The organism is Mycoplasma sp. 527, from assembly GCF_053851595.1.
On the sequence record NZ_JBSQAY010000001.1, the window covers coordinates 1 to 57,671 of the forward strand.

General features: G+C 27.8%; 56 protein-coding genes, 3 tRNA genes and 1 pseudogene (1 of these 60 running past the window's edge). 42 read left to right on the forward strand and 18 right to left on the reverse strand.

All coding sequences use genetic code 4. The features are described 5' to 3' along the window. The first annotated feature begins 277 nt into the window (after positions 1-277). The 3 genes from ACWXVQ_RS00005 (at position 278) to ACWXVQ_RS00015 (ending at position 1,698) form a co-directional block, all read left to right on the forward strand. Positions 278-466, forward strand: coding sequence for a hypothetical protein (locus ACWXVQ_RS00005; RefSeq protein WP_456013117.1), 189 nt, complete (start codon positions 278-280; stop codon positions 464-466). Between the two features lie 334 nt (positions 467-800). Further along, positions 801-1,139: a transposase gene (locus tag ACWXVQ_RS00010; protein ID WP_456013118.1), complete on the forward strand. Its 339-nt coding sequence runs from the start codon at positions 801-803 to the stop codon at positions 1,137-1,139. Between the two features lie 10 nt (positions 1,140-1,149). Further along, positions 1,150-1,698, forward strand: coding sequence for a hypothetical protein (locus ACWXVQ_RS00015; protein ID WP_456013119.1), 549 nt, complete (start codon positions 1,150-1,152; stop codon positions 1,696-1,698). Here the strand turns inward: ACWXVQ_RS00015 and ACWXVQ_RS00020 are convergent. The 3 genes from ACWXVQ_RS00020 to ACWXVQ_RS00030 all read right to left on the reverse strand — a co-directional run bounded on the left by ACWXVQ_RS00020 (position 1,666) and on the right by ACWXVQ_RS00030 (position 4,596). Next, positions 1,666-2,751, reverse strand: coding sequence for a M42 family metallopeptidase (locus ACWXVQ_RS00020; protein ID WP_456013120.1), 1,086 nt, complete (start codon positions 2,749-2,751; stop codon positions 1,666-1,668). The genes ACWXVQ_RS00015 and ACWXVQ_RS00020 overlap by 33 nt on opposite strands. Before the next feature lie 149 nt (positions 2,752-2,900). Then, positions 2,901-3,791 carry a hypothetical protein gene (locus ACWXVQ_RS00025; RefSeq protein ID WP_456013121.1) on the reverse strand — a complete coding sequence of 297 codons (891 nt, stop codon included), beginning with the start codon at positions 3,789-3,791 and terminating at the stop codon, positions 2,901-2,903. Beyond that, positions 3,775-4,596, reverse strand: a complete 822-nt coding sequence (locus ACWXVQ_RS00030) for a hypothetical protein (protein WP_456013122.1) — start codon at positions 4,594-4,596, stop codon at positions 3,775-3,777. The genes ACWXVQ_RS00025 and ACWXVQ_RS00030 overlap by 17 nt, the downstream gene beginning before the upstream one ends. A gap of 976 nt (positions 4,597-5,572) precedes the next feature. On the opposite strand from ACWXVQ_RS00030, the gene ACWXVQ_RS00035 reads away from it, so the two are divergent. From ACWXVQ_RS00035 to ACWXVQ_RS00045, 3 genes are all read left to right on the forward strand, one after another. After that, positions 5,573-6,325: a hypothetical protein gene (locus ACWXVQ_RS00035; RefSeq protein WP_456013123.1), complete on the forward strand. Its 753-nt coding sequence runs from the start codon at positions 5,573-5,575 to the stop codon at positions 6,323-6,325. 798 nt (positions 6,326-7,123) lie between these two features. Then, the gene (locus ACWXVQ_RS00040; RefSeq protein ID WP_456013124.1) at positions 7,124-7,456 is read left to right on the forward strand and encodes a hypothetical protein; all 333 of its coding nucleotides are present in this window, start codon (positions 7,124-7,126) and stop codon (positions 7,454-7,456) included. A 304-nt stretch (positions 7,457-7,760) separates the two neighbouring features. Further along, positions 7,761-8,576, forward strand: a complete 816-nt coding sequence (locus ACWXVQ_RS00045) for a hypothetical protein (protein WP_456013126.1) — start codon at positions 7,761-7,763, stop codon at positions 8,574-8,576. Between the two features lie 26 nt (positions 8,577-8,602). Here ACWXVQ_RS00045 and ACWXVQ_RS00050 read toward each other — a convergent pair whose 3' ends face one another. Both ACWXVQ_RS00050 and ACWXVQ_RS00055 read right to left on the reverse strand, forming a co-directional pair. Then, positions 8,603-9,031: a bis(5'-nucleosyl)-tetraphosphatase gene (locus tag ACWXVQ_RS00050; protein ID WP_444705039.1), complete on the reverse strand. Its 429-nt coding sequence runs from the start codon at positions 9,029-9,031 to the stop codon at positions 8,603-8,605. Next, entirely contained in the window at positions 9,018-9,545 is a 528-nt protein-coding gene (locus tag ACWXVQ_RS00055) for a hypothetical protein (RefSeq protein ID WP_438340680.1), read from the reverse strand. Before ACWXVQ_RS00055 ends, ACWXVQ_RS00050 begins: the two co-directional genes overlap by 14 nt. A 250-nt stretch (positions 9,546-9,795) precedes the next feature. Here ACWXVQ_RS00055 and dnaX point away from each other — a divergent pair, with 250 nt between their 5' ends. Genes dnaX through rsmI form a run of 6 tightly spaced genes read left to right on the forward strand, consistent with a single transcriptional unit; the run spans position 9,796 to position 14,923 of the window. Next, positions 9,796-11,784: a DNA polymerase III subunit gamma/tau gene (gene dnaX / locus ACWXVQ_RS00060; protein ID WP_456013128.1), complete on the forward strand. Its 1,989-nt coding sequence runs from the start codon at positions 9,796-9,798 to the stop codon at positions 11,782-11,784. A 30-nt stretch (positions 11,785-11,814) separates the two neighbouring features. Beyond that, the gene (locus ACWXVQ_RS00065; RefSeq protein WP_438340682.1) at positions 11,815-12,108 is read left to right on the forward strand and encodes a YbaB/EbfC family nucleoid-associated protein; all 294 of its coding nucleotides are present in this window, start codon (positions 11,815-11,817) and stop codon (positions 12,106-12,108) included. After that, entirely contained in the window at positions 12,108-12,698 is a 591-nt protein-coding gene (locus tag ACWXVQ_RS00070; protein WP_438340683.1) for a toprim domain-containing protein, read from the forward strand. Before ACWXVQ_RS00065 ends, ACWXVQ_RS00070 begins: the two co-directional genes overlap by 1 nt. A gap of 8 nt (positions 12,699-12,706) precedes the next feature. Then, positions 12,707-13,348, forward strand: a complete 642-nt coding sequence (tmk, locus tag ACWXVQ_RS00075) for a dTMP kinase (protein ID WP_456013130.1) — start codon at positions 12,707-12,709, stop codon at positions 13,346-13,348. Then, positions 13,348-14,226, forward strand: coding sequence for a hypothetical protein (locus ACWXVQ_RS00080; RefSeq protein ID WP_455966068.1), 879 nt, complete (start codon positions 13,348-13,350; stop codon positions 14,224-14,226). Before tmk ends, ACWXVQ_RS00080 begins: the two co-directional genes overlap by 1 nt. Further along, the gene (rsmI, locus tag ACWXVQ_RS00085; RefSeq protein WP_444705043.1) at positions 14,216-14,923 is read left to right on the forward strand and encodes a 16S rRNA (cytidine(1402)-2'-O)-methyltransferase; all 708 of its coding nucleotides are present in this window, start codon (positions 14,216-14,218) and stop codon (positions 14,921-14,923) included. Before ACWXVQ_RS00080 ends, rsmI begins: the two co-directional genes overlap by 11 nt. 42 nt (positions 14,924-14,965) lie before the next feature. Here the strand turns inward: rsmI and rpsT are convergent, their stop codons facing one another. Continuing rightward, positions 14,966-15,229: a 30S ribosomal protein S20 gene (gene rpsT, locus ACWXVQ_RS00090; protein ID WP_438340687.1), complete on the reverse strand. Its 264-nt coding sequence runs from the start codon at positions 15,227-15,229 to the stop codon at positions 14,966-14,968. Positions 15,230-15,379: 150 nt separating this feature from the next. Between rpsT and ACWXVQ_RS00095 the strand changes: the two genes are divergently transcribed. The 3 genes from ACWXVQ_RS00095 to ACWXVQ_RS00105 all read left to right on the forward strand — a co-directional run bounded on the left by ACWXVQ_RS00095 (position 15,380) and on the right by ACWXVQ_RS00105 (position 17,657). Beyond that, positions 15,380-16,084: a YgjP-like metallopeptidase domain-containing protein gene (locus tag ACWXVQ_RS00095; protein ID WP_455966066.1), complete on the forward strand. Its 705-nt coding sequence runs from the start codon at positions 15,380-15,382 to the stop codon at positions 16,082-16,084. A gap of 14 nt (positions 16,085-16,098) precedes the next feature. Further along, a complete protein-coding gene (locus tag ACWXVQ_RS00100) occupies positions 16,099-16,740 on the forward strand; it encodes a hypothetical protein (RefSeq protein ID WP_456013132.1) in 642 nt (213 codons plus the stop codon). Between the two features lie 179 nt (positions 16,741-16,919). Then, the gene (locus ACWXVQ_RS00105; RefSeq protein WP_438340690.1) at positions 16,920-17,657 is read left to right on the forward strand and encodes a hypothetical protein; all 738 of its coding nucleotides are present in this window, start codon (positions 16,920-16,922) and stop codon (positions 17,655-17,657) included. Positions 17,658-17,715: 58 nt separating this feature from the next. On the opposite strand, the gene thrS is transcribed toward ACWXVQ_RS00105, so the two are convergent. Both thrS and trpS read right to left on the reverse strand, forming a co-directional pair. Then, on the reverse strand, positions 17,716-19,455 hold the full coding sequence (gene thrS / locus ACWXVQ_RS00110; RefSeq protein WP_455994717.1) for a threonine--tRNA ligase: 1,740 nt from the start codon (positions 19,453-19,455) through the stop codon (positions 17,716-17,718). Continuing rightward, positions 19,442-20,446, reverse strand: coding sequence for a tryptophan--tRNA ligase (trpS, locus tag ACWXVQ_RS00115; RefSeq protein ID WP_455994211.1), 1,005 nt, complete (start codon positions 20,444-20,446; stop codon positions 19,442-19,444). Before trpS ends, thrS begins: the two co-directional genes overlap by 14 nt. A 253-nt stretch (positions 20,447-20,699) precedes the next feature. Here trpS and ACWXVQ_RS00120 point away from each other — a divergent pair, with 253 nt between their 5' ends. Genes ACWXVQ_RS00120 through ACWXVQ_RS00130 form a run of 3 tightly spaced genes read left to right on the forward strand, consistent with a single transcriptional unit; the run spans position 20,700 to position 26,129 of the window. Continuing rightward, positions 20,700-21,062 carry a hypothetical protein gene (locus tag ACWXVQ_RS00120; RefSeq protein ID WP_456012103.1) on the forward strand — a complete coding sequence of 121 codons (363 nt, stop codon included), beginning with the start codon at positions 20,700-20,702 and terminating at the stop codon, positions 21,060-21,062. A 1-nt stretch (position 21,063) separates the two neighbouring features. Then, positions 21,064-24,987 carry an AAA domain-containing protein gene (locus ACWXVQ_RS00125; protein WP_456013134.1) on the forward strand — a complete coding sequence of 1,308 codons (3,924 nt, stop codon included), beginning with the start codon at positions 21,064-21,066 and terminating at the stop codon, positions 24,985-24,987. Further along, positions 24,987-26,129: a hypothetical protein gene (locus tag ACWXVQ_RS00130; protein ID WP_456013136.1), complete on the forward strand. Its 1,143-nt coding sequence runs from the start codon at positions 24,987-24,989 to the stop codon at positions 26,127-26,129. Before ACWXVQ_RS00125 ends, ACWXVQ_RS00130 begins: the two co-directional genes overlap by 1 nt. Before the next feature lie 36 nt (positions 26,130-26,165). Here ACWXVQ_RS00130 and def read toward each other — a convergent pair whose 3' ends face one another. After that, positions 26,166-26,723 carry a peptide deformylase gene (gene def, locus ACWXVQ_RS00135; RefSeq protein WP_438340696.1) on the reverse strand — a complete coding sequence of 186 codons (558 nt, stop codon included), beginning with the start codon at positions 26,721-26,723 and terminating at the stop codon, positions 26,166-26,168. A 102-nt stretch (positions 26,724-26,825) separates the two neighbouring features. Between def and ACWXVQ_RS00140 the strand changes: the two genes are divergently transcribed. After that, the gene (locus ACWXVQ_RS00140; RefSeq protein ID WP_438340697.1) at positions 26,826-28,079 is read left to right on the forward strand and encodes a CNNM domain-containing protein; all 1,254 of its coding nucleotides are present in this window, start codon (positions 26,826-26,828) and stop codon (positions 28,077-28,079) included. Positions 28,080-28,121: 42 nt separating this feature from the next. On the opposite strand, the gene ACWXVQ_RS00145 is transcribed toward ACWXVQ_RS00140, so the two are convergent. Next, a complete protein-coding gene (locus ACWXVQ_RS00145) occupies positions 28,122-29,735 on the reverse strand; it encodes an ABC-F family ATP-binding cassette domain-containing protein (protein ID WP_444705050.1) in 1,614 nt (537 codons plus the stop codon). A 303-nt stretch (positions 29,736-30,038) separates the two neighbouring features. Here ACWXVQ_RS00145 and ACWXVQ_RS00150 point away from each other — a divergent pair. Continuing rightward, a tRNA-Lys gene (locus ACWXVQ_RS00150) sits at positions 30,039-30,114 on the forward strand. A 34-nt stretch (positions 30,115-30,148) separates the two neighbouring features. Here the strand turns inward: ACWXVQ_RS00150 and ACWXVQ_RS00155 are convergent. Beyond that, positions 30,149-32,311: an ATP-dependent Clp protease ATP-binding subunit gene (locus tag ACWXVQ_RS00155; RefSeq protein WP_455966059.1), complete on the reverse strand. Its 2,163-nt coding sequence runs from the start codon at positions 32,309-32,311 to the stop codon at positions 30,149-30,151. Positions 32,312-32,539: 228 nt separating this feature from the next. On the opposite strand from ACWXVQ_RS00155, the gene ACWXVQ_RS00160 reads away from it, so the two are divergent. From ACWXVQ_RS00160 to ACWXVQ_RS00230, 15 genes are all read left to right on the forward strand, one after another. Next, positions 32,540-32,992 (forward strand): hypothetical protein, encoded by a 453-nt coding sequence (locus ACWXVQ_RS00160; RefSeq protein WP_438340700.1) that lies wholly within the window; start codon positions 32,540-32,542, stop codon positions 32,990-32,992. Beyond that, positions 32,985-33,779 carry a F0F1 ATP synthase subunit A gene (locus ACWXVQ_RS00165; protein WP_456013137.1) on the forward strand — a complete coding sequence of 265 codons (795 nt, stop codon included), beginning with the start codon at positions 32,985-32,987 and terminating at the stop codon, positions 33,777-33,779. Before ACWXVQ_RS00160 ends, ACWXVQ_RS00165 begins: the two co-directional genes overlap by 8 nt. A 28-nt stretch (positions 33,780-33,807) precedes the next feature. Next, positions 33,808-34,116: an ATP synthase F0 subunit C gene (gene atpE, locus ACWXVQ_RS00170; protein WP_438340702.1), complete on the forward strand. Its 309-nt coding sequence runs from the start codon at positions 33,808-33,810 to the stop codon at positions 34,114-34,116. A 42-nt stretch (positions 34,117-34,158) separates the two neighbouring features. Next, entirely contained in the window at positions 34,159-34,689 is a 531-nt protein-coding gene (locus tag ACWXVQ_RS00175) for a F0F1 ATP synthase subunit B family protein (protein ID WP_438340703.1), read from the forward strand. A gap of 2 nt (positions 34,690-34,691) precedes the next feature. Beyond that, positions 34,692-35,222: a F0F1 ATP synthase subunit delta gene (locus tag ACWXVQ_RS00180; RefSeq protein WP_438340704.1), complete on the forward strand. Its 531-nt coding sequence runs from the start codon at positions 34,692-34,694 to the stop codon at positions 35,220-35,222. Between the two features lie 13 nt (positions 35,223-35,235). Then, on the forward strand, positions 35,236-36,819 hold the full coding sequence (atpA, locus tag ACWXVQ_RS00185; RefSeq protein WP_438340705.1) for a F0F1 ATP synthase subunit alpha: 1,584 nt from the start codon (positions 35,236-35,238) through the stop codon (positions 36,817-36,819). Continuing rightward, the gene (gene atpG / locus ACWXVQ_RS00190; protein ID WP_438340706.1) at positions 36,807-37,682 is read left to right on the forward strand and encodes an ATP synthase F1 subunit gamma; all 876 of its coding nucleotides are present in this window, start codon (positions 36,807-36,809) and stop codon (positions 37,680-37,682) included. The genes atpA and atpG overlap by 13 nt, the downstream gene beginning before the upstream one ends. After that, on the forward strand, positions 37,666-39,132 hold the full coding sequence (gene atpD / locus ACWXVQ_RS00195; protein ID WP_438340707.1) for a F0F1 ATP synthase subunit beta: 1,467 nt from the start codon (positions 37,666-37,668) through the stop codon (positions 39,130-39,132). The genes atpG and atpD overlap by 17 nt, the downstream gene beginning before the upstream one ends. Positions 39,133-39,134: 2 nt before the next feature. Further along, on the forward strand, positions 39,135-39,506 hold the full coding sequence (locus tag ACWXVQ_RS00200) for a hypothetical protein (protein ID WP_438340708.1): 372 nt from the start codon (positions 39,135-39,137) through the stop codon (positions 39,504-39,506). Between the two features lie 280 nt (positions 39,507-39,786). Then, positions 39,787-42,729 carry a hypothetical protein gene (locus ACWXVQ_RS00205; protein WP_456013138.1) on the forward strand — a complete coding sequence of 981 codons (2,943 nt, stop codon included), beginning with the start codon at positions 39,787-39,789 and terminating at the stop codon, positions 42,727-42,729. Between the two features lie 57 nt (positions 42,730-42,786). Further along, positions 42,787-45,057: a hypothetical protein gene (locus ACWXVQ_RS00210; protein ID WP_456013140.1), complete on the forward strand. Its 2,271-nt coding sequence runs from the start codon at positions 42,787-42,789 to the stop codon at positions 45,055-45,057. Positions 45,058-45,129: 72 nt separating this feature from the next. Next, complete coding sequence (locus ACWXVQ_RS00215; RefSeq protein ID WP_456013142.1) at positions 45,130-46,668, forward strand: hypothetical protein; 1,539 nt, start codon at positions 45,130-45,132, stop codon at positions 46,666-46,668. 91 nt (positions 46,669-46,759) lie between these two features. Beyond that, positions 46,760-48,031, forward strand: coding sequence for a hypothetical protein (locus ACWXVQ_RS00220; protein WP_456013144.1), 1,272 nt, complete (start codon positions 46,760-46,762; stop codon positions 48,029-48,031). Then, positions 48,009-48,548 carry a hypothetical protein gene (locus ACWXVQ_RS00225; RefSeq protein WP_456013146.1) on the forward strand — a complete coding sequence of 180 codons (540 nt, stop codon included), beginning with the start codon at positions 48,009-48,011 and terminating at the stop codon, positions 48,546-48,548. The genes ACWXVQ_RS00220 and ACWXVQ_RS00225 overlap by 23 nt, the downstream gene beginning before the upstream one ends. A gap of 156 nt (positions 48,549-48,704) precedes the next feature. Continuing rightward, a tRNA-His gene (locus ACWXVQ_RS00230) sits at positions 48,705-48,780 on the forward strand. 4 nt (positions 48,781-48,784) lie between these two features. On the opposite strand, the gene ACWXVQ_RS00235 is transcribed toward ACWXVQ_RS00230, so the two are convergent. Further along, positions 48,785-49,363 (reverse strand): thymidine kinase, encoded by a 579-nt coding sequence (locus ACWXVQ_RS00235; protein WP_456013148.1) that lies wholly within the window; start codon positions 49,361-49,363, stop codon positions 48,785-48,787. A 110-nt stretch (positions 49,364-49,473) separates the two neighbouring features. Between ACWXVQ_RS00235 and ychF the strand changes: the two genes are divergently transcribed. From ychF to ACWXVQ_RS00265, 6 genes are all read left to right on the forward strand, one after another. After that, positions 49,474-50,577 carry a redox-regulated ATPase YchF gene (gene ychF, locus ACWXVQ_RS00240; RefSeq protein WP_455994235.1) on the forward strand — a complete coding sequence of 368 codons (1,104 nt, stop codon included), beginning with the start codon at positions 49,474-49,476 and terminating at the stop codon, positions 50,575-50,577. 311 nt (positions 50,578-50,888) lie between these two features. Then, the gene (locus ACWXVQ_RS00245) at positions 50,889-51,422 is read left to right on the forward strand and encodes a hypothetical protein (protein ID WP_456013149.1); all 534 of its coding nucleotides are present in this window, start codon (positions 50,889-50,891) and stop codon (positions 51,420-51,422) included. 32 nt (positions 51,423-51,454) lie between these two features. Next, on the forward strand, positions 51,455-51,604 hold the full coding sequence (locus tag ACWXVQ_RS00250) for a hypothetical protein (protein WP_456013151.1): 150 nt from the start codon (positions 51,455-51,457) through the stop codon (positions 51,602-51,604). Positions 51,605-51,609: 5 nt separating this feature from the next. Then, complete coding sequence (locus ACWXVQ_RS00255) at positions 51,610-51,819, forward strand: hypothetical protein (RefSeq protein WP_456013152.1); 210 nt, start codon at positions 51,610-51,612, stop codon at positions 51,817-51,819. Between the two features lie 152 nt (positions 51,820-51,971). Continuing rightward, a complete protein-coding gene (locus ACWXVQ_RS00260) occupies positions 51,972-52,136 on the forward strand; it encodes a hypothetical protein (protein WP_456013154.1) in 165 nt (54 codons plus the stop codon). After that, positions 52,136-52,960 carry a hypothetical protein gene (locus ACWXVQ_RS00265; RefSeq protein WP_456002286.1) on the forward strand — a complete coding sequence of 275 codons (825 nt, stop codon included), beginning with the start codon at positions 52,136-52,138 and terminating at the stop codon, positions 52,958-52,960. Before ACWXVQ_RS00260 ends, ACWXVQ_RS00265 begins: the two co-directional genes overlap by 1 nt. Before the next feature lie 181 nt (positions 52,961-53,141). Here the strand turns inward: ACWXVQ_RS00265 and ACWXVQ_RS00270 are convergent. The 3 genes and pseudogenes from ACWXVQ_RS00270 to ACWXVQ_RS00280 all read right to left on the reverse strand — a co-directional run bounded on the left by ACWXVQ_RS00270 (position 53,142) and on the right by ACWXVQ_RS00280 (position 55,533). Beyond that, positions 53,142-54,158, reverse strand: a pseudogene (locus ACWXVQ_RS00270) (IS256 family transposase). Then, positions 54,155-54,337, reverse strand: a complete 183-nt coding sequence (locus ACWXVQ_RS00275; protein WP_456013156.1) for a hypothetical protein — start codon at positions 54,335-54,337, stop codon at positions 54,155-54,157. The pseudogene ACWXVQ_RS00270 and the gene ACWXVQ_RS00275 overlap by 4 nt, the downstream one beginning before the upstream one ends. A 128-nt stretch (positions 54,338-54,465) precedes the next feature. Continuing rightward, positions 54,466-55,533 carry an alanine/ornithine racemase family PLP-dependent enzyme gene (locus tag ACWXVQ_RS00280; protein WP_456013158.1) on the reverse strand — a complete coding sequence of 356 codons (1,068 nt, stop codon included), beginning with the start codon at positions 55,531-55,533 and terminating at the stop codon, positions 54,466-54,468. A 162-nt stretch (positions 55,534-55,695) separates the two neighbouring features. Between ACWXVQ_RS00280 and ACWXVQ_RS00285 the strand changes: the two genes are divergently transcribed. Continuing rightward, the gene (locus ACWXVQ_RS00285) at positions 55,696-55,821 is read left to right on the forward strand and encodes a hypothetical protein (protein ID WP_456013159.1); all 126 of its coding nucleotides are present in this window, start codon (positions 55,696-55,698) and stop codon (positions 55,819-55,821) included. A 104-nt stretch (positions 55,822-55,925) separates the two neighbouring features. Here ACWXVQ_RS00285 and ACWXVQ_RS00290 read toward each other — a convergent pair. The 3 genes from ACWXVQ_RS00290 to asnA form a co-directional block, all read right to left on the reverse strand. Next, positions 55,926-55,999, reverse strand: a tRNA-Trp gene (locus tag ACWXVQ_RS00290). A gap of 21 nt (positions 56,000-56,020) precedes the next feature. Continuing rightward, positions 56,021-57,166: a methionine adenosyltransferase gene (metK, locus tag ACWXVQ_RS00295; protein ID WP_438340729.1), complete on the reverse strand. Its 1,146-nt coding sequence runs from the start codon at positions 57,164-57,166 to the stop codon at positions 56,021-56,023. Positions 57,167-57,390: 224 nt separating this feature from the next. Continuing rightward, on the reverse strand, positions 57,391-57,671 hold the 3' end of the coding sequence (gene asnA / locus ACWXVQ_RS00300) for an aspartate--ammonia ligase (protein WP_456013160.1). It continues 700 nt past the right edge of the window; 281 of the gene's 981 nt are visible here — the last part of the coding sequence; its start codon lies beyond the right edge, outside the window; its stop codon occupies positions 57,391-57,393.

Genomic DNA, 57,671 nt, shown 5'->3' on the forward strand with positions numbered 1-57,671 from the left:
ACCAGTACTAATAAATTGATTGGTTTAATAGTGATTCTATAGAAGTTATCTAAAACAAAAAAAGTCGATATTCAGTTTTCAGGGAACAAAAAGCCAGTCTTGGCTTTTTTTATTATACTTTTTACCCTAAACTTGAAGTAATTTTGTAAATTATTTTATAAAACTCAAGCAAAAAACAAAAAAGAATTAAATTTGAAAAAATCAGCATTTTTTTACATTTTTTGTTCGAAAAGTATTTTTATTTAGTTATAAATAAACTAAATAAAATGAGGTAAAAATGATAATAAAAGACCAAAGAGTCAAAATGCCTAAAAAGGTTCAAATTATAAGAAAAGACGATAATAAATATGTATATTATCTCGCAGGAACAAAATATAAAAAAGATAAAAAATATAATATCGATAAGAGAGTTAATATTGGCAAAATAGATCCAAAAAAATGACAACTTAATAATACCAAACGATAAGTATTTTTTAATTTTTCCAGACACAAAAATAACAATCATAGAAGATGATAAAAAATATTATCTGTTGTTTCTATCGGGCAATATTTGGTAATAACTAAAATTTTTAAAGATTTGTATATAGATGAACAATTAAAAAATATTTTTAACACAAAAAGTGAATTAATAAAGGCATTGGCATCTTATTATATTGATGAAGAATCTATGGTTTCGCAATTATTTGAAAAGTGGGCATATAAAAATTTTTCTGGTTTATTTTCAATTTCTTCAAACTCAACGATATCAACGCTTTTGTATAAAGATATAACAACAAAAAAATACTTGAATTTAATTATAGATGATAAAACAATTAAGAACATATTTAGAATATTCGGATGACGCATATTTATCTGTCGATTCAATGAACTTTAATATAAGCTCAAAAAACATGAAACATGCTGAATATGGAAAGCCAAAGGTTGATGAAGGACTTCCTCAAATAAACTTATCATATTGTTTAGATCAAAAGACTGGGTTACCAATTTTTTATGATTTATATCCCAAATCAGTTTTTGATGTAAGTTACTACAAAAAAATGATTGATAAAGTTTTAAATTTGCGTTATAAATCAGTAACTTTAGTATTGGATTGCGGCTATTTTTCAAAAGATAATATTGAAAATTTCTGAAAACATTAACTTTATAATTATGGCAGAAACTTATAACAAAAGATTAAGTAGTTTATTAAATAAAAACAAGGATAAAATATATAAAAATGCTGAAAATTTAATTTTTGAACATAAAGTTTTTGCTTGAAAAACATACGAGCAAGCTTTTACAAATTCAACATCCAAGTATTTTATTTATATGTTTTATAATGAACAAAAAGCATCATTAGAAGTTGAAAAATATAATACGGTTTTAAATATATTATCAAAACAACTTGAAAATATTGAATACTTAAATGAAGATATTTATAGAACATATGGAAATTATTTTGATTTTAAAGTGGATGAAGAAAGCAAAATAATTTCTTATGAAATAAATAAGAAAAATTATCAAGACGTGCTTGATAATTCTGGTTATTTTTGTCTAATAAATTTAGATTTGTGTGATTGCTATTTTCAAATCTCTTACTCAAAAAGTAAGCAGGAGATAAATTTGCGCAAAATTTACTATATTACTAGTTTAAACACGATTTTATTTATGTGCTTTTGATATTTCCTACTTGTATTTGATATCCTCTCATTTTTCTAAATTAAAGTCCTGAAGAAAATTAATTAATAAATCTCCGGCAGCAATTAAGTCTGAAATTGCACAAACACCTATAGGGCTATGTAAATATCTTTGTGGTAAAGAAATGGTTAGAGTCGCTGCACCACCATGAGCAAATTGAAGTTCATGAGCATCTGTTCCTCCTCCCATTGCAACAAATTTATATGTAGGTATGTTATATTTTTTTGATATGTTTTGAAATTCTTTAACTAATTTTGGGTCCATCATTGTACCACGATCCTTTATTCTTAGAGCAGCACCCTTGTATAATAAAGTATTTCCTGGGATTGTGTTAGGAGTGTCATGTGATGCGCATGTATCAAGAGCAATTGCTATGTTTGGCTTAATTAATGAAACACTAGTTCTAGCCCCTCTTGTTCCTACCTCTTCTTGCACTGTGCCAACTAAGTAGAGATCAACATCAAGATCTTTATCGTTGATGGCATTAGCAACGTATTCTAGAACAGTTATACCAGCTCTATTATCCATTGCTTTTCCGCCCAATAAATTAGGATCATTAAATAGTATAGTTTCACCTGACATGTATACTAAGTCACCTACGCCAACTCCTTGTTCTTTGGCATCTTCATCTGATTTAAAACCAAAATCAGCATAAATTTCATTATTAGAAATTGCTTTTGAAATTTCATTTTCTTGCATAATGTGTATGCTTGTGTGGCCAAAAACGCCATTAAAGGTTTTGCCTTCCTCTGTTACTAATTTTGCTTTTGTTCCAATTACTGTTGATGGTCAAATACCTCCAACAGGAGATAAATAGAGTTGTCCCTTTTTATCTATGTTTCTAACTAGAAACCCTACTTCATCCATATGTGCAGCAATCATAACTTTTGGCGCACTAGGATTTTTTGATTTCTTTCTAAATATAACTGATCCAAGGTTATCTCTACTAATCTCAAATTTTTTATTTCCTAGTGATTTTTTCAACTCATTAACCACAGGCTCTTCATAACGCGACATAGCCTCAATTTCCATGTATTTAATTAATCTTTGTTTGAATAACTCATTTTTATCCATAAATTTATAAACCTCTTTAAATATAAAAATAATATATAAATTTTATCAAAATAACTAAGTTTTAATAATCGATATGTGACCCTTCAATTTTGTATAGTTTATCTTTATGTTTTGATAAAAAAACACTAGCAAGCGTTGCTAGTGTTAAATTATTGTTTTTTAAATTCAATATAGCTTTGTTGTTTTGAATGGTTTGTAAAAGTAATTGAAAAATCACCTTTTACCTTATTATTAAATTTATAAGCAACATAAAGAACTAATTTATTTATTCCATTCCTTTTTTCAATCTTTCCAAGAAATTCAACTGTTGTGAAGCCACTTGGGCTTGTGTAATCAATTATTCCACCTTTCTTTTTTAAGAAAACATTGTGAATTTTCTTGTCAAATAATCAACCAAATAGTGCATCGTCAACTATTTTGCTAGTTAATTCTTTTGGTTTTGAATTATTATTTTGAAGGGCGTCAATAATTTGTTGTTCTGTGTATTTTTGCTTGAGACCTTTATTGTCATCTATACCAATCAGAAAAATACTTTTTGTTGCTTCAACTTTAAGTTGATATGCCTCTTTGATTTGATTTGTGAAGTTTTTCATTTTTTCAACGTAGCCATTAGTTTTAGAGTAAAAATTATGGTTTGGTTCCTTCAATCATTCACTAAATTCATTTCTTTTTCTTAATATATCTAATGCGTTATTACGATATTCTATAAGTTTTTGCTTATTGTACTTAATATTTTTTAGTTGTAATTCATTTAATTTTTTGTTTCCTTCAATGCTAAATGTATTTCCAAAATCTTCAAAAGGTTTATACATGTTTGCTAGCATTATTTCGGTTTCGACATATTTTTTTACTGTACTAATATATTCCAACACTTGACCAACGGTTGTGCTATCATTTATTAATTTTTCAAAATAGTTTTGAATTTCAGTAGTTGTTGCAGATACTTCTTTTCCAAAAATTTTATTATTATATACAGGATTTATTTTTTGTGTTTCAGTACTAATTAAATTTCTAAATTCTTTTTTAATTTCATCAACCAATTTTTTTTTTGTTAGGTGATTTTAGTTTAGATAACGGAACCAAATTATCATTCATATCATAGATGATATTTAATTCCCCCCTTAGAGATTCAATAAGTTTAGTTGCTAATGCAGCAGGACTACTCAATCCTTCTTCATCATCAGAAATTCAAGGTTCATTATGCTCTGGTTCGTTTGGAGAGACTTCATCAGCGCCTTCATCTCACTCTCAAGGACTATTATGATTTGGTTCATGGTTTTCTCATGGTTCGCTTGATTCAGGTTCATTTGAAGGGAATATATCTAACTCATTTTCGATATAGTCATCTTCTAGTGGAAAATCAAAAGCATGTTGTTTTCCGTCATCTTTGGATTTATCATAGTATTTATATCATTGTTTGTAGTATAAATTATCAATTGTTTTTTTGATTAATTCATTAGTTGGGTCACTAAAATCAATTTCAAATTTTGGTCCTTTAAAACCATTCAAAATATTTGAGCTAGTGTCTTGATCCTTTGGAAGATCAGGGATAAGATCTTTTGGTAATAAATTTCCAATCAATAAATTTTTAATATGTTTATTTTTATGTCTAATATCATTTAGAGTATCCTTTGGTAGAATACTTTTAATAGTTTCATAAACTGATTGTAAATCATTTTTTTGTTCTTTAACTTTAGGTTTTTTCTTAGGAGTATCAGATATTTTATCAGGGCTAGGTTTTGGGTTTGGTATATTATGTGTTTTTGTATTTACACATGAAAATGCAACCGCTGCGGTTGCTATTGTTGGTAAAAGACCTAAGAAAAATCAACTTATTTTTCGCATATTTTCTCCTTAGTATTAGGTTTTATTAATAAAAATATTATATTACATTATCACTATTTTCCTAGGTAAATAGGGTTAATAGTAACTAAAAAAGCAATTAGTAATAATATAAAGCTTTTTTGCTTACATTAAATTGATAACAATGCATGGTTGTTGCAAAAAGCATAAACTTAATTAGCATAGGTTTTTTAGTTTAAATTATTTAATTTTTAAATTACTTCCAAAAATAAAAGATGGATAATTGATTATGTTTACTTTTGTGTTTTTTTTGTATTTGTGCTCAGTTTAAATGTCTTGAAAAACAACTAAATATATTTTTGTCTATTTAGCAATCCTAGCTTGCTTAATTGTATCAAAATATGCCTTTGAGCTAAAATAATGTACAAAATTATACTAATTTTTGTTTTGTTATTCTAGCAAATTAATTATTAACTAAACTTATTCAAACCTTGCTAAATTAGATAAACCAATGAAACAAATAAGAAATTATTTATAGACTAAAAATTAATAATTTAGCAAGTTTTAGAAATTCATATAGGAAAAAAGAAAAAATAAGAATCTAAAGGCAATGTTAAACCTTGTTATAGTGAATTAAATAAATATTTCCTGTGGATGGTCTTTAAGTAAATCGCGAAGACCGATAAACATGATAGAAATTAATCAATTAAGAAAATGATTATTTTAAAAACCTTAATGACGAAGAAAGAATTAAATTATAAAAAAATATTATGTTATCAATTGTGTCTTAATATATGGTTTTTAAATATCTATCTTTATTTTTTCTTCTTAATTTTAATTGAAATTGAAGTAATAGGTTTAGATATAGTTTATTCTCAAACCAGTTTAAATTATCTTTTTTAACCAAAAACAAAAAAAAAAAAAAAATAAATTATAATTATGACTTGCGCCAATTCTTCTAGACATAATTAAAAAATGTTTGGGAATAGCCTGAATTCATAAAATTTTAAGGAGCAAAATGAAAAAAAGCAAATTACTTTTTCTAGGATTTTTACCTGTTTTGGCAACACCGGTTATAGCTCTATCATGTGCAAATCCTGCTAAGCCAGAAAAACCAGAAAAACCAGCTGAACCAAAGAAACCAGAAAACCCAGAACCAAAGAAACCAGAAACTCCAAATAAAGATAAAAATCAACAGTTTGGCGATAATATTAAAATTGTTTATGAAGATTTAAAGAAACATCATTCAAAAGAAGTTCTTACAGACTTAATAAAACAAAATAAACCAATTAAAGATCTATTAATTAAGAATGCTATTAAACTAGACTCAGTTGATTCAATCAATACTAACAATAATCTTATAAATAATATAAAAAATGAAGCACCAAAAATTGAAATTGATTTTGGTGATCCAACTAATGAAGAAATTAAGAATGTAATTGATAATTTTTATTACAAGAATTTATATAAACATTATGATAGATCAAAAGAAGGAAAACAAGGGTTTGATTTTCCTCTTGATGAAGGAGGAACCTTTGATTTTGATGTGTATCCGCTAGATCTGCCAGAGGAAAATATTCCATGAGAATTTTATGAACCGGACCATAATCAACCATGGGATGAAGATGATGAACCATCTAAGCCAAAAGTTTTACAAACAACACAAGATGCAAGTAAATTGGCCGATTATTTTGCAAATCTACTTAGCGGTAGTTTAGGAAACTATGGTATCCAAAGTGATAAAGATGGCTTTACATTTCAAATAAATTAAATTTTATAATAATTAATTTTTTATTCTAAACCAGACATAAGTCTGGTTTTTATTATCAATAGGGTTAAAAATTAATATTAAAATGCGAATAAAACTTATTAAGCATGGCTAAAAAATGCCGTTTTTAAGCTAAAATACCTTGTTGAAGTTAAGAACAAAAAATGCGATGCATATTCAAAAGCCTAGATATTTTGTGAATAAAAATTGAAAATTATATACAAAAAGCCCCATTGTTCAAATAGAACAAGAGGAGAATAATAAAAAAAGAAAATTACTTTTCAGAACTTTAGCCAACATTAATAGTAGTAATTTGCAGCCCTTACTTATAAAACAAACCAAACCACTAAAAATCTAACATCTATAAATTCTAAAACTAGTGAACAAAAATGATTTACAATCAGTTTATGAAACTATTAAAAATATTCTGCCAAAGGATACTCTAAATGATATTAGACATAAAAATAAACATATTAAAAATTGATTGGTTGGAAATTCATTACCAAAAATATAATCTTAGATACTCCACAAAAAAAGGTGTCGGATGAGAAAATGAACTAGATAATTTTATTTTTTAGTAAGTAAGGATACTTTGTAAGGAAAAACTATAAAAAATGCTTATAAATTGAATAAATTATGATTAAAAAATTCAGCAAGCGTTGAAAAAAAGTAAATTTATATAAAAATCTGTGTCTAAATATAGGATACGATTTTTAGTTTCTTATTTATAAAAAAAATTAGAACTGTTTGCAAATATATAATAAGCAGCTTATTATAATTGTGAGCTCGTTTCAGTTCAGTATGATCAAAAAAAATAAGGAATTTACTGATAGAATAGCAATGGAATGTAACATTAATTTGTTGAATAACTATGAGGCGTTGCCTTCCTCAAATAGCCAAATTGATTTTCCTTGATTGGCAAATAATATTAATCCAAACAATATTCAAGAAAGCATTAATGCCGCAAATGAATTTATTAACTTCTTAATTGAATCAGAAAGAAAACGGCTAGTTTCTGAAGGAAAAATCGCAGAAGAAATAATTGAAATTCTTAATAATCAAAAGAATGAAGTTTTGCGTGAATTTAAACTAAAATTAAAGGGTTTTGATTCCACAACAAAAAGAATAGATTAAATTAATTTGTTCAAAAAAATAGCTGTTTTGCCATTTTTTATTCCTTAAGTTTAATGATTGAATAATTAATTAAATAAAACAAATCTATGTTAGTGATATTTTCGCAATAAATATGTTTTCATTAGATCAAAGACGTAAATTAGAATAATGCTAAGTAGTAAAAAGTGCCTTCATAAATGCCTTGGCTTTGTCTAAAATTTTGGTCATAATTAGAGCATTAATCGCGAAATTTTGCCAAAACAAAAAAAAAAAAAAAATACTATAAAATATGCTTTATAAACTCGATTAAACATTAAGGAGAAAAATGAAAAAAAGCAAATTACTTTTTATAGGATTTTTACCTGCTTTGGCAACACCAGTTATAGCTCTATCATGTGCAAATCCTGCTAAACCAGAAAAACCAGAAAAACCAGCTGAACCAAAGAAACCAGAAAAACCAGCTGAACCAAAGAAACCAGAAACTCCAAATGAAGATAAAAATCAACAGTTTGGCGATAATATTAAAATTGTTTATGAAGATTTAAAGAAACATCATTCAAAAAAAGTCCTTACAGATTTAATAAAACAAAATAAACCAATTAAAGATCTATTAATTAAAAATGCTATTAAACTAGACTCAGTTGATTCAATCAATACTAACAATAATCTTATAAATAATATAAAAAATGAAGCTCCAAAAATTGAAATTGATTACAACGATCCTTCTAATGATGAAATTAAAAGAATTATTGACACATTTTTTAATAGATACTTGTATAACAAATACGATAAGGCGAAAGAAGGAAAAGGACAAAGATTTGGATTTTCAATAGATAATTCACACAATAATAAGGATATAACTATCCATAATGATAATTTATACGATACTGAAGTGCCGAAAGATGAGCCTGAGTTAAATGTTCCGTGAGATGAGGATGATGAACCTAGTCAAATGCAAACTAAACCAAAAACAGAATCTAAACAAAAACAAGAACAAAAAAGTGAATCAACATCCTCTAAAAAAGAAACCATCATAAATGAAGATACAAAATGAGGTGATCTTTACAATTTATTTTCAGGCGGAATTCAAGGTCACGCACCTATCATTGATATAATTGATATCCCTGGCGGAAAGAAATAATAAAAAATCTGGATTAAATCCAGATTTTATTTATTATATTTTCAACAATTAATGATGTAGTAATTTACAGCTTTTTGGAGTACTTCCCGGTTTGAGTCATGAGTAATGCGATTCACCATAGCTTCTTCAATTCCAACTCACTCAACTATTTCTATTTCTCCCGGCTTATTTTTTATATCAAAATTTTTTGGTTTTGCTAAAAAAAATATAACATCTTTAGTTGTGTTTTTGAATGGAGAATATGTTGTTTTTTCTTTGAAGCCATCAATGATTTCAATATCAACATTTGTTTCTTCTTTAACTTCTCTTAGTGTTGTTTCGATCTCCGTCTCATTTTTTTCCATATGTCCCTTAGGAAATGTCCAATGGCCGGCTGTTTGTTGAACAAGCAAAACATATAATTTAGATTCAATATTATTTAACACTACTGCGCCGCATGATTTAACGTATTTCATTTAAGATGCCACCTCTTTTTTTAATTGTAATATTTATTCCCAATATTGTAATTATATTTAAAATTAGAAGAGAATCAAAAATTAACTTGATTATTTTTAAATTCATGAATAAATTAATATTCTTTTCTTTACTATGTAGATTTTTTTGTAAGTAAGCATTTATTATAGCCTGGTGAGTCCCGTTGATTAGAAATATTAGTAGAAAAAAAATTAAAATAAAAGCAATTAAAGCAATAACTAGACCGAAAACGGTTTTTAATAATTTATTATGATTAAGATTTTTTCTTTCCTTAAATATTGGCATATAGCTAAGGCTAGTTAACAACATAATAATATTTGTTAGTGTAATTATAGCTAATATTCCAATTAATAAATTTTTATTGATGTCTTTTTTTAATAATGCTGAAGCAATTATTTGTATAACGGATGCCAATAGAGCTACTATTACTAATACAAAGAATGTGTAGAAATTGCGCTTAATTTGTGACTTGATTAGGTTATCAATTTTATTCATATTTATTATTATATATATTAAAATAAATACTTTTTACTATTAGTTAGAACTTAGTAAATGTTTTTTAATTTCAATAATAATAGTTTGTTTTATGTTAACATGATTTTTTTAAAAAAAGAAGTTTTGATAATTTTTGCTTATATAATTTAATACAATAATAGCATAGAATACCTTTGCTTTTTTGATAGACCTTTAACTAAAGGTTATTGTGTTTTTTAAATTTAAAACATTGGTATAAAATATATTATTTATGTTTAGGGAGAGTTCTGTGATCACAAAAAAATATTTAGCTCTATATCGTCAATATCGTCCAAAGACATTTGAGGAAATTTGTGGACAACAACACATAGTAGAGACACTAAAAAATATTATTCATGAAAACAAAATTGGCCATGCCTATCTATTTTGTGGTCCGCATGGTAATGGTAAAACTTCGACAGCAAAGATTTTTGCAAATGCTATTAATTGTATCCACCGTAGCTCAGAAAGTCCATGTTTAGAATGTATTAAATCGATTGATAATAATATTGATATTATTGAAATCGATGCTGCTTCAAATACCGGAATTGAAGATATTCGAGAACTTAAAGAGAAAATCAAACATTTGCCTACGAATGGTAAATATAAAATTTATATTATTGATGAAGTCCATATGTTATCAAAAGCAGCTTTTAATGCTCTTCTAAAAACTCTCGAGGAACCGCCAAAACATGCTATATTTATTTTAGCAACTACTGATCCTCGGAAGATCCCGCTAACAATATTAAGTCGTGTTCAAAGGTTTAACTTTAAAAAGATTGATAAAAAAGTATTATTTAATCAGCTTGTTAATATCTTTAAGAGAGAAAATATAGTAGCAAAGGATGATGCCATTAAGTTAATTGTTGATTTGGGCAATGGCAGTTTTAGAGACACGTTAAGTATTGCTGATCAAGTTGCTATTTATTGTGCAAATGAAGAAATAACTAAAGAAGCAATAGAAAGGCTCTTTGGAATAGTAGATTTTCAAAATATCTGATACTTAATAAAATGTATATGTGCCAACGAGCATAAGCCCTTAATTGACAAGTTTAATTATTTGGTTGAAAATGGCGCTAGCATTGAAAAAATTGTTCTACAAATATTTAAGGCATTTAAAGACTATATAATTATGAAAAAAACTCATGACGAATCATTATTAGAGATTGCTAATAAACAGCAACTTAGTGAACTTGATATTGATGATGAAGCTTTATTTAAATATATAGAATTAATTCAAAGCGCAATAAGAGATTCAAAAAATTCTGATATTCCCAAAGAACTTATTGATCTTTATTTATTAAAGATGTCTTCTTATAAGAAAAATAATTTAAATGATGGGATTATCAAAAAAAATATTGAAGATAATAATTTTTTATTTAATAATAAAGAAAAAGTTCATCAAGATAATTTGAATAATGATTTCCAACTGGTTGATGACGAAATTGCTAATAATGATAATCATAAACAATTTAATTCAATTTTTGATCTTAAAAGCATTTCTAACCAATTTGGAGCTCCTAATGAAATTAGCACACAATCAATCAAAAAAGAGCTCAAAGATGTTGGAATTGAAGAAATAAATGTTGATCAGTTGCTTGAAAAAACATCAGAAATTCTTATTGTAGAAACGGCCAAGGAATATGAGAATTCAGATTTATTAAATGATATTATTAGTGCTGAGTATAATGATCTTGCCCCTTCTAAGACTGTCGAAATCCTTAAGGCAGAGTTAGACCAAGATGAGGTTAATTCGCTTGTTTTTATTTACCAATACGTGCGAATGAAGATTTATAATTACGATTCCAAGGCTAAGACAGATATTGATACTATGTATTACAATATGATTGAAAGAAGAATTAAGAAGGAACTTGGATATTTGATTCCTTTGTTGTCAGATTTTAAAATATTTTATAGTATTGATGACCTCATTGTTTTAAAAAGTGAAGACATTGCAAGGGTTCATCAACTAAATTTAAAAAGAACTAGTCCTGATTTTATTGAGGCTGTTAATAGCATTTTTGGTAGATACACAAATGTTGTTGCAATAACGCGTAACCAGCTTGATAATGCTATAAAATATTGTAAAGAAAATTGAGCAAGCAAAAAAGGTGAAGAAATTAAAATTATTAATTTGCCAAATTTAGATAAGTATAAAAATAAACAAAATCCCAATGTAGAATTTGCTAAGAAATTATTTGGCGATATTGTGAAGACATAAGGAAATTAAAAAAAAGTAAGGAGAATTATTATGAACATTAATGAAATGTTAAAGAATGCAAAGAGAATTCAAGGAGAAATGGAAAAGGATGAGCAAGCTGTTGCTCAACAAAAGTTTGTTGTTGAAAAGCAAGGAATCAAGGTTACAATGAGTGGCCAAAGAAAAATTACAGAGATTATTATAAATGAAGCATTAATAGATCCTGAGGATCCTGAATTAATACAGGATTTAGTTATGCTTGCAGTTAATGAGGCTCTTGAAAAAATTGAAGCTGCATATGATGAAATTGGGGCAAAGTATTCAAATAGCGGGTTACCATTTTAATGAATTTACAACTTAGAGATAAAATCGTTGAAGCTCTAAAGATGATACCTGGTATTTCAAAAAAGCAGGCAGGCAAAATTGTGACTTATTTTCTTGAGGTTAATCCAGAATACACAAGTACATTGTTTTTGGATATTATAGACTTACAAAAGCAAACCAAGAAGTGTACACAATGCTTAGCATATACTACTAAGGATATTTGTGATATTTGTTTAGATAAAAAAAGAGGTAAAAAACTTTTTGTAGTCCAAGATAACAATGATATTGAAAAAATTGAGCAGTTGGACATTGAAAAAGGCAAATATTTTGTTTTTAATGAATATATCAATACTAAACAAATTAGTAATGAAACAACTAAAAAAATCAACCATTTATTAAGTGTAGCATCAAAAAATGATGAAATTATTTTAGCTTTAAATACTGATATAAATGGCCAAATAACAATGAAATTTCTTGAGAAAAAGATACGAGATGAATTAAAAAATAAGGATCTGTATCAGCTATCTGTTGGTATTCCTTTCGGAATGTCAATCGATGCCGCCGATCCGATTTCGTTAAAACAGTCAATATTAAACAAGAAAAAGGTGTAGGAGTATTTATGGGTCGAACAGGTAAATTTATTGCTTTTGAAGGAATGGACGGATCTGGAAAAACAACTATTATTCAAATGCTAAAGAATGATCTTATTAAGGATGGATTAATTGATAATTTTGTATTTACTAGGGAACCAGGATCTGCTTTTTCAAAAGAGGCTGAACACATTCGACAATTAATTCTTGATAATGAAAATTCATTTAGCTCGATGGTTGATGCTTTGCTTTTTGCGACAAGTAGACGCCTAAATCTTGAAAAAGGTATATGGCCTGCCTTGCAGGAAGAAAAACATGTAATTACAGATCGTTATACAACATCATCATATGTTTATCAAGGAGTTTTAGGTGAGGCTGGCTTGGAAAAAGTAGAAATAATTAACCAAATAGCAACAAATAAAACTGAACCTGATTTAATAATATTTTTTGATCTTGAACCCTCTATATCAGTTGAAAGAATTACTAAGATGCGTGAAGGAATGGATAGATTCGAGACTTCTGATGTATCATATTATTTTTCTTTGCGAGAGGCTTATAATAAGGTTATTGCAAAAAACCGCTCTAGATACCGTGTTATTGATGCAAATTGTTCTATTATTGATTTATATGAGAAAGTTTTAGAAATTCTTAAAAAAGAAAATATTTTATAATGATTGATTTTGTTTTTAAAAAAATAATTGATAACTCTCTCTTAGAGCAAAAATTAGGGCAAGTTTATTTATTTTCATCAAAAAATATTAAAAGTTTTGATGAATATTTTTTATATTTTATTAATAATGTTAATGGTGAATGTTTTGAAAAAATTAGCGACATTAAACTAGGTGATATTTACTTTTATGTGGATGGAAGAAAAAATACAATTGGCAAAGAAAATATTCTTGATGTTATGAATGAAACAACTGAAACATCGTTGTTATCTAAAAATAAGAAAAAAATACTAATAATTGACACTGTTGAAAATGGTACACAGCAATCACTTAATAGTCTCTTAAAGTTTTTAGAAAATCCACCCCAAAACACCATTGTTTTAATGTCTTGTAATTATATTTCTCAGGTTATAAGTACAATTAAATCACGTGCATTCATTATTGAATTAAATAATACCTTAAATACAAGAGATATTAATGAATTTAAGCCATTTAAGAATTTTTTTGTTCATACAAATAGTGAATATAATGAAGACATTATTCCTATTTTTACAGAATTAAGCAAGTCAATAGTTAATTCGAATAAAGAGCCACAAAAATTATTAGTTAAAATTATTAGTCATTTTAATTATGATAATAAGGAAGTAATCATAAATTTTATGATCATGGCATTTATGGATATATATAAAGTAAAAAAAGGATTTAATGATTTACTAATCTTGAATGATTATAAAATACAACCAACATCATTTGATTATGTTCCTATTTATAAAATATTATGTGTTCTTCAAGAAACTAAAGTAAATCTAAAAAATGCAGCAAACTTTAATCTACAAAAGGCTATTTTATTGTTGAAATTAGAGGAGTTCTATGGAGTTTAAAATTTATATCGTTGGAACCCCCATTGGAAACTTAGAAGATATAACTTTACGCGCTATTAGAATTCTAAATGAAGTCGAAATTATCTTGTGTGAAGATATAAGAGTAAGTAAGAAGTTATTAAATAATTTTAAAATAACAGGCAAAAAATTGATTTCTTATCATAAGTTTAATGAGAAAGAATTGGCCCCCCGTGTTATTTCCTATATATTATCTGGAAAAAAAGTTGCTTTAATTTCTGATGCTGGTATGCCTTGCATTTCTGATCCTGGTTTTAATTTAATTAGTGAAGCGAATAAAAATGGAATTTTTGTTGATGTTATAGGGGGAGTTACTGCCTTTACTCATGCATTTATAAAATCTAACTTTGGATCTACATTTAACTTTATTGGTTTTTTGAAAGATAAAAGTGGCGAGAGAATTAATCAGTTAAAAAAAATTAATGAGGGTGTTTATGTGGCGTATATATCGCCATATAAGCTAATAAGTACATTAAAAGATTTCGATGAAGTTTTTTCTAAAAAAGTTGATATTTACTTATGCAAAGAGTTAACCAAACTTTTTGAAAAAGATTATCGCGGGACTCCAAATGAAATTATTAAATTATTAGAAAATGAGCCAATTAAGGGCGAATATGTAATTGTCTTTAATATTAAAAAAGAAAAGCATATTAAGATTAATAAATATGCAAAAAAATAAAAACCGGAATTTTCCGGTTTTTAAAAAATTATTTATTAAGAATTAATTCTTTGATTTAGCAATAAATGCATCTAAACGGCTAGCTTTTCTTGCACCATTATTTTGGTGTAAAACACCCTTTGAAACAGCTTTATCAATTTCATGGTGTGCTTTAGCAACTAATTCAGCTGCTTTTTCATCTTGTGATGTTGCTGCTAATTTAGCTTTTTTGATAGCAGTCTTTACAGTTGATTTAATAGCTGAGTTACGTGCGTTAGCTTTTTCGTTAGATAATATTGCTTTTTGTTTTGATTTAATGTTTGCCATTTTTTTGCCTTTCTTGCTAAAAAAAATAATTAGCATACTAATTTTACATAAAAACGCAATATTTTTTTGTATTTAGTTACTATTTTTGTTTTTTGTTACTTTTTTTAATAATTACACATTATTTATTTTAATTTATTAAAATATTTTTATATGAAAAGCCCTAATATGACTGTTTATAGAATAATAAATAAAGAAAAATATTTAATAAAACTTTATTATACTTACGATAATTCCTTTTTGCTATTGCAAGAAAATAATTATTATGTTTTGCAAGGTTCAATTATAAAATTATGTTCTAAGGAATGTTGAAGATTTGTGGATGAAACAATATTAAAAATAACTCAAAAAATTAATATTGATAATCAATATTTTCTTGGTGTTGATTATAATAAGAAAACATTTTATTACTTAGGCAAAAAAGTTAATTTTAAAATAAGAGAAAATCTTATCATTTTTGATGATGAAAAATTTGAGTCAATAAAAATCTCTAAAAAAATAACTCCTTTATTAGCTGAAACTTATGTAAATGATCAATTGAATAAAAAACTAATTGTCGTATTTAAATTTTATGCTGATGAAGCATATAAAAAAATTGTTGGTGAAGAATACAATCTAAAATTTATTGTTATGAAAAAAAATACTTCATGAGCTTCAATAAATATAAGGACGCATAGGATAAGCATATGCAATAAATTAATTCATTTTAGTGAAGAAATAATAAGATATGTTGCCTATCATGAGGTCTGCCATATAATTCATCCAAATCACTCAAAAGCATTTCGGGATTTGTTAGAATCATTTATCCCCAATTTTCGTGAACTTGATAAAAAACAAAAAAGACACATTTTAGTCTAAGGAGAAATTTATAAATGGAAAAACAAGCTGTGGTGTTGTTGATTGTTATTTACACAATGTTAGCAATAATATTAATCATTGACTTAATTTTTATTATAAGACATTTCAAAAACAAAAAAAGAAGTGAAATGCAAAATGAAGAAAGTGAAATTAATAAAGTTGATCTAAACACCGAAATTAAGAAAATAAGTAGGTTTATACCTAACACGAAATATATAAAGGAAGGTAAATATAGACCTGAAAAATTTGACTCCTTTATTAGTGATCCCCTAATCATAAATAGCTATGGTCTTTTTGTTATTAAAAATATAAAAGATAATGCTATGCTAGTTGAAGGTGATTATAATAATCGTGAATGGTTTTTGACTACGCCCAAAGCCCAATATTGTATTAATAACTTATTTTGGGATTTGAATAAAAATATTGATAATTTACTTCCTTTACTTCCTAATAATCTTCCAGTGATTGGCATTTTAATATTTGAAGATATCGATAAAATTGATATTAATAATTATCCAGGATATTTAGGCTTCTCTAAACTCAAAGATTTATCAAGTTTTATGAATGATGCAAAGCGCCAATTAAAGCCTATAATAACTCCTGAAAATGTTGAAAAAATTGTTGAATTATTAAATAATAAACGTCTTGAATTTTAGTTTGATGTTCTTATAAGAAGTATTGCTAAAACATTGCTTGTTTATTGAAAATGATTGCTTTTTTAGTATTTAGTATCTTAAAAAAATAAAAATTGTTTATATAAATGAATTAAATTATTTTTTTTGTCTATAATTAAAGCATAATATTATATAAAATATAAAACAATAGAAAGGAAATAATGACCAAAAGTAAACTAGAAAGATATTACATTTCTGAAAAGATTGGTGATGATAAAAAAGTGTCATTTAATTTCAAAAAAGCAAATCAAAAAATTTCAGGTAATTTTACTGAATTTGTTGATGCTGTTTCAGAATTTATTAGAGTTAGTGAAAAATCAAAAAATGATACTCGTGTGTGATTTCATCAAGACGGGGCCTACCGTGGAAGTGTTGATATAAAGAAAGCTCGTAACATAATTGAAAAAATATTAGAAGTTAAAGTTGAAAATGAAAAGGCTATTGAATATATTGAAAAGGAGGATTTGGTGGATAAACCAATGCCAGTTAAAAAGATGAAAACTACCCCTATGATCGATTTAGAAGCAGAAGCATCACAAACAACTTTTTATGTTGAAAATATTGAAACAAGAAAGGCTTCACAAGTTTCGGCTCTTGATGTTAAATCATTTTCAAAATACATAACAATTATTGAAAAGGTTAAACAGTTAGGCAATACATTAGTTGTTTCATTTCATTTAGAAAACGAAGGCAATTCATCAATGACTCATGAATACATTATTACAGGTTTTGCTGAAGAAGCAATGAGCTCATGTTCATCATGCAAAGCAATGCCTCACAATAAAAAACTTGGTTTATGACGTGAAAAAAGAGCTTTCCTTGCTTTATTCACAATATTAACATTATTAATTATTGTTAACATTATTTTAATTGTATTACGTGTAAAGGCTATAATCTAAATTAGATATATAAAAAGTAAAAATTTTTAAAAAAGTTAGGGATACCTAACTTTTTAAATTATTTTAATTCGCGTTTCAGCATTGATAATTTGGTTATAAATTCTTCTTTTGAATATATTTCGGTTTTTTCGCTGCCATATTCTCTTACAGCTAATTTGTTATTTTCAACCTCTTGGCGTCCGATAATAACTATAAATTTAGATTTTTGAATTTGTGCATCGCGAATTTTTTTATTTATTCTTTCGTTTCTTAAGTCAACATTAACATTAAAATCTAAATCCAAAAATTCCTCAAATAGAGATTGACAATAATCATTTAAATCACTTACAATTGGCATTATTGTAACTTGTCTTGGACTTAATCAAAACGGTAGAATACCTTTGGTTTGTTCCAATAATGTAGCGATAAATCTTTCATAAGTTCCAATTAAGCCACGATGAATTAAAACAGGTGTTTCAAATTCTTCATTATCATTAACAAACTTCATGTTAAATCTATGAGGGAGCAAGAAATCAAGTTGAAGTGTTGACATTGTTATTATTCTATTTAACGCAGTTCTAACTTGAAAATCGACCTTTGGACCATAAAAAGCTGCTTCACCTATAAATTCCTTGTATTCAATGTTTAATTCCCTTAATACTTCACGAAGGTCATTTTCGGCTTTGTTTCACATTTGATCATCCTTAAAGAATTTTTCTTCATCATTTGGGTCCCTTAAAGAAAGCGAAACATGGTCTATTTCAATTTTAAAATCTTTGAGTGCCTGTAGAATCATTTTATAAAGGTGTTTAAATTCAGATTTAATTTGGTCTGGTCTAACAAAAATATGTCCTTCGGTTAAATCCATAGATCTAACTCTTTCTAATCCAGAAAGGGCACCTGATTTTTCATAGCGGTACAACCTAGATTGTTCAGAATATCGTATAGGTAAATCACGATATGAACGTCTTGTTGAATTAAATAAGATTATATGATGCGGACAAGTCATAGGGCGTGCCACAAGAGTTTCATTATCCATCAATATAGGGCTAAACATAACGTCTTGATAATGTGATCAGTGGCCACTTATTTCATATAATTTTTTTTCTCCAAAGTGAGGAGTTAAAACCTCGGTGAAACCAAATTTTTTATCTAACTTTAAAACATATCTTTGGATTGAATTGTGAATTTTCATTCCATCTTCGAGTCAAATTGGGAAACCTTGGCCCGACAGTTGGCTAAACATAAAAAGGTTTAGATCCTTGCCTATTTTGCGGTGGTCTCTTTCCCTTCTTTCTTTTAGAATTTCTATGTAATCATCAAGTTCTTGTTTAGTTTCTCACGAAGTACCATAGATTCTTGTTAGCATTTTGTTATTAGAATCACCCTTTCAATAGGCCCCTGCAATTGATAACAATTTAAAATGTTTAATTTCTTTAGTATTTTCGATATGCCCACCAGCACAAAGATCTGTGAATAAAATTTCATTAGTTTTTGGGTGTTTGAATTGAAAGAAGGTTATTTCTTTTTTTTCATTTACGAATTTATCATATAATTCTTGTTTGTAGGGTTGATTCTCAAAAGAGAAAAAGTCTTTTTCGACTTTTTTCATTTCATAACCTTGTTCAGCTAGTTTTTTCATTGTTTTTTCAATTCGAGGTAAGTCTGATTCAAAAATTGGATTTTCAAATTCAAAGTCATAGTAAAAACCCTCCTCGATAGCAGGACCAATTGCCAGTTTTGTATTTGGATACATTTTTAAAATTGCTGCAGCTAATAGATGACTAGTTGAGTGATTTAATTTATTATTTGATTTCATTATTTAAACCTAGGCCTTTCATAAATTTTTTAAGAGTAATAGAAGCGGTTTTTGAAGCCTTTTGTGCTCCCTTTTTTGCTTTTTTTTCGATATCTTTTATTACTTCATTGTATTTTGTTTGAATTTTAGTTAAAAAATCTTTAACTAAGGTGCCCACTTCTTGCTTTAATTCACCATAATTTTTTTCTTTGAAATGTTGTTCAGCTTCCCTTAAGTCTATATCTTTAAGTGAAGAATAAATTGATAATAAATTTTTAATGCCCGGCTTATCGTCTGAGATGTAAATTTTTCCTTCAGAATCAGTAACTGCTTTCATTATTTTTTTATATCCTAATTCAGGATCGTCCAATAAATAAATTGCTGATTTTTCATTTGCATCTGATTTTGACATTTTTTTAGTTGGGTCAACTAGTGACATAATTTTTGCCCCAACTTCCGGTATATATGGCTCAGGAACCTTGAATTTAATATTGAATTTATTATTTAGTCTTTGAGCTATATTTCTTGTTAATTCAACATGCTGCTTCTGATCAATTCCGACAGGCACTAAATCAGCATCATATAAGAGAATATCAGCAACCATCAATGTTGGATACATTAAAAGTCCTGTCGGAATTGTTTCCATACCATTTGAACTTTTTACTTTTTGAGATTTATCTTTAAATTGAGTCATTCTGGATAATTCACCAATAGTTGTATTTGTTAAAATTAACCAGTTCATTAAACCGTGTTCCATAACATCTGATTGAAAAAAAAGGGTCGATTTTTCAGGATCAATTCCACAGGCAATAAATAAAGCGTATATATTTTTACGATTTTCTTCAAGGATATGTGGTTCAATAGGGAGGGTTAGAGCATGGAGATCAGCGATAAATATATAGCTATCATAATTTTCTTGCAATTTAACCATATTTTTTATTGCTCCAATATAGTTTGCTATGGTTAATTTTCCTGTAGCCGTAATTCCACTTAAAACTCTTTTTTTGTCCATTTTGTGCCTTCTTTTTTTAATAAATTCTTGTATAAATTTTATAACTTTTTTAAAAATATCATATTAAATAATTTATTATTTAATAATCCAACATTATAACTTTTTTATGCTTAAATTAAGTTGAAAAAATAATTAATAAATTTTATTTGATATCTTTGTTGAAAATTACTATTAATTAAATGTTTTTTTGATATTAATTTTAAATTAAAATATAATTTAAAAGTAGAAATTTTTAAGTGAAAAAGGTGTTAATATGAACCCAAAAAACAAATTTTTATATATCTTTTTAATCATAGTTACTTTTGGATTTATTTTAATTTATTGAAAGAAAAGATTTAGACAAACCAAACCCAAGAATTATCTCTCAAAGGAAACTAAATTAAGTTTTAATTTTGATGTATTTGTTTCGCTATTAGGTGGAAAAGAAAATATTAAATCGGTATCAGCTACACAAAAAATTTTAAAAATTAATTTTCTTGATAAGACCAAGATTGCTATACCGCAATTAAAAAATCTTGATGGTATAACCGGAGTTGCAATTCAAAGTAAAACTATTTCTTTTGTAGTTGGTAATGTAGCCAAACACATAGAGCACTTAATTAATGAGGTAAATTAAAATGAATAACAATACCAAATATCAAATGTTAATGGCTAATCTGCTAAATATTGATACCTTTGATTCTTCATTGTACAGTTCAATTGATAACGAAAAATATTTTGATGTGTTAAAAAATTTCGGTGAAGAAACTTTTGATCATATATACAATAATTTTAATATAAATTGCACGATTTCTGATATTGCAAATCGGATGATTGCAACAAAGGTTTATGAAGCTAAAAATAAGAATGAAGTAATTGCTATTTTTGAAGACTATAATAAACGAATTCCAGAAAATTTATTTAAGATGCTTGGTACAAATTTCGAAAAAGCAAAAGCCATTATTGTTGCTAGTCAGGAAACAGAGTTTCAAAAATCAGTTGTTAAGTGAAAGAAAATTTTAAATAAAGCACAAAATATCAATATTGAAACCAATATTTGGCCTTTGCATATAGGCTTTTTCTATATATCAATAAAAACAGAAAATAAAACAATTTATGCTCCATTATTTTTTAAAGAGATATTAGTTGAAGTTAAAAATTCATTAGTCACCTTAAGTTCTAGTTCTGACATAAGAGTCAATAGCAAGCTAGTCACGTTCTTGAATCAAGAAGGCTTTTCGCTCAATGTTGACTCATTTGATTTTAATAACCTATCAATTCGTGAAGTATTTGAAAGTTTTAAAAATGCTTGAAAACCACTCTTCAATATGCCCTTAACTTTGAAAGAAGGTATTAAAAATTTAACAATTGAAAATATTGAAAATAGCTCAATAGAATTTTATCCCGGAATAGTTCTTGGTTTTTATAATGTTTCGTCAGGATATTTGTGAAATCAAATGAAAAAAATTATTGAAAATGATGAGTTCGATGAGATTTTAAATCCAAATTTTAATAAGAATTTATATCGTGAAAAGGTTAATAGAGTAATTTTTGATAACAAATTTAAGCTTTTTAAAATTCAAGAAACTAATTTTTCTCAGGATGTTGCAACAATCTCGTCACTATATCAGGATACAATTATTTGAGGTCCTCCTGGGACAGGGAAATCACAAACTATTTCTAATTTAATAACTAATATTATGACAAGAGGCTACACCGCCTTAGTTGTAAGCCAAAAGAAAGCGGCATTAGACGTTTTACGTAGCAGGCTAAAAAAGCTTTCTATTTTTTGCTTATTTGCATTAAATGATAAAAATCTGAGACCTGAGAATTTTTACAAGCCATTGCGTGAATTTATTCATTTGTTAGAAAATTATGAAAATTCAAATGCCGAAGAAGGTCTTAGTGTTTTTAGTGATGAAGATGAAAGTTATGTTGATAATGTAAATTTAATTAAGCAAACTAAAAATATAGATAATATCATTAATTTTTATAGCGCGGTAATGAATGGTAATTTTAGTGTACAAACATATGAAAACCTTAAAAAAATGAATCATAATCTTAAATATAATCAATGTTGCGAATTTAGTGATAAGAAGTTGATTATAAAAAGACTATATGAAAAAAATTTTAATAAGAAATGCACTATTTTTAGTATTATTCCTAAAATAATTAAAAACATGGCGGAAATAATATCGAATGATCAAAGTTTAATGACTATTGATATTGATGAGGCGCTTAAATATGTAAATCTTGTTTCATTTGAAGAAATTACTAACTTTGAAAAACAATATAAAAAAATTCTCAACAAAAAAACCAATTATTTAAATGATGATAAAAATATTGTTAAGATGCTTCTTGAAAAAACATTTGATCGGATGACCAATTTTAGTGATGAGCAAAAAATGCAATATACTTCTTTTGCTATGGCTATAAGAACTGGCCATTTAAAGCCTTACAAGTTTTTTCACAAACATAAGGAGATGATTAAGATATTATTTCCAATAATTATCACTACTCCTGAACTTGATTTGTCGATGTGATCTAAACAGGAATTTGATTTTGCTATTCTTGATGAATCATCGCAAATGTTTATTGAAAAGGGCATTCCAATTTTATATTTAGCAAAGCGAAAAATTCTTGCCGGTGATAGCCAACAAATGCAACCCACAAGATGATTCTCTGCGACATATAGTTTTGATGAAGAAGATGACTTTGGCAATATTGAATCGTTGCTAGATTATGCTAGGGCAAGAGGTGTTTATTCGCTGCTATTAGATAAAAATTACCGTTCTAAAAAGGCGACATTAATGACTTTTTCATCAAAGCATTTTTATGAATCAAAACTTGATGTTATTGATAACTATGAACTATCAGTTTCTAATGAAAAAGCAATTGAGGTTTTTCAAGTTGATGGAACTTGGGATAATAGCATGAATGTTGCTGAGGGTGAAAAGGTTATTGAATTATGCAAGCAAAATCTTGAAAAATATAACAAAATAATCATTTTAGTTTTTAATGTTAAACAACAAGAATATCTATTTAATAGAATATTCGGAAATGATCCAGAATTAGAAGATGCTCTAAATAGTGAAAAAGTTGTTTTGAAAAATATTGAAAATATCCAAGGCGATGAAGCTGATTTGGTTATTATGTCAGTTGTGTATGATAAAAATACTGCTTTATATAACACATACGTTGCAAGAAAAGGCGGGAAAAATGCTCTTAATGTGGCAATATCACGCGCTAAAGAAAAGGTCTTTGTTGTTAAATCGATTTATGCCGATGATATTGAAATTACAGATCGATCAACAGCTGACATGATAGTATTTAAGGAATGATTAAAATTTCTTGACTTATCAATTGATGAGCAAAAAAATTATTTAGATGAGGTTGAAGATTTTTTGGCTACTAAAATTATTTCATTGCCCGAAGATATTAAATTTAAGGTTGATGTACTAGATGAACTTCGCAATTTTATTGATGACAAAAACCTTCAATTTGAAACAGATTACTCTGTTGGAACTAAAACCATCGATATTGTTTTAATTAATAAGCTTAACAACAAGCTTATTCAAGGATTTATTTTAGATAATTTTTTATATAAGAATGATTATCGTAAATATCTTATTTTTAGAGACAATATTAAGTTTCTTGAATCTAAGGAATATCCAATTATTACTATTTCTGAAATTGAATGGCCAATTATTAAAAATAAGATATTTGCATATTTAGAAGCATTGATATCACAACAACAAGTAGAAAATCAAGCTATTATAGAATTACAAAAAAATAATATGTATGAATTAAAAGAATATAAAGAAGTTAATTTTATTCCTCAATCTGGAGAAGAAGATATGAATATAGAAACTAAACTAAAAGATAATAATATTGTTAGCTTGAAAGAAAACAATATAAAAACAGGTGATGAAACAGCAAAAAACAATGATCATATTGATGACGTCGATGATTTTTATGTCGCAGAAATGGATAATCATAATCAAATAGCGGTTGAAATTGATGAATTCGAAGAACAAAATAATTATTTGGAAATTCATCTAGATGAGACAGATGATATTGATTCTCTTACTGATGATTTTAAGGTAGAGCAATTTAAGCAAGATGATTTGGAAGTTGCTCAGGATAATGAAGATTATTCTTCCGATGTTATTATGAATTTAAATGAAAATACACATGAAGAATTCGAAGATAGTGAAGTTTCATTAAATAATTTATCATCTGATTTTTCGGAAGATGATACCTATATAATTGATCAAGAAAATGATGAAACTATCTCAAAAACTGAAATTAATGATTTTAAAATAAATTCCAACAAGATAAACAATGAGACGGATGAGTTTAATAATATTGAATTATTAGGATTATCTAGTGTTGAAGAAAATGATTTTGAATTTGAAGAATTAAAAGAAACTAATGTTAGAGCAGATCAGGAAAAACAGGTTGATTTTAAAAAGATAGAGAATACACCGGATAATATAATTGATGAGTTTGGTTTAGTTGATACTGATGAAAAAACAACGGAATTTGAATTTGGGGATTAATGAAAAAAGATAACAAAGATTTGGAATTTGATTGGGTTGATTCGATTGACAAGGATGTTAGCTTTGAAGACCAATTAAAACATAAAAAAGTTGCTCAACGTCTAACGAAAGCAAAGAGGATAAGAAAAATATTATTTTGATCACTTTCAGGTGGTTTGCTTTCTTCTGTTATTATTGCAACAGTTAGTATACAACTTACAAAACCTAAAAAAGCACTTATTTATTGGTTTAATAGTGTTAAAAAATACTCATTTAATTCAAATAATAATAAAAACAAAGATGTTAATATAAAAATAAACAACGATATAAAAATTGATGGCACTCCAGAAAGTGTCATGGCTAAAATTATTAATAATAGTGATTCCGATAATATTAGTCTTTTGTTTAAAAAAAATGTTCAAAAAGAAATAAGTGAATATGCAATTTTTGAAAATAAAAATTCTAATGTTAAATGGAAAATTGAATTTGAAAATTTTGTAATTGATACATTATCTAAAAATACATTGTTTGTTGATCTTGTTTTTAAACATCAAGAAGGGACAAATACTGAATTTGTTATTAGAAATTTTCCTATTTATACAACATTAAAAACAAAACAATTCAATGAAGAAACAATAAAGAAAAAACAAGACCAATTTGATAGTAAATTTATTGAATCAATTAGGAATAAGGTCGCTTATAAGTTGCTTTTACCTATTGATGTAAAAGATAAATTTTCTAATGAAAAAATTAATAGATATAAAGCGGAATTTAGAAAATTTATACAAGACTTTAATGATAAATTTTCTTCTATTAAAAATGACTCATCAAAATTAATTGATTATTCTTGAGCTTTTGGCGAACCACATAAGATAAATAACGGCATTGAACAAATGACGGTTGTATCTAACTTTGTAACAGAAACTAATAATTTTTATTCCCCTATTTTATTTACATCTCCAATAAAAATTGAGGGTTTTGATAATGAAGATTGAAAAACATCAACACGAATAAAATTTAAGGGTAGAATTATTACCTTATCTACAAATAAAGAGAAACTAGGTAGATACCATTCTCAATATGGCATTTATATCGAACCTAACTATGGCAATAACCAAAAGGAAATAGAGTTTGATGTTCCATTATTTTTTGAAAAAGGTTAATAAGAAAAATAGGTTATTATCTAACCTATTTTTCTATTACAAAACTTGCAAATCTTTATCTTTTGCTCATGGACTCTTTTTATTTATTCTATCTATAAATAATCCACCTTGTAAATGGTCAAATTCATGCTGAAATACGATTGCGCTATAGCCACTTGCTTCAAATCTTTTGTATTTCTTTTCCATATATGAATATCCATCAAAAATAACTCTTGCATATCTAGGGACTAAGCCTTCCTGATTTGGTCAATCTTCGCTAACACTTAGGCATCCTTCACCTTCTGATAAGGCAATTTTATGCTCTGAGTGACCAATAAGTTTTGGGTTTATTATGGCATCATTAAAAATCACATTGTTATTATTATCAACTATCAGAATATAAAATATGTTTTTTGGTATTCCATATTGAATAGCTGCGACACCGACAGCTGGTCTAAATTTTGTATTTTGTTTTTGACTATCGCTGACATGAAAAATCATTTTTTCAATCAAATCAATATTTTCTTGTGATAAGGGAATTTCTACATCTTTTGATTTTTCTCGTAATATTTTTTTAGGTAATTGCACTATACTAACATCTTCAAATTTAAACATAATATAACATTATAAAATATTTAAATATAAATAATAATTATTTTTGCTATTATATAATACTAATTATAGTTATATTTTAAATTTTTGTATGGAGACATTTAGATGGACCTCGAACCTTGACATTACGCTTTATTAATAATTTTACTAGCCATATTGCTCGTTTGTTCTGGAATTTTTTCCGCAACTGAAACAGCATATACTTCTTTAACCAAGGCCAAAATCGAGACAATGATTGAAAAGAATCAAAAAAGATATAAAATAATTCTAAAACAGCACAATTTCTTTAATAGAACACTTGGAACCATTCTGATTGCTAATAATCTGGTAAATATTGGTTCTTCAACATTATTAGTTTATCTTTTAACACAAGCCTTTGGAGCTCCTAAGGCAGGCTTGGCATCAATTATTTCAACAATTGTAATGACACCAATTATTGTTTTATTTGCTGAAATATTGCCAAAATTGGTTGCAAAGCGCTATCCAGAAAAAACCGTTAAATCATTTTATTGGTTTATTGAAATGTTATATTGAATATTTATTCCCATAACATATCCTATTTCTAAAATTGGAAAGAAGATTTATATTACCAATACTGAGGAAGATGTTAAAAACTTATTAAATATTGCACATGATGAGGGTGTTTTGGAATTTAAAGAATCTGCAATGGCCCAAAATGTCTTAGATCTTGATTCAACTAAGGTTTCACAGCATTATATTAAAATGAAAAATGTGGATTTTATCAGTTCTAAGGCTACTATGCAAGAAGCACTAAAAATGTTTAGAGAAACTAATTATTCACGAATACCAGTTGAAAAAGATGGTAATTTAATTGGCATATTGTTGCTTAAGGATATATTTTTTCTTAAAAAAGGAAATATTTTAAATTATATTAAAACTGTTCCTAAAGTTTCTGCTAACTCAATCTTATCATCAGCACTTGAAAAGTTGAGACAATCGCGCGCACAAATGGCCTTCGTTACCGAAACTAACAGTGATGATAAACCAATAGGTATTATTACTATCGAGGATATTCTTGAAGAAGTTGTTGGCGAAATATATGATGAATATGACAATGATGAACAAATCTACGAAATTAGTCTTGAAAGATGCGAAGCTAAGGGTTCTGTCTTAATGAAGGTTCTATGAAAACAATTGGAGCTTTATGAATATCTCGATTATCAATTAACCGATAAGGAAAAGAATCAAACACTTTCAAGTTGGATTGAGTCAAAAAAAGGTCATTCATTAAGAAAAAATACCAAATTTGAACTTGAAGACAAAATAACATTTTTGGTTTTAGAAAAGAAGTCAAGAGAAAAAAAATATGACTATTTTGAGATAGATTGAAGCAATTAGCTAAATTTAAAAATCCGGAAACTAATTTCCGGATTTTATTAATTAATATCCCATAGCTTCTTCATATTCATCGAGATTTCCATAAAATAAGAAACTTGATTTTGGTTTTATTTCAAGAATAACATTCGCGCATTCTTTAATCATAGCACGATTATAGGTTGTAAAAATGCATGAGCTCTTATATGATTTAACGCCTTCAATTAAGCTATCAATTGACTCCGAATCTAAGTGATCAAGAGGTTGATCAAAAATTAAAAAGTTGCTTTCTTCTAGCATCAATTTAGACATCATTAACCTAACCTTTTCTCCCCCGCTTGTTACTTGGACGTTTTTAAAAACACTATCATTAGAAAATAACATTCTTCCCAGAAATGCCCTCATTCTAGCATCACTGTTATCTTTTGTTTCTTGTGTAGTGTTATTTAATGGCCATTTACTTAATCAATCAATAATGCTTTCTGATTCATTAAAATATTCTTGATTATTTGAGGGAAAATAGTTAGGAGAAATAGTTATACCTCATTCAACAGTCCCGGAGGTTGGCTTTCTTCTATTCATTAATATTTCAAGGAATCTGGTTTTAGCAATATCATCATTACCTACGATAACCATTTTATCACCAGGTTTTAAGGAAAAAGTTACATTTTCAAATAGTGTGTCTCCATTTTCATTTTTATATGTTAAATTATGAACATTTAAAATTTGTTTTCCGGGCAATCTATTTAGTTCAAATTTAATATATGGATACTTTCTTGATGAAGGTTTTAGTTCATCAATTACAATTTTTTCTAATAATTTTTTCCGGCTTGTTGCTTGTTTGGATTTTGAAGCATTGGCAGAAAATCTGGCAATGAATTCACGCAACTTTTGTGCTTGCTCTTCTTTTTTTAGATTGGTTTTTTGTTGCATTTCAACTAATAATTGACTCGATTGCTTTCAAAATGAATAATTACCAACAAATAACTTCGCTTCTGAATAGTCGATATCAATGATATGGGTACATATTGCATCTAAAAAGTCGCTATCATGACTAACAACAATGACAATATTTGGATAATCCATTAAGAAGTTTTCTAATCACTTTATAGTCTTTAAATCTAATCTATTAGTTGGTTCGTCCATGATCAAGATGTCTGGATTTCCAAATAGGGCTTTTGCTAATAAAACTTTAACTTTCTCGTTTGCTTTAAGATTAGACATTTGCATATTTCATTTTTCAGGTTCAATACCTAAATTTGAAAGAAGAGTTTGGGCATCATTTTCAGCGTTTCATCCGCCCATTTCTCCAAAAAGTTGTTCTAAGTGGCTTGCCTTTTCATAATCTTCCATTGTAGCCTCAGGGTTTTCATAAATTTTATTCTTTTCAATATTTATTTGATAAAGTTCCTTATTGCCCATGATTACAACATCGGTAACATTAAAATCATTAAATTCATCCTGGTTTTGGCTCAAAACACTCATACGAGCATTTTTTTCTTTAATAATTTGACCCTCAGTTGCCTCGATCTCGCCACTTAAAATTTTTAGAAAAGTAGATTTTCCTACACCATTAGCCCCAATTATTCCATACACATTTCCAGGCAAGAATTTCAGATTGATATTGGTAAATAATTTTTTATCTGGAAAGATTTTGCTTATCCCACAAACATCTAGCATAGTAAACTCCTTAAAATATATCAGTATATAACTAAAAAATTTTACTAAATTTTGTAGGTTTTTATATTATATTGAAGGCTCGGATTATATAAACATGATTTATATTGCTTTTTATATTAAAACTTAATCTTTTAATAGACTTTTTTAATTATTTCATAGTATTTTATGTCTTGCGAAATATTAATAAAATTGGTTTAATTTATTGCATTCCTGAAAAGTCTTACATTTATTTGCAATAAATAATTATTTTTTTTAATATCATCAAAGATATTTGTTTATAATTTATTAGGTATTATTTTAAATGCATCCTTAGCTCAGCAGGTAGAGCAAGGGACTCTTAATCCCTGGGTCGTGGGTTCGATCCCCACAGGATGTACCATATAAAAATACAAGGCTAATTGCCTTGTATTTTTTTAATTACCTTCATGATCTATTTCTATTTTAATTTCATTGTTTACAATTGATAGATAAATAATCGAATCTTCTTCTATTGAGTTGCGTAATATAAAATCTGCAAGTTTATTTTCGATATTGTTTTGAATAAATCTTCTAATAACTCTAGCACCAAAAGCTGTGTTATATGACTTATCTGCAATATACTCGATAACTCCTTGATCGTATTGCAACTCAGATTTAATATTTATCGAGATACGGTTGGCTAGTTTTTTTAATTCTAAATCAACAATTTCTTTTGTGACTGAGTTACTCAATTTATTGAATGGAACAATTTCATCAATACGGTTAATAAATTCCGGCTTAAACTTAGTTAACAAGATTTTTATAATTTCATCCTTGCTAGGCATTTTTGTCATAATTTGTTCTGACCCAATGTTTGAGGTCATTATAATTATTGTGTTTCGAAAATTTATTTTTCGACCTTTATTGTCGCTTAGTATCCCGTCATCCAATATTTGCAAAAGAATATTTAGAACATCAGCATGAGCTTTTTCAATTTCATCAAATAAAACTATTGAATAAGGGTTTTGTCTTACCTTTTCTGTTAATTGACCACCATTATCATCATATCCAATATATCCTGGGGGTGAACCGATTAGTTTTGATATGCTATGTTTTTCCATATATTCAGACATATCTAAACGAATAATATTGTTTTCATTGTCAAATAGATTGAATGCTAATGCTTTAGCAAGTTCTGTCTTTCCTACACCTGTTGGCCCTAGAAATAGAAATGAACCAATAGGTCGATTAGGATCATTAATATTAGCTTTAGCTCTTTTGATAGCTTCGGAAACTAGGTTGATAGCATTTATTTGCCCCTTAACCCTTAATGCAAGATTTTCACTTAATTTAAGAAGTTTATTTTTTTGCTTTTCAAGCAATTTTGTTACCGGTATTTTAGTTCATTTGCTTACAACCTCAGCAATTTCTTCCTCATCAATTGTTTCTCTTATTAAACGATTTGGCAAATTGGTTAGTTTGTTTTCAACTTCTTTTTTTGAATCTTCAAGTTCTGGTAATAAAACATACATAACTTTTGAAGCTTCAAGGTATTTGCCTTCATTTTGTAATGTGTTTAGCTGTCTTTTTAAATCTTCAATATTGTCTTTTAGTGAGGATAGTTTAGCAATTAAATTTTTTTCTTCTTCTCATTGGCTAGACAGCTTTTTATGCTCTGCCTTGATTTTTGTTAGATGTTCATTTATTTGTTTTATGCGGTCATTATTGTTGTTATTTTCTTTACCAACAGAGTTTTTTATTGCTGCCTTTTCGATCTCCAGTTTAGTTATTTCATAATTTAGTTTTTCAATTGGCTCGGGAATATATTTCATTTCTGTTTTAATAGATGCTGAGGCTTCATCTACTAGGTCTATTGCCTTATCAGGTAGAAAACGATCTTGGATATATCTGGCCGATAGGTTTGCTGCGGCTACTAGGGCCTCATCCTTGATTTTTACCTCATGAAAAGTTTCAAGTCGTTCTTTGATTCCTCTTAAAATGGTAATGGTGTCCTCAATAGTTGGTTCATTAATAAAAATCTTTTGCATTCTTCTCTCGAGAGCAGAATCTTTTTCAATGTGTTTTCTGTATTCGTCGAGAGTGGTAGCGCCAATTAGGTGTAATTGTCCTCTTGCCATCATTGGTTTTAACATGTTACCTATATCCATACTACTATCGCCTGTTCCACCAGCTCCGACGATCATATGAATTTCATCAATAAAAAGAATAATTTCGCCATTAGAATCTTTAATTCTTTTTAAAATAGCTTCAATTCTTTCCTCAAATTGACCTCGAAATTGTGTTCCTGCAACAATAGATGAAATGTTAAGCTCGTATACTTTTTTATTTTTTAAATTTTCAGGCACTTGGTTATCAATGATTTTTTTAGCTAATCCTTCAACAATTGCTGTTTTTCCAACGCCTGGTTCCCCAATTAAAACTGGGTTATTTTTTGTTTTGCGAGATAAGATTCTTACTAATGATCTTATTTCTTCGTCGCGATTTATAACTGGTTCTAGTTTTCCTTCCAAAGCCAGTTCAGTAAGATTGCGGCCATATTTTAATAATGGGTCTTTATCTTCTTTGTTATCCTCTGCAGGTGTTCATGATGCATGCATATTTCGACCTCCTTAATTTAAATATATATTAATTATAACATAATTTAGCACTCTATTGCTTAAAGTGCTAAATAAAGTGCTAAAAAACTATTTTTTCATATTTGATTTTAGGTTTTAAGGATGTATATTTTTTGGCATTATTTTGTGAATATATTTATAAAAACAAAAAATTCAAAAGTAATATAATTTTACATTAGGTTATTAAAATATAAAAATAACCACTTGAGCATGAATAAAACACATGGAAAAAAAATTTGAATAACTTATACTACATTAAATGTTGCGTTGTTGTTAATATTTTCATCAATGTCATTTTTTGACTACTCGTTATTGTTAGGGTATTTAGTGGGTATAGTTAGTTTTTTATTATTTTTATTATCAGTATATGTGATCCTAAAAATTGTGAAAAATAGTATTAATGTTCAAGGCAAAAAACATTATAAAATAAGGATGCTTATTTCTGTTCTTATATTTTTTGCATTGAATATTTTTAATGGAGCAATATTTGCTATTTTTATTTATATTAATACTTACCTTCACAAAGACTATCCCGGTTTAAATGCTGCTTTTTTTCCATTTAATACAATCACAATGACAGCACCTTATATTCTATTGTCCATTTTTTCAATAGTGTGGGCCGTTGTTACTATGGTTAATAAAAGAAAGGAGCTAAATGGATAAATTACTAAAAATTAATTGATTTGGTTCGACAGAAATTAATAGTAATCAAATATTTTCATTAATATCCTTAGTTTTTATTGTTCTTATTTTGTCAGTTTTAATTTATGTAGCAGTAAAACGACAAAAAGTTGACAAGGCACCTAATGCTGCTTTAATCCTAGTTGAAACAGCTATTATCGGCGGAGATAATTTCTTTAGTGATACACATGAATCGAAGTTTGATAAAGCAAATCCATACTTAATATCATTATTTGTGTTTATGTTCTTTGGAAACATATTATCATTAGTTGGTTTTGCTCCGGTTGGCTCGAGTTTATCTGCGGTTTTAGCTGCCACAGTGGTGTCTTGATTAGGAACGGCTGGTGTTGGGATAGCTTATAACAAAATTAAGCATATTATTAAATTGCTAAATCCATTAGAATTTGCTTCAAATTTCTCACCAATTGTTTCTATGACTTTCCGGGTATATGGAAATATCATTGGGGGAGTTGTTCTTGTTTCATTGGCAACAATTTTCTTAAACAATATATGAGCAAAAATTATTGGTCTTGATGTTAGGGCTGAAGCTTCGACATTCAATCCATTTGGTGTTGTGGTATTGCCGGCATTTAATCTTTATTTTGATTTATTTGATGGTATTATTCAAGCATTTGTTTTTGTAGTGTTGACAATGTCATATTGGGCGCAAGCAGCTGAGGAAGACGTTAAGGAAAAACATAAGAAAAAAATTAGAGATTGAAAAAGTAAAATTATCGCTAATAAACAATTAATTCAAGAAAGTAATTAAAATATTTTTAAAAATATAGGAGAAAAAAATGATTGATAAATTAGATAAAATTTCAGATGTTATTAATAGATTTGACCCAAGTAAAGCCGGTGATGCTAGCGGTCAAAATTACCCCTTTGCATACGGTTTAACAATGTTAGGTGCCGGGTTAGCAATCTTTGGAGCTGGATTTGTTTCGATTGGTCAAGGTATGGCCGTTGCTAAAGCCTGTGAAGCTGTTGGTAGAAACCCAGAAGCTTTATCTAAAGTTCGTACTTTATTAATTTTAGGTTTGGCTATTGTTGAAACTGCATCAATTTATTGTTTAGTTATTGCTTTATTATTAATCTTTGTATAGTTAAATTATTTTTTGATTTATATGAGAGTATTAACTTATCTTATGAAAGCCCCTGAAGGTAAAGGGGGAGTTAGTGAAGAATTAGAAAAAACCTTCTCTGGCTTAACATTTAATTGGCCTCTATTTGTTTTTTCTTTAATTGTGTTAATGCTAATAACCATTATTATTACTTTTTTGGTATACAAACCAATTAAGAAAATGGTTAAAAAGCGTCAAGAATTAATTCAAAGTAATATTGATGCTTCAATCAAAGCAAAAGATGAAGCACTAAAAATACAAGAAGAACATGATTTAAAAATAATTGAGGCTACTAATCAGGCAAGAACTATTATCAATAATGCAAAAGCTGAAAGTGAAAGAATTGTAAATAGTGGTTCAGCTATTGCGAAGAAAAAAGCTGAAATGATGTTAGAACAAGCAGAAATTTTGATTAATAAAAAGCGTGTTGAATTCAGTAAAGAGCAAAAGAAAATTATTATGGAAAATGCTGTTGAAATTGCTAAAAAAATTATTGGCCGTGAAATAAAAGATGCCGATAATGTCAAAATGATTAATGAGGTTATTAAGAAATAGATATGACTGAATTAAATGAAGTAATTAATAATTGATCATTTGCCTTATATGATTTAGCTAATGGGTCTGATCAACTTCAGGAAATTACTAATCAGACTGCTGACATTATTAAGGTTTTGAAACAAAATAAAGATTATTTAAAAATCTTAAATTCTTTTGATATAACGGAAGAAAAAAAGTTTATGTTAATTAGTGAGGCTTTTGATTCATACCATCCATATATATTAAATATTATTAAATTAGCAACCAGAAAACATATTGTTAAATATATGGATATTATATTTCATCGCTTTATTGAATTAGCAAATGAAAAATTAAATATTAAGTATGGTTATGTATATTCAGTTAAACCATTAAGTACTGATAAGATGAAAAACCTTGAAAAAAAGATTTCATCTGATCTAAATGCAAAAGTTACTTTAACTAATCATATAGACCCTGATTTAATCGGTGGAATAAGAATAAAAGTAGATGAGTACTTGATTGATAACTCTGTTTTGGGAAAATTAAACAAGATAAAATCATTAGAATAATGAAAGGAAAGATATGGCTTTAAAACCCAGTGATTTATCAGCTATCATTAAAAATCAAATTAAAGATTTCAACGAAACTGTTAGTTATGATGAAGTAGGTAGAGTTATTACTGTTGGTGACGGTATTGCTCTAGTTAGTGGTTTAACTAATGTTGAATATGGTGAATTAGTAATATTTGATTGCGGTATTGTTGGTATGGCCTTAAACCTTGAAGAAGAGTTGGTTGGTGTTGTTGTTACTGGCGATGATCGTAATATTGTGGAAAATTCACATGTCAAAAGAACACACAACGTTATCTCGGTTCAAGTGGGTGACGCTTTATTGGGCCGTGTTATTAACGCCCTAGCATTACCAATTGATGGTAAGGGTAAAATTAATAGCGAAATAAAGCGACCAATTTTCAAAATTGCGCCTGGTGTTATGACACGTAAGGAAGTTTCAGAACCCTTACATACTGGTATTTTGGCAATTGATGCTTTAATTCCTATCGGAAAAGGACAACGTGAACTAATTATTGGTGATAGACAAACAGGAAAAACAGCCATTGCCATTGATGCGATATTAAACCAAAAAGGCAAAGATGTTTATTGTATCTATGTGGCTATCGGCCAAAAAAATTCAACAATTACCCAAATTGTTGATCAGCTTGAAAAGAATGATGCAATGAAATACACAACTATCATTGCAGCATCAGCTTCTGAAAGTGCACCATTGCAATATATAGCACCCTATACTGGTGTAACTATTGCTGAGGAATGGATGGCAAGAGGTAAAAGTGTTTTAATAGTTTATGACGACTTATCAAAACATGCCGTTGCTTATCGAACATTATCTTTATTGTTAAGAAGACCTCCCGGCCGTGAAGCATATCCTGGTGACGTCTTTTATCTACATTCGCAATTACTAGAAAGATCTGCAAAACTAAATAACGATTATGGTGGCGGTTCAATAACTGCCTTGCCAATTATCGAAACACAAGCTGAAGATATTTCAGCATATATTCCAACTAATGTTATTTCAATTACTGATGGTCAGATTTTTACCAAAGAATCTTTATTTAATTCTGGACAAAGACCTGCAATTGATATTGGTTATTCTGTAAGTAGAGTTGGTTCAGCCGCGCAAACCAAAATGACTAAAAAGGTGGTTTCAAGTTTAAAGCTAGAATTAGCTCAATATAATGAAATGCAAGCATTTGCACAATTTGGTTCTGATTTAGACCAAAATACAAGAATTATTTTGGAACATGGTGCTAAGGTCTATGAGTTGTTGAAACAGTCACAATTTTCACCATATTCTCCTGGTCAACAAATTATCTTATTATTCCTTGCTAAGTATCGCTTAATTAATGTAATCCCTAAAAACAACATTATTAAATATCGTCAAGAAATTCTAACTTATTTTGCAACAGAACCTAAAGCAATAAAAATCATGAGAAAGATCGATGAATCTAATGATTGAACTAATGAATTAATTGAAGAAATTTATAATCAAATCATTTTATTTAATGACCTGTTTATAAAGACTATTCCCCTATATAATCCTGAAAACTTTATGCCTATCCCTGAATTACCATGGAAAGCTTGCAAAAAATAAAGCAACGTATTAATTCAATTAATTCTACCAAAAAAATAACGAAGGCTATGGAACTTGTAGCCACTGCTAAGTTTTCAAAAATTAAAAACAAAATTAGTGAGGTTAAATCTTACTTTAAAAATGTTGAAGCTATTTTTATTAATCTTGTAAAAAATTCAACGCAGGATATTGACAAATTATTAAATAAGCATGCATGAAAATTTAGCAATCGTCGTAATTTATATATTATTTTTGGGAGTGATTTAGGTCTATGTGGATCATTCAATTCCGAAATGTATAAAATGATAAATGAAGTTGTTACAGGTGAAGATATTTTGATTGTTATTGGCTCTAAATTGTTAAGCCTAATTGAAAAAAATAAAAAATATCACATTATCCAAACCTTAACACAAATCGGCGATAATCCAACATATGAAATAGCTCAAGTGATTTCAAATAAGATTTATGATGTTTTAGAAATATCACTTTTAAATTCAGTTAAATTAATTTATACCAATTATGAAAACCCATTAAAGGCCGATCCTGTCGTTCAAGAAATTTTTCCAATTTCAGCAAACACGATTGGCAAAATCGAAAAAAATAATCAAAGTTTTCACCAAGATAAAGGGATTAGGGAGATTGTTTTTGAGCCCAACCCTGAAACCATTTTAATTAACTCATTTAGAATATTCTTTGAAGCATCTATTTTTCATGCTTTAACTAATGCAAAATTGGCAGAAACTAGTCAAAGAAGAACAGCAATGGAACAGGCTTCTGATAATGCCGAGGACCTTATTGATGAATTAAAAATTGAATATAATAGTTCGCGTCAATCAAAGATAACACAAGAATTGACTGAAATTGTTAATGGTGTCGGATCTTAAAGAAAGGATAAAGAAAATGACTAATAAAAAAAATAATGAATTAAATTATGGTGTTATTACCCAAATTCTTGGTGCTGTTATTGATGTCAGATTTAAGGAAGGCACTGCACCTAAAATGCTTAACGCCTTGGAAGTTATTGATGAAAAAAACCCTAACAACAAACAAATTCTTGAGGTTGCTCAACATATTGGTAATGACACTGTAAGAACAATAGCCATGAGTTTAACCATTGGTTTAAGACGTGGCATGAAGGTATTGGACCTTAAAAGACCAATTACTGCACCTGTTGGTAAGGAAATTCTTTCAAGAATGTTTAATGTTTTAGGTCAACCTATTGACTTGCTAGGAGGCGATTTTGAGCAACAAATGCCCATCCATAGAAGCGCACCTAGTTTTGAAGAACAAAAATCCACTTTGGAAATATTTGAAACTGGTATTAAGGTTATTGACTTATTAATACCATACATTAAAGGTGGAAAAATTGGTCTTTTTGGTGGGGCTGGTGTCGGCAAAACTGTTTTAATACAAGAATTGATTAATAATATTGCAAAACAACATGGTGGTTTATCAGTATTTGCTGGTGTTGGCGAAAGAACAAGAGAGGGTAATGACTTATACCACGAAATGAAGGCAAGTGGTGTTTTAGATAAAACTGCATTAGTATTTGGACAAATGAATGAGCCTCCAGGCGCTAGAATGAGAGCACCATTTACTGCACTAACTATGGCCGAGTATTTCCGTGATCAAATGGGCCAAGATGTGCTTTTATTCATTGATAATATCTTTAGATTTACCCAAGCAGGTTCAGAAGTTTCGGCATTGCTAGGTAGAATGCCTTCTGCCGTTGGGTATCAACCAACATTAGCAGTCGAAATGGGGCAATTGCAAGAAAGAATTACTTCTACAAATAAGGGATCAATAACATCTGTTCAAGCAGTTTATGTTCCTGCTGATGACCTTACTGACCCTGCTCCTGCGACCACATTTACTCATCTAGATGCGAAAACTGTTTTAGATCGTGATATTGCAGCATTAGGTATTTATCCTGCTATTGACCCATTGGGTTCTAATTCACGTATGATGGATCCTAATATCGTTGGTTTAGATCATTACAATACTGCGAGAGAAGTACAAAATATTTTGCAAAGATTTAAGGAATTACAAGATATTATTGCAATATTGGGTATGCATGAATTATCAGAGGAAGACAAGAAGGTTGTTGCTAGAGCACGTAGAATAAGAAGTTTCCTGTCCCAACCATTTTTTGTTGCTGAAAAATTTAGTGGTATAAAGGGTAGATACATTAAATTACAAGATACCATTAGATCATTTAAAGAAATTTTAAGTGGAAAATATGATGATCTACCAGAAGAAGCATTTTTATATGTTGGTACTATTGAAGATGTTATTGAAAAAGCTAAAAACCTTGGATATGTATTTGACAAATAGTTATGAATGATAAATTCATTGAAATAGTTATAACAACGCCAAATTGTGTATATTATCAAGGTAAAGGTAGTATCGTAACATTTACCACTACTGAGGGGCAAATTGGTCTAATGAAAGATGCTGTTCCATTTTTAGCGGCATTAGTTCCCTCACAAATAATTATTAAAGATCAAGATAACAATAACCGGATTTTTTATATAGATCGTGGGATTGTTGAATTTAGAGATAATTTGCTTTCATTGATTGTCAATAATATTGACGTTAAACCAATTGATACAGAAATCAAGTTTAAAAAAACAAATGAAAAGAAATATACTATTATTGAAGAAGTTGTTTTAAAAAAGAAATTGGCAGAACAAAATAAAAAACTATAAATACAGAGAAATCTGTATTTTATTTATTTTTTTAAGGACTCAAATAAGTTATTGGCGTTAGTTTAACTGCCAGTAGATATTTAAAATATATTAGCTAATATAAAAAACTATAAAAATAACTATAAATTATATTTTTACATTAAACCTAAAGAAAACCCTAAATTTTCTTTAAAAAAAATTCCAAAACAAGTTAGAAAATAATGATTATTTTCACTCTGTACTACAATATATAATATATATAATTAAATTACAACTTAAACTTTCATAAAGGTATTAAAGAATGCGAAAATCTAGTAAATTATTAATAACATTATGTACCCTTAATGTGGGTGCTATTATTGCATCAGTAGGAATTTCTATTTCTACAACTATTAAACAAAAACCAAGAAACGCTCTGATTAAAAAGATTAAAGAAATTCAAGAAGAATTGGTAACTAATAAAAAGCTTAGTGAAGAACAAAAGGTTGCTATTAAACAAGCTATCGAAGAAGCTAATAAGGTTCTTATTGGGCAAAACGTGGATGATACTAATTTTGAAAATGCTATTTCGCAATTAGTTAGTTCATATGAAGCAATCATACAAAATTTTGAACCAGTCCCAGATATTAAAGAAAAGGAAAATTCTAAAAATAGATATAATGCAAAGTTGCAGCAAGCTATGAAATTGTCTTCTATATTAGTTGATTCAAAATATGAAGAAGTTAAGAAAAAAATAGATGGAACTATTCAAAGAAACACCAATTTAATTAATGATAAAACTACAAAGGATCAATATGACCGAGCTGCAAAGGATTTAGAAGATGCTATTACCGAAGCTAATATGCAAAAGAAAATGATTGATGATAGCGAAGATTCTGAATTAGAAAAAGTCAAAAAAGCGTTTGAATCTAAAAAAAGTGAAGCTGATGAATTATCTAAACAATTAATAGAATCCAAATTTGTTGAAGTTAAATCTACATTTGATAAAGAGGTTCAAGAAGCATCGCAAAGCTTATCAACAAAAGATCAATATAATGATGCTATTAATAAATTAGAAGAAGCAATTAACAAAGCCAAAAAAGCCAAAGAAACAATTTTGGAAACTGAAGAGTCAAAAGCAGCTTATGATGCCAAAGTTAAAGAGGTCGAAAAGTTTGAAAATGATAATTTTTTAGATAGTAGATATAGTTCAGTCAAAAACAAATTGCATTCAAAAGTGGAAGAAATAAAAACTAAATTAGGTAGTGGAAAACATACAAAAGCAGAGTATGATGAAGCAACTAGAAAATTGGAAGATGCTATTACTGAAGCTAATAAGCAAAAGAAAATGATTGATGATAGCAAAGATTCTGAATTAGAAAAAGCCAAAAAAGCGTTTGAATCTAAAAAAAGTGAAGCTGATGAATTATCTAAAGAATTAATAGAATCTAAATTTGTTGAAGTTAAATCTACATTTGATAAAGAGGTTCAAGAAGCATCGCAAAGTTTATCAACAAAAGATCAATACAATGATGCTATTAATAAATTAGAAGAGGCAATTAAAAAAGCCAAAAAAGCCAAAGAAACAATTTTGGAAACTGAAGTGTCAAAAGCAGCTTATGATGCCAAAGTTGCAGAGGTTGAAAAGTTTGAAAATGATAATTTTTCAGATAGTAGATATAGTTCAGTCAAAAACAAATTGCATTCAAAAGTGGAAGAAATAAAAACTAAATTAGGTAGTGGAAAACATACAAAAACAGAGTATGATGAAGCAACTAAGGATTTAGAAGATGCTATTACTGAAGCTAATAAGCAAAAGAAAATGATTGATGATAGCGAAGATTCTGAATTAGAAAAAGCCAAAAAAGCATTTGAATCTAAAAAAAGTGAAGCTGATGAATTATCTAAAGAATTAATAGAATCTAAATTTGTTGAGGTTAAATCTACATTTGATAAAGAGGTTCAAGAAGCATCGCAAAGCTTATCAACAAAAGATCAATATAATGATGCTATTAATAAATTAGAAGAGGCAATTAACAAAGCCAAAAAAGCCAAAGAAACAATTTTGGAAACTGAAGTGTCAAAAGCAGCTTATGATGCCGAAGTTGCAGAGGCAGAAAAGTTTGAAAATGATAATTTTTCAGATAGTAGATATAGTTCAGTCAAAAACAAATTGCATTCAAAAGTGGAAGAAATAAAAACTAAATTAGGTAGTGGAAAACATACAAAAACAGAGTATGATGAAGCAACTAAGAAATTAGAAGAGTTAATTGCTAGTGCTTATGATGAAATACTAGAAATTGGAGCTAGATTAAAATTAATAGAAAAATTGCATGAAAAAGTTGCCGAAGCAGAAAGAATTGCTGCTGAGCTCGGTAGTAACAATGAATATAAAAATATTAAAGGCGATTTAGAAAAGGTGGTTAAAGAAAAGAAAGATTCAGTAAATGTGAATAATACTAGACAAGAAATTGGTAATGCAATTAGCGAGGTAGATAAAGCCATCAAAAAAGCTAAGAGTGAGAAGAACAAAATTGACAAAAAATTAAATACTGAAAAAGAAAAAAAGGATGCCGAAGCAGAATTTATGGCCTTGGTAGTAAAGGTCGAAGATTTTTTAAAAACATTAACAAAACCTAGTCAAATGAGTATTAAAACTAATTTAGAAAATGAATTAAATAAGCAAAAACAAATAGTTAATGTCGAATCATCAACACCTAAAAAAATAAAAAACGCAACGGAAAAACTTACAAAAATATTTGAACAAGCTAAGTCGGAAGCAAACAAGGCCGAAGAACCTGATGATGGATTAACGCAAGAACAAAAAGATATAGTTAATAAGTTAAATAGTAAAACATTATTAAAGATAGATAAAATTACAGAAGAAGTTAAAAAACATATTTTGGAAGTACTTAAAGACAATAGCAAAGTATCTGGTGAAAATTTTCATTATTATTTCGGATACATTGAATTTAAAAATAATAGTTTTGAGTTCTCGTCGAAAAAGCCTACTAAAAAGAATAAAAGCAAAATAAAACATAAGAATCTTGGTATCGGATTTTTCAATGAGAAATTTATCAAACTTGTCCATGAAAAGGAAATAATTTTTCCAACTAATAAAACAGGTAAAAGTGCTCGAAAGGCGTTAGCTCTTGAATTAAAAAGTGATGGAAAAATAGTATTGCCATTTAAGTTTAAAGATCATACCAAGGTATATGAAATTGAGTTATTTACAAGCAATGAGAAACCTAGCAACTATAAATAAGTTCAATGAGTTTTAAATATATAATTAGTAATTATTTTTATAAATAAGGAGCACGTAATGAAGTCTAGTAAATTATTAATTGCATTATGCGGAGCCAATGTTGGAACTATTGTCGCAGCCGCGGGAATATCAATCTATACTGTACAACAATCTATGCCTAGAAATGTTTTAATTCAAAAGATTGATCAATATGAAAAAGAATTAAAAACTAATATTTCGTTTAACGAAAACCAGAAGACAAAAATTAAGCAGGCAATAGAAGCTGCCAAGGCTTTTCTTTCTGGCACTTCTTCACAAAATTTAAATTTTGAAAATGCCATTGCGCAATTAGTTAATTCTGTCGAAGAAATTAAACAAAATCCAAATACTGAAGAAATGGATATTGACAAGTTAAAGAGGTTTGCAAAAAAATCGTATAATAACAAGTTACAAGAAGCTAAACAATTACAAATACTATTATCATATCCAAGGTATGAAGCCATTAAATCTAGACTTGATTTATTTATCTATGAGTCAACAAAAAATATAAATGATGACAGCTTAAAAAGCGACTATGACGAAGCAAAACAAAAACTAGAAGTAGCGATAAAAGAAGCTATACAAGCTAAACAAGAAATTGATACTCTCGAAAATACTAAAAATGATTTTAATGACAAAGTTAAAGAAGCAAAAGAACTATCAAACAAGCTTTTAGCTAATAAGTATTATGATGTTAAAGCAAAATTAGATCTATCCATCAAAGAAATAACTAATAATTTAAATAACAAAAGTAAAAAACATGATTATGATGAAGCTAAAATTAAATTACAAATGGCAATAGATGAAGCTTCGAAATTAAAAGAGCAAATTGATTTGGAAGAAAAGAATTTATTGGAAGCTAAAAATAAATATGAAGAAAAAATTAGTGAAGGAGATAAATTATCAAAAGAACTTGATGGTGATTTATACAAAGATATTAAACAAAAATTTGATGAATCATTCAAGAAATTAAAAGATCAAGTTACAAACAAGAGTACTAAACAACAATATGATAGTGCTACAAAGTTAATAACTGAATTAATAGAAAAAACTAAGAATGATAAAAAAACAATTGATGATAAAATACAACACCAATTAGAAGAACAACAACAGATTTTTTATAATAAATTATCCAATGATTTTCTTGATATATATGATGTCGAATTGGCTGGTGACAAATATAAAGATATAAAAGATAAATTACAGGAAGAAGTTCAAGCGATTGTTAATAGTGTTAGTGATAGCAGTACCATTGATGATTTTAAAGAAGCAATAAAAAAACTAGAAAAAGCTTTTGACAATGCAAGAAAAGCAAAAATAGAACTTGATAAGCAAACCACACCAAAGGTTGATGCCAAAAAAGATTATGAAAAAAAATTAAAGGAGGCTGAGCAATTATCAAGTTCTCTTAAGGATACTAAATACGAAAATGTCAAGAAAAAATTAGATGATTTATTAAACCAAATTAAAGCAAAGATTAATGATAAAACTACTGATGAAGAATATAAAAATACAACCAAGGAATTAGAAGCTGCTATCGAATCTGCTAATAATGAAAAAAAGGAAATAGATAAAAAAGAAATTTTAAAACAAAAAATTGATGAAGCAAAAGCTGAATTTAAAAAACTTGAAACTGAAATTACTGAATTTATTCAAAAATCATTAACAAAGCCTGAGCAACAAGATCTTAAGAGCAAGTTAGAAACTGAATTAAATAAACAAAAGCAAAATATAGAAAAAAGTAATTTAACTACTAAAAAGATTAATGCTGAGACTAAAAAACTTAAAAATTTCTTTGAACAAATAAAAAGAGATTCACAAAAGATTGATGAAAAAGTTGAAAATCTAACATCTGCTCAAAAAGTAATAGTAGATAAAATTAATGATAAAAGTATATTAAATCAATCTTCATTAACGGAGACAATAAAGAAAGATATTATAGATATATATAAAGGCAAAAGTAAAATCGTTGATGAGAAGGTTAGAAACTTTTTTGGTTATATTAAATTAAAAAAAGATATATTAGAACTTTCTGAAAAATCAAGTTCAAAGAAAAATAAAATAAAGAAACTTGGAAAAGACTTATTTGCCAAAGAATTTATGGATATGATAAAGTCAAAAGATGTTGTTTATGCCGGTGTGTCAAAAAGCAAAAATGGCCGGAAAGCATTATGCCTTGAATTAAAAGAAGACGGAACTGTCGTATTGCCCTTTAAATTTAACGGACATGAAAAAATTTATGAAATAGTGTTATTCAAAAGTGATGAATTAAAGAATATGCTTAAAACAAATCCTAGCATTATCGAATAATAACAATTTAAATGATTTAATAAATTTGATTAGTAAAAATTTATTTTGAAATTTAGGGAGATTATAAAAAAAATGAAAAAGTCAAGTAAATTATGAATCACGTTAGGTTCTATTACAGGCGCAGTAGTTTTACTTGCTACCGGTTTATCGGTTGGTTTAGTTATGAAAGCAAAACCAAAAAAAGAATTAGCACAACAAATTCAAGCTTTTGAATTAGAATTAGAATCTAATAGTAAGCTTAACGAATCGCAAAAAACCGAGATTAAAAAGGTAATTGATGATGCTAAGAAAGTGTTAAATTCTGACAAATCATCAAATATTAATTTTAGAGAAGCATTATTAAAACTCGTTAGTCAGGTTAGTGAGATTAGGAAAAAAAGCTTTGATTCAAAACCTGATTTATTATTAAGCGAAGCTAAAAAAATATATGAATCTAAATTGAATGAAGCCAACGAATTACTAACTATGCTTTCAAATGATGAATATAAAGAAATAAAAAGAAAATTGGAATCATCTATTAATTTAGCAAAAAAAGAAATTAGCGATAAAAGTACAAAAGAACAGTATGAAAATGCTACTAAATCATTGATAAGTGCTATTGAAACTGCTAATAGTGAAAAACAATCAATTGATGTTCATAATTTAAATAATTCTAATAAAAATTTAGAAAATGCTAAAGAAGAATATGACAAAGTTATTTCTAAAGCTAATGAACTAATTGAAACATTAGAAGCAAAACCTGAATACGCAACTATTAAGAAGACATTAGAAGAAAAAGTTAATAAAAATAAAAAAACGATAACTGAATCAAGTTCTAAGGATGAATTTCTTGCTGCCACAAATGAAATTAATGACGCAATTAATCAAGCTAAGGCAGAAAAGAAAAAAATTGATAATAAATCAAAAACTGATGATACTAAAAAAGAAGCAAAAGCCGATTTTTATAAATTAGAAAATGAAATTAAAGAGTTTATTAAGACATTAAAAAAGCCCGAACAAGATGGTCTTAAAAATAAATTAGAGGCTGAGTTAAATAAACAAAAAAGTATTGTAGATCAGGAAAATACAACTTCTCGCAAAATTAAAGATATTACTAAAAGCCTTAAAAATTTCTTTGAACAAATCAAAAGAGACGCACAAAAACCAGATACTACAGAAGAAACTTTAACAGCCGAGCAAAAGGCATTAGTTGAAAAAATAAAAAACAAAACAATTTTAAATAATAGCACCATTAGTGAGGATGTTAAAAAAGCTATTATTGAAATATACAAATCTCCTAAAAGTCATGATAAAAATGAACACGTGAGATACTTCTTTGGCTATTTAAGCTACAAGAGGCCAAAAAAAGGCCAAGAACCAACCTTGCAATTTTCTGAAAATTCAAAAGGAAAAAAGAAAGATCTTGGGAATTTATTTGCTAAAGAATTTATGGATTTAATAAATAGAAAAGATGTCTTATATGCCGGTTCAAATAGCAGAAGAAAAGCGTTATGTCTTGAATTAAAGGAGGATGGCAAAGTTGTTCTACCTTTTAAGTTTAAAGGCAGCGATAAGATATATGAAATAGAACTATTTACTAGCGATGAATTAAAGAAAATGACAAATAACTAATTTAGTTATGTTATAAATTAGATAAGTCCTGTACAATAAATGAATTGCACTAATAATAATTTTTGCGCTAAAAATGTGGGAGAAAATTAAAATGAAAAAATCGAGTAAATTACTAATTTCGTTAGGTTCTATTACCGGTACAGCTGTCGTGCTTGCAACCGGTTTATCAGTAGGGATCGTGTTACATGCTAAACCTAAAAAAGAGCTATCTCAGCAAATCGAAACCTTTGAGCAAGAATTAAAATCTAATAAGAAACTTAATGATTCACAAAAGTTAGAAATTAAAAAAGCTATCGATAACGCTAAAAAGGTGCTAAATTCTGATAAGTCAACAAATTCCAATTTTAAGGATGCGTTATTAAAGTTAGTTAGTCAAGTTAGCGAAATTAAGAAAAATACTATAGATGTAAAAAATAATAATTCATTAGAAGCTGTTAAATCCTTATATAACACTAAATTGGATGAAGCAAATAAGTTATTATCCTCGTTGCTAGATGATAGGTATAAGGAAGCTAAAATTAAACTTGAATCATCTATTAATACTGCTAAAAAAGAAATTTCTGACAAGTCTAGTGTTGAGCAATTCAAGCAAGCAGCAAATAAAATAGCCAATGCTATTGATTCTGCTAAAGAATCCAAACAAATGATAGATGGACAACACGGTAGTGATAATACAAATAATATTTTAGAAAAAACAAAACAAGAATATAAAAAGCAAAAAGATATCATCGATGATCAATTAACATATTTGAGTGGTCCTAAGTATGCGGAAATAAAGTCCATGCTTGAAAAGGAAGTTAATGAAATAGTTAAAAATATTAATGATAATAGTACTGCTGAACAATTTGAAGCAGCAACTAAAAAGTTAAAAGATGCATCAGAAAAAGCAAAAAAAATGGCTGAACCAATCGATGATGAAATCGAGGCAAGAGTTGAATTTGATAATAATCTTAATGCCGCTAAAAAAATAAGCAAGGAATTGGAGTCAGATTCTAGATATAAAGCAATAAAGGATGAATTGGATAAAGTCATTCAAGAAAATGAAAATGCTATTAATGATAAAAGTACTAAGGAGCAAATTGATTCTATTTCATCAGTATTAATTGAAGCTACACTTAAAGCCAAAAATGCAAAAAGGGATATTGATGATGCACAACAAGAAAAAGATTCTAAGCTACAAGCACTAGCTTCATTCAATAAAATAGCTAAAGAAGTGGAAGATTATTCAAAAACTCTTACTAACCAAAAACATGATGATATTAAAAAGCAATTAGACGATGAATTAAGAAAACAACAGGAAGTTGTTAAACAAGATAATTCAGATTTTGAAAAAATAGAAGATGCTACCAAAAAAATTGTCTAATTTACTTGAGCAAGCAAAAAACAACTTAAATAAAAATACAGATGCCAAGAAAAAACAACCGGATGCAAATGCCAAGGAAAATCTAACTGAGGAACAACAAAAAATAGTTGATAAAATAAATAATAATTCAATTGTATCAACTAGTTCAATTACTGAAGATGTTAAAAATGCAATTATTACTATATCAAAAGGAAATAGTAGGTTATCAAATGAAAGAGAACATCATTACTTTGGTTATGTTACTTTTGATCAAAAAAATGATTTTATGTTCTCCGAAAAGAAACCCAACAAGAAAAACAAAGCAAAAAACCTTGGATCAGGAATTTTCTCAAAGGATTTCGTTGATCTTTGGCGTAAAAAAGAAATACTTTTTGCAAATAATTCTAATAAGAAAAATAGTAGAAAAGCACTTTGCTTAGAAAAGAAAGCAGATGGTAAAATTGTTCTTCCATTTAAGTTTAAAGGTCACTCTACTATTTATGAAATTGAACTTTTTCAATTAGATACAAAAGCTTAATTTATCAAAAAAACACGCAAAATAAATGTGTGTTTTTTTGATTGCGACTACTAAAAACTCAAACTTATAAAATTTGCTTTACATTGTAGATAATAAACCTAAAATTTGTAAAAAAACGTTTATTTATGTTAAAATAATAAAGCAATTTAGAAAATGGCGTTCGTGGCGAAGTGGTTAACGCTCCGGGTTGTGGCTCCGGCATACGAGGGTTCGATCCCCTTCGAACGCCCCATTTTTTATTTTATTTTTTGAACATTTTCACCTAATAAATGACACTTACGACATCTAGCTTCATATTCATTGTAATTACCTAATAAATTTAAACTCTTATTTTTTATTTTTCTATATGAAGTAGTTGCAACATTTTGACATATTACGCAAATAGCATGCAATTTAGTAATTGTTTCAGCAATAGCCATTAAATTAGGCATCGGTCCAAAAGGTTGACGTCGATAATCTTGGTCAAGTCCAGCAATTATTATTAAATATCCCCTGTTTGCCAAATCATCGGCCACTGAAATTAAATTATTTCCAAAAAAATGAGCCTCATCAATTAAAATTGCATCATATTTAGCTTTGTCAAGCAATTCATAAATATCTTCAATTTGTTTAATTGAAAAAGTTCTTTCTTTTAATCCACAGCGACTTACTATTTCGCTATCAGAAAAACGATTGTCATATTCAGGCTTAATTACTAAACTATTAAATTTAGCATATGATAATGTTCTTAATCTTCTTAGTAGTTCCTCAGTTTTCCCACTAAACATGGGACCTGTGATAATCTCAATCATACCTTTTGAGAATCTTTTATACATAATAAACCTACCTTAAATTCTGTGAGTTATTTATTGTTATAATAATAAATTATTTTCTTATATTACATTAAAATTATTAGTATAAATTTTTTTCTTTATTGGAGGTTTTTATGTCATTAAAAGCAGGGATTGTAGGATTACCAAACGTTGGAAAAAGCACACTTTTTTCAGCCTTAACATTAAATGAAGCAGAGTCAGCTAATTACGCATTTACTACTATTGAACCTAATATTGCAATAGTTAATTTAGAAGATTCAAGATTATATAGTTTAGCATCTCTTGTTAATGCTAGAAAAATTGTTCCAGCAACATTTCAATTTGTTGATATTGCCGGACTTGTCGAAGGGGCCTCGAAGGGTGAGGGATTAGGTAATAAGTTTTTATCTAACATCCGTGAAGTGGATGCAATAGTACACGTAATTAGATGTTTTGAAAATGATGATATAGTTCATGTGAGAAATCATATTGATCCATTGGCCGACCTAAAAATAATTAATTTAGAACTAATTTTAGCAGATTTGCAGATGGTTGAAAATGTTCTAGGGCGTATTGGCAAAAAGGCAATTAACTCAAATGATAAGGAATTAAAAAAAGAATATGAACTTTTGGTTAGAATTAAAGATTATTTATCTGATGAAAAAATGCTAAAGGATATTGACTTTTCATCTGAGGAATTGGCAATTATTAAAAATTATCAATTTCTTACAATTAAGCCTACTATTTATGTTGCTAATCTTGATGCAAATTCATATAAAAATCTATCAGAAGCAAAACATTTTTTAAGATTAAAACAAGAATTAGAAAAAAATAATGAATATATAATTCCAATTTGTATAAAAATTGAATATGAAGTATCTAGCTTTTTAAATGAAGAAAAAACAATGTTTTTAAATGAATATAATATCGATAAATCCGGACTTGCCGAACTTATATCTAAGAGTTTTTATTTATTAGATCAAGCTACCTATTTCACTGTTGGAGAAGTTGAAACAAGAGCTTGAGTGTTTAAAAAAGGAATGAATGCAGCTGAATGTGCCGGGATTATTCATACTGATTTTGAAAAGAAATTCGTTAAAGCTGAGGTTATTAAGTACGATGACTATATTGCTTGTGGTGGTGAAAAACAAGCGAAAGAAGCAGGTAAAATGATGCTAGAAGGCCGAAATTATCTAATGAAGGATGGAGATGTTTGTTATTTTAAGATAGCTAAATAAAATTACAAAAGAAATTTTTATATTGTATTTGTTTATTGAAGACAGGGATAATATATTAATTTTTTATTTAATGTTTTAATTTTTAAAATATTAAATTGTAAGAATGAAGTATTTTATTAATGAATATTTTATAAAAAATAAAGGTTAATAATAGAACCAATAGGCCTAAAACTAGTTAGGGTTTTGGGTCTATTTTTTGATATTAAATATGTATTTTTTGTAAAAAACGCCTCATTTATTGTTGAAAAAATTTAAAGTTTTAAAATTAAGTTAAGGGGGATATATGAAAAAGATAAGTTTTTTTATCAGGAATGCCGCTAGTGGTTAGTCCAATATTAGCTATCTCTTATACTAAAAATAGTAACAATACAGATAAAGCATTAGAAATAACATATAAGGAAAAAGTTGGTGCTTATTGTTTGTGTGATTTTATAAGACTAACAGGGCGACAAGATACCAAAATTAAATTTATATCAGGTAATTTTTTTAATATTGATAAATATAACTATATAGTCGGCTATGAAAATGGTGGTTATTCAATCTTTGATCATGGCAGAGAAAAAATAGTAGAAGTTAATCCTTATTATATTTTTACGCCAGAAATGATGCTAATGTTTCCTAATAAGGATGCAATAATATTAAGAAATAGCGAAACATCATTTGATTATACAAATATTCGCGATAGGGATAAACCATTTCCTGGTGACGTTCATAGGTCTATTAAGAAAACCAAAAATGTGACCGATGATTGAAAAGATCAATCTAAAAAAATTGAAAAAAATTTTAAAAATGTTAATTTTAGCAATTTTAATATTTGGAATTTAAGCACCGTAAAAAAATTCTAGTTTAACAGATTTCAAGAAAAATGGTATAAGAAATGAATACAACGGTTTTTTATATGCTGATGATGAAATTGGGTATTCATGATTTTTTAAATCAAACAACAATAAGGTTTTTGGAATTAATGATGCTAAATATTACACAAACGAAGAAGACTGAGACGGAATATGCGGCTATATTGCCATAAATCAGATGATACTTTACAATAATTATTTTTTAAATCCTAGATATTTAGGATTTCAAAAAGAAGAAAAATATATAGATAAAACAAAACCCTTTTATGCAGGAATAATATATGATTATGACACAATGCCATGGGAAATTATAAATGGTGATTTTGTTTATGATTATGAGTATGAAAAAAACTCACCAGCTCAGAACATATTTTTCCAATTTAACTAATAATGAAAAAGTTAAATATTTAAAAGAAAATTGTTTTTCTCCAAAATTAAATGATGTTTATATGGAAGATCTTTTAGAAAAATTTAAATTCAAGAAGGGTACAACATACTGAAATAGGAAAGAAATTATTAAAAATCTATTAAACAAAAAATATGTTGATTATACATTTAGTTATTGATACAAATAACATTAAATGGCTTGAATATTTAGAAAATAAAAATCAAGGTGAATTAGGAAAATATTTTTGGGATGGTGCTAATTTTGTTACTGGAAGTGAAATTACAGAAAGATTAAAGGATTGCGAGTTAATAAAATAATGAAAAAGAAAACAAAAATTGCATTAATAGGCGCGCTAGTGCCAACTGTTGTGATTGGTGCTCCATTGCTTGGCTTTAGCATATATTCGGTGATAACACATTTAGATCGTCTTAATATGCCAATCGGACCATCAATGCCTCATAGAAATTATTTAGAAGATGTAACTCTTTATAAGGATGCCTTTAAGGGCGATAACATTTTAATTAAAAATCCTTTTAAAAAATATGAATTTAAAACCTCTAATAAAATAGAGGAAGTTAAAAAATATATAAATAGCATTAAGAAAGAGGGTTTTTATGTTATCCCATTGAAAATTAAACTTATAAATACATCAAAAGATAATAAAGGAGATTTTAGAGAAGAATTTGAAGAAAAAATATCAAATTTAAAGGATATAGTGCTATTTTATCTTCCTAAAAAAATGATTACTCAATTTCTACCTTATGGGTTTGAATTTGAGCAATGATATGCTACACCATTTCAGGATTTAGAAGATTTTAAAATTTTTAAAACAAGCTCAGAAGACACTTATAAAGACGTAACAAATTGAAAAAAAACAATTCATTCACCTTATCCTAGTTTTTTACAAACAAGATCTTTTCTTTCGGCTATTAATAAACATAAGGTTAAATATAATGATAAGGAATTGGACATTGCAGATATTATAATAATCGGAATAGATAACGATAAAAAAGATGCAACTTTAAAAATTTTTATAAATAGATACATACCTAGTGATTATTCAAAAATAAAGGAATATGAAGAATTGAAAGCAAAGGATGGTAACGAAAAAGAGATAAATATTTATAATTTGCATTATTAATAGGTCGTGTAGTAAATTTTGTGTAAATTTATCTTCTGCTTACTTTTTGAGTAAGAGATTTGAGAATAGCTTACATAAATCTAAATTTATTATGTAAAAATAACCAAATAACATAACAAAATCGGAGAATTTAATCTCCGAAATGTTATTTGGTTATTTTAAATTATTATTATTATTATTATTATTCGAAAATTATTTGCAATTGGTTATAAACAACCCCTCAGTCAGAAACGGATTTACCTCATTTTTCAACTTGATTTTGAATTGTAAAATAAACTATCTTTATTAAAGAGTCATCAGTAGGAAATGAAGTTTTATTTTTAGAAATTTTTCTAATATTTCTATTTAAATTTTCAATAACATTTGTTGTATAAATTAGTTTTCTAATTTCCGCTGGAAAATTAAAAAAAGTAACTAATTCATCGAAATTATTTCTTCAACTTTTGACTGCATAATGATATTTAGAATCTCATTTTTGTTCAAAAATTTCAAGAAATCTTGAAGCCTCATCCAGGTTGCTGGATTTATAAATATTTTTCATATCTTGGGTAAATTCTTTTAAATCTTTATAGTTAACATGTTTTGTCGAATTTCTTATTTGATGAACTATGCACTTTTGAATTTGTGTTTTAGGATAAACAGCTTTGATTGCTTCGCTAATTCCCACTAAATTATCACTCGCCATGAGATATATCTCATGAATGCCCCTTAATTTAAGGTCATTTAGTACTTGAATTCAATATTTTGCACTTTCAGATTCCCTAATTTCGAACCCAAAACATCCTATATCCTTCCAAAGAGTATCTCATAACTATGTAAACTGACTTTTTAACAAGTTTATTTTCTTCTTTAACTTTAGCCTTATTCCATCAATAAAAACCATGGCATAAGTTTTTTCTAAAGGTCTATTTCTTCACTTTGTTATGTGTGAAATTATCTTATCAATTACTCTGTTAACGAAGGTAGCATCAACTTTAACCCTATAGATTTCCTTAATAATTTGAGAGATATCTCTCGTTGAAATTCCTTTTGAATAAAGACCCATAATTTGGCTTTCAATTTTAGAAATATCATACTGGTATTTTGGAATTATTGTTGGTTCAAATTCAGAGTTTTCCCTCGGAATTTGAAGTTCAATTTCACCTAAATTTGATCTTAGATTTTTAGAATAACTACCATTTCAATAGTTATCTTTTATCGCTTTTTCATGCTCATATCTATCGTAACAAGGTGTTTTTTCATTTCTTCTTCTGGTATTATTTGAATAAGATCTTTGGTATTTTGCTTAATAATTTTGCAAACCTTTTCCTGAGTTGCTGGTTTATATTTATCATATAATTCTTTTACGCTTAGCATTTTAATTTCTTTTTTTGGCATATTAAAAAATCTTCTATATAAATATTTTAATTTTAAATATTTGCTATTAGGAGATTTTTACACAAAATTATCTACAGTCCCAAAAAATCTTTTTTCAATAAGTTTGGTTATTTTTTACAAAAATTAAACTATTTTTCAAATTCTTTAATTACATATGAAGAATTGAATAGATATAATAAACTTCCTCAGTCAAGACCAAAAGTAACGATGTCACCGGCTTTATATTCAATATTTGAATCTTGAGCGTTGATAATCATATGATCTGAAGATCCACCTAAAATTTTTAGTTTTTCATCATATGGGATCATGGCATCAAACATTGTATCCAATTTACCGATTGCCAAAATAATTCTTTTTATATCACCAATGTCTTCAAAATAAGGAACATGTCCAAACGCATCAATTCCACAAGCACCAATTGGCATTGAGCTTTTATAATCAACTTCAACAACTTCAACTTCGCATCTAAATGCATCACGATACATTCCATCAATTGTTTGACGATACATATCTTCAGTACCAAAAATCATTGCAAAACCCATTCTTAAAACATTGATTTCTTCTGGCATACGATTTTCTCACACCATATGTAAACTCAATGAGTTTCCGCCTGACATATGAGTTAATTTGATATTAAGTTCACCCTCAATTTGATGTTGGATTTCAACGAATTGTTTCATTGTTTCATCAGATGGTATTCTAGCACCATAACACCCAAAATTGCATCCTAAACCAATTAATTTAACACCTTTCATTTCATTAATTAATTTAGCTGATTTTAAAGCATCTTCTGGCAAAACACCTTCTCTTCTATCGCCTAAGTCCACCATTAAAACAATTTCATGTGGCTTTTTATTGTTTTTTAAACAATAATCACTAATTTTTTTAATAACATCTAAATCGCCATTTAATGATGAATCACATAATTCAATCATTTTTGGTATTTCAGAAATCATTGGTATTCTTAAAAGTTGTTTGTGACCTGGTATATCTTTATATATTTCAAAATTATCTAGCCGTGAATCTCCAAAGTTTTTTATGCCGGCATCAGCATACAATTCCGCCATTCTTCTATTTCCACAAAAACCTTTAGTTACTGCTAAAACTTCAATATTTTTAACCTTGCAAATTTCGATTGCTCTTCTAACGTTAGTTTTGAATTTAGTTTCATTAATAATAATTTTTGGGTATCCCATTTTTATTCCTTTATTTTAATTTAATTCCTATATTATTTGCTATTTTTAATAATTATAAATTCTTTTTTGCCATTTCTTAATAAGGCATATTTTTGTTCGTAATTTGTAAATTCTCAATTATTTTGCAACATCCTATAGTTTAAAATAATTATAGGAGTTAATGTGAAATATAAAAAAATAGAAATCCAGAATTTAACAGATTTTGAGAAAAAAAGAAAAGATATTTATACCGATATAACTAATGAAAAAATTAAAAATAAACCAAATCGCCATAAAACATGAAGTTAGCCGTTTTACATTTCCTATTAAATCTATTAATAAAAAATGCTTTACTTTTTTAAAAAAACAAGATACATTTGTAATGCATCTTGTTTTATAACAATTTTATGATATGGCAGGGGATGCAGGAATCGAACCCGCACAAATGGGTTTGGAGTCCATTGTTCTACCATTAAACTAATCCCCTAGACACATATAAAATTATAATTTATCTTTTTATATTTTTAAAGAAATCTTTTATTTCATTTATTTTGTCAATTTTTTCTCAACTTAAATTAAGGTCATTTCTACCAAAATGACCAAAAGTTGCGGTTGGTAGAAAAATTGGATTTAATAAATTTAGTGTGTTTATAATTCCTTCAACACTTAAATCAAATAATTTATAAACGGCATTAATTATTTCCTGTTCTGTATATTTAGAAGTACCAAAAGTCTCAATATAAATTGATTGTGGTCTAGGCAATCCTATGGCATAAGATAATTGGATTTCCATTTTTTTTGCAATGCCAGCAGCAACAAAATTTTTGGTTATATATCTTGCCATATATGCTGCAGAACGGTCTATTTTGGTTGCGTCCTTACCTGAAAACGCCCCACCACCATGTCTTGCAAAACCACCATAAGTGTCGACAATTATTTTTCTACCAGTCAAACCAGTATCTCCGGTTGGCCCCCCTATTACAAATCTACCGGTGGGATTTATTAATAATTCATAATCTAAATTGAAATTATGTTCTTTTAAAACATAGTCAACGATATTTGTTTTTATAAAGGTTTTAAATTTATCATAATTAAAATTTTCCTCATGTTGAATTGACATTAAAACTTTTTTAATAGTATATGTATTTTTTTTATCATCATATTCAACTGTGACTTGGCTTTTCATATCTGATTTTGCATATGGAAATTTTTTATGTCTTCTTAAATTTTCGGCACGCTTTACTAATTCATGAGCTAGCACAATAGGTCATGGCATATAATACTCATTTTCGCAAGTGGCATAACCAAACAAAATCCCTTGATCGCCAGCACCTAATTCTTTATTGTTGTCCTTGTTTACTCCTTGAGCAATATCAGGACTTTGTTCAGTAATTGCGTTAATTATTTTAAAATCGTTTTCCTTATAGCCTAAATTTTTAAGTATTTTTCATGCTTCCTTAATAGTATCAATATAACCTTTTGTTGAAATTTGGCCACCAATATATATGAGGTCATCATTTGCTATAACGTCACATGCTACTCTTGAATATTTATCTTGCTTTAATAAAGCATCGACAATTGCATCTGAAATTTGGTCACAAATTTTATCTGGGTGTCCCGCACCCACAGATTCGCTTGTTAATAATCTCTTCATTGTATTTCTCCTTTAAATTTCTATAGCTATAATTAAAAACATAAAAAAACAACTCTATTTTATAGGTTGTTTTTTGACTAAATAAACTTACAAATGATACATGTTAGATTTTTTGTAAAAATCTCTGACTATCCACCTTATTCTATATGAACAGGTTGGCATGTTTCATCGCCGTCAAGCTAACAACTCTTTATGTATTTTAATTATGATAAAAGTATATCATTTTATAAGAGAATTATGCCATTTTCACTGATCGTTTTTTTAGTCTCATCATTTCAAATGCTAACTTGAACTTCACCAATATGTCTTTTTTCTAATAAAAACATTGCAATTCTTGATTGCCCTAGTCCTCCACCGATAGTTAAAGGCAATTTGTTTTCTAAAATAGCCTTATGATATGGACTTATTTTTGCTATTTCATAATCACTTAGTTGATATTGTTTTCTTAGTGAATCACCATCCACTCTAATTCCCATACTGCTTAGTTCCAAAGCGATATCGTTGA